This is a genomic window from Stenotrophomonas sp. INTA L402-1 (genome assembly GCF_059295135.1).
Window position 1 is genome coordinate 1 of record NZ_JCAFWP010000030.1, and the last position, 56,944, is coordinate 56,944.

Here is a 56,944-nt window from a genome sequence, read left to right on the forward strand (position 1 = left end):
AGATGTGTATAAGAGACAGCTACCGGGTGCATCGCCGATGGAAACCAGCGTGTCGCCAGCTCCACATGCGGCCCCGCTAGAATGACTGCATGACCGAATTCATCCCGCCCGGCACCCGCTTCCACGCCCTGCCCTCGCCGTTCCCGTTCAAGCGCGGTGGCGCCCTGCATGGCGCACGCGTGGCCTACGAAACCTGGGGAACGCTGGCCGCCGACGCCAGCAACGCGATCCTGATCGTGACCGGCCTGTCGCCGGATGCACACGCCGCGGCCAATGACGCCAACCCCGCAGTGGGCTGGTGGGAAGGCATGGTCGGCCCCGGCAAGCCGATCGATACCCACCGCTGGTACGTGGTATGCGTGAATTCGCTGGGCAGCTGCAAGGGCTCGACCGGTCCCGCCTCGCTCAACCCGGCCACGGGCCAACCGTATCGCCTCGACTTCCCCGAGCTGTCGATCGAAGACGGCGCACGCGCCGCGATCGAAGTCGTGCGTGCCCTGGGCATCGAACAGCTGGCCTGCGTGGTCGGCAATTCAATGGGCGGCATGACCGCACTCGCGGTACTGATGCTGCACCCGGGCATTGCGCGCAGCCACGTCAACATTTCCGGCAGTGCGCAGGCACTGCCGTTCTCGATCGCGATCCGTTCGCTGCAGCGCGAGGCGATCCGCCTTGATCCACGCTGGAATGGCGGCCACTACGACGATGCCGAGTATCCCGAGTCCGGCATGCGCATGGCGCGCAAGCTGGGCGTGATCACCTACCGTTCGGCACTGGAATGGGATGGCCGCTTCGGCCGCGTGCGGCTGGATTCGGACCAGGCCGACGACGATCCGTTCGGCCTCGAATTCCAGGTGGAAAGCTATCTGGAAGGCCATGCACGGCGCTTCGTGCGCTTCTTCGATCCGAACTGCTATCTGTACCTGAGCCGTTCGATGGACTGGTTCGACCTGGCTGAGTATGCCGACGGCGACGTGCTGGCCGGGCTGGCGAAGATCCGGGTGGAGAAGGCGCTGGCGATCGGCGCCAACACCGACATCCTGTTCCCGGTGCAGCAGCAGCAACAGGTCGCCGACGGCCTGCGCGCCGGCGGTGCCGATGCGCGCTTCATCGGCCTGGAGTCGCCGCAGGGCCATGACGCCTTCCTCGTCGATTTCGAGCGTTTCGGCCCGGCCGTGCGCGGCTTCCTCGACGCGCTGTAAGTGGCATGGCGGCGTAACCTCGCGCTGGCCGCATTCGGTGCGTTGATCGCACTGACGGTCAGCGGCGTGCTGCCGCTGTGGCTGGGCGGTTGGTGCCTGCTCGCCAGCGCAGTGTCGTTCGGCCTGTACGGCCACGACAAGCGCGCGGCGCAGCGAAAGCAGTGGCGGATTCCCGAGCGCACACTGCAGTTGCTGGCCTTTGCCGGCGGTTGGCCGGGCGCGCTGCTGGGCCAGGCGCTGTTCCGCCACAAGCATCGCAAAGCCGGATTCCAGTGGGTGTTCTGGCTGTGCGTGCTGGCCAACGTGGCCTCGATCGCGGTGATGCTGCGCGAGTTCTCGCGGTAACCGTTCGAATGGGTAGTGCCGGCCGCTGGCCGGCAATTGCGTATCCATATCAAGCGCCATGAGGTTGCCGGCCAGCGGCCGGCACTACCATTCACGCTTCGCGCACCACTCCCCCATCACGCAACCGGTACTGCGCATCCACCACGCCGTCGGGCAGGTCGTCGTGGGTGATCATCAGCAGGCTGCGCCCGTCCAGCAACCCGGAGAGGTCCTGCAGCAACGCACGTGCGGTATCCACGTCCAGGCCTTCGGTCGGTTCGTCCAGCAGCAGGATCGGCGCATTGCGCAGCAGCGCGCGCGCCAGCGCCAGGCGTCGTGCCTGGCCGGCCGACATCGTCGCGCCGTTCTCGCCCACCCAGGTCTGCAGGCCACCGTTGCGCTCGGCCCACTCACCCAGGCGCACGCGACGCAGCACCGCCCACAACGCTGCGTCACTGGCATCGGGATCACCCAATCGCAGGTTCTCGGCCACGCTGCCGGCAAACACCGGCGCGTTCTGCGGCAGCCACGCCAGTTGCCGGTGCCAGTCGGCCTGGGCGAAATCACGCAGGTCGCGGCCCCCGTAGGTCAACCGTCCCTGTTGCGGATCCCATAGCCGCAGCAGCAGGCTCGACAGGGTGGTCTTGCCACTGCCGCTGTCGCCGCGAATCGCGATCCGCTCGCCCGGCGCCAGGGTCAGCTGCAGGCCGGACAACACCGGCCGCGCCGCACCGGGCCACTGGAAGTGCACGTCATCCCAATGCACGCGCGCGGCCTGCGGCACCGCCTGCGGCGCCTGCGGGTCCTCCACCGTCGGCGGTTGCTCGACGATGGCCTGCAGGCGATCGGCGGCGATGCGCCCGGACTGCAGCGACTGCCAGGCCAGGCCCATGCCGGCCCACAGTTCGATCAGTGCCACGGTGAGGAACACCAGACCCGCCGCCATTTCCGGCGCGATGCGCTGCTGTTCGGCCGCATGCAGGGCCAACGCCAGCATCGCCACCAGGCCCAGTCCGGCGACCAGGCCATGCAGGGTCGAGGCCGCGATCAGGCGCCAGCGCCGACGACGATCCCGCGAAGCCAGCTGCTTGGCGGCCACGCGCACCTTCAACTGCCACGCTGCACCGGCATGCAACGCGGCCAGATCACCCGCGCCCTCCAGTCCTTCGAAGGCTGCGGTACGCAGGGCAGCACGATGCGCGGCACGATCGGCCTCCTCATCGTCGCGACCGCGCACGCCCAGCCACGGCACACCGAAGGCGATCAGCAGCGCCAGCACCGCCAGCAGTACCGCCGCAGACGGCAGGATCACAGCGGCCGAGGCGATCGCCACCAGCGTCAGCGCGCCCAGCGCCACCAGCGGCCCGATCGCACGCACCAGCAGGCCATCCACCTCATTGATGTCACCCAGCAGGCGTGCCAGCAGTTCGCCGGTACGCGTGGCCCCCAGCCGCGCCGGTGCCAGTGGCAGCGCGCGGCGGAAGAACCACACGCGCAGGTCGCGGGCGATGCGCAGCGTGGCATCGTGGCCGACCAGCTTTTCGAAGTAACGCGACACGATGCGCGCCATGGTCAGGCCGCGGATGCCGGCCGACGGCGAAAAGAAGTTGAAGCCCTGCGCCAGCCCGGCCGCACCGGCCAGCGCAGCGGCGGTCAGGAAGCCACCGGACAGGCCCAGCAGGGCGGTGCCGGCCAGCATCGTGATCCACAGCAGCAGCACGGTCAGCAGCAGGCGCGGGCGATGGCGCAGGAACACCGCGCGCAGCGAATCAGGCGAACGGCTCATGCGCGCACCGCCTGTGCCGGCTCGACCAGGCGGCCTTCCGGCAACAGCAGGCAACGGTCAGCCCACGCGATCACCGCAGGGCTGTGGGTGGCGACCACCACGCTGCGTCCACGTGCATAGGCGGCCAGGCTGCGCAACAGCGCGGCTTCGGTATCGGCATCGAGGAACGCAGTCGGTTCGTCCAGCAGCAGCACCTGCGGGTCGCGCAGCAGCAGGCGGGCCAGACCGATGCGGCGTGCTTCACCACCGGACAGGCCGAAGCCGCGCTCGCCGATCACGGTATCCAGCCCCTGCGGCAGGCGCTGTGCGAACTGCAGCACCTGCGAGGCCTCGGCCACTGCGCGCAACCGCGCATCGCTGGCACCGGGATCGGCCAGGCGCAGGTTGTCGGCGATGCTGCCGTGGAAGAGGTACGGCCGCTGGCTGGCATAGGCCACCTGCACGCCGGGACGCAGCTGCAGCTTGCCGGCACGCGGCGGCAACCATCCGGCCAGTGCTTCCAGCAGCGTGCTCTTGCCGGATCCGCTGGGGCCGACCAGGGCCAGGCGCTGGCCCGGTTCCAGCAGCACATCCAGATCCTGCAGCACGTCGTGCGGCGCGCCCAACGGGCGCAGCACCAGCCCCTGCGCCTGCAGCGGCGGCAATGCGGCCTCGGACGGCTCCACCGCCAGCGGCGCGATCTCGTTCTCGATCAGGCCCTGCTCATCGGGCAGCGACTGCAGCAGGCGCTCCACCTCGGCGGCGGCAGCCAGTGCGTTGGCACGATCGTGGTAGTGCGCGGCCAGACGCCGTAGCGGCGCGTAGAACTCCGGCGCCAGCAGCAGGCAGAACAGCCCAGCGCCCAGCGTCGGCACTGCTGCATGCAGCGTCATCAGGCCCAGATAACTCAGGCCCAGGTACAGCGCAACCATCGCCACGCTCACCGAGGCGAAGAATTCCAGCACCGTGGACGACAGGAAGGCGATGCGCAGCACCTTCATCGTACGCACGCGCACGCCTTCGGCGGCGGCCGCGATGCCGTCCAGTTCGGCCTCGCCGCGGCCATACAGGCGCAGCAGGCCCAGACCCTTGATGCGGTCGGCGAAGTGGCCGCTCATCCGCGCCAGCTCGCCCAGCTGCGCACGGCCGGCGGCTTCAGCGCCCCAGCCCACCAGCATCATGAAGAACGGCACCAGCGGTGCGGTGAACAGCAGGATCAGCGCCACCACCCAATCCACCCAGGCCACTGCGGCCAGGATCAGCAGCGGCACCACCACCACTTCGGTGCGCACCGGCAGGAAGCCGCTGTAATAGCTCTCGATCGCATCACCGTGATGCAGCATCAGTTCGCCCAGCTCGCCGGTGCGGCGCTGGCGCAGCCACAGCGGCCCATGTCCAAGCAGGCGCGCGAACACACGCTCGCGCAGCGCCAACCGCGCGGCATCGGCCACATCACCGGCAGCCGCCTGGGTGGCGCTGCCCAGCAGCGTGCGCAGCACCAGGATCACCGCCAGCCCAGCGAGCACCGGCAGGCCCGACGCCAGCGGTGCGCGTTCCACCAGCACCTGCTGCACCAGCCAGGCGATGGCAGCGGCCTGGCCGATCAGCAGCGCGCCGGACAGGCTGATGCACAGCGCCGCCAGCCGCTGGCGACCTCGAGCGGAGCGCGCAAGATCGGCCAGCCAGGCGGTGCGGGCACGCCGCTGGCGGGTCGTTTCGGCTTCCGGGGAAAGGCCGTCAGGGGTCGTTTCGGCAGCGCTCAAGGGGTCTTCACGGGTAACAGGGGAGACACGGCATTGTAGGCGCAGGCAACAGCCTCCCCCTGCGGCCGGCGGTCGCAGTCTTCATCGGGTTGGCATACGATCCTCCTGAATACCCATTCATACATTGATCTGGATCAAGGCTGTTTGAAGTAGTCGGTCACATCATTCACCCCGTAGACCACCCTTCCCGCCACCTGCAACGGCACTATCCAACGAGGTAGCCAGGCCATGATTGATCAGACAGTCGTAGAACTGTCGCGGCTGCAATTCGCTCTGACCGCGATGTACCACTTCCTATTCGTCCCGCTCACGCTTGGCCTGTCCTTCATGGTGGCCATCATGGAGAGCGTGTACGTGATGACCCGCAAGCAGGTCTGGCGGCAGATGACCCTGTTCTGGGGCACCCTGTTCGGCATCAACTTCGCCATCGGCGTGGCCACCGGCCTGGTGATGGAGTTCCAGTTCGGCATGAACTGGTCGTACTACAGCCACTACGTGGGCGACATCTTCGGTGCGCCGCTGGCCATCGAAGGCCTGATGGCGTTCTTCCTGGAAGCGACCTTCATCGGCCTGTTCTTCTTCGGCTGGAAGCGCCTGAGCCCGGTCAAGCACCTCACTGTGACCTGGCTGATGGCGCTGGGCACCAACCTGTCGGCGGTGTGGATCCTGATCGCCAACGGCTGGATGCAGAACCCGACCGGTGCGGTGTTCAACCCGGAAACGATGCGCATGGAAGTGGTCGACTTCGCTGCGGTTCTGCTGAACCCGGTGGCCCAGGCCAAGTTCGTGCACACCGTCAGTGCCGGCTACGTGACCGGTGCGATCTTCGTGATGTCGATCAGCGCCCTGTACCTGCTGCGCAACAAGCATCGGGACATGGCCCGCCGTTCGTTCGCGGTGGCCGCAGCCTTCGGCCTGCTGTCCTCGCTGTCGGTGGTGGTGCTGGGTGACGAGAGTGGTTACGCCGCCAGCGAACACCAGAAGATGAAGCTGGCCGCGATCGAAGCAATGTGGGAAACCGAGCGTGCACCGGCCGACTTCACCGCCTTCGGCATTCCCAACCAGGACACCCACCAGAACGACTACGCGGTGAAGATTCCGTACCTGATGGGCCTGATCGCCACCCGTTCGCTGGACCAGCCGATCCCGGGCATCCTGGAACTGGTGGAGCGTGCCGAGCACCGCATCCGCGGCGGCCAGATCGCCTATGGCGCACTGGAACGCGTGAAGAAGAACCGGAACGACCTCGAAGCACGCGAGATGTTCGATCGCCACTGGCAGGATCTCGGCCACGGCCTGCTGCTGAAGCGCTACCGCGAAGACATCCTCAACGCGACGCCGGAGGAAATCTCCAAGGCCGCGATGGATACCGTCCCGCGCGTGGCCCCGCTGTTCTGGACCTTCCGCATCATGGCGGGCCTGGGCTTCTACCTGATCGCCTTCTTCGCACTGGCGTTCTACTTCTCGTGCCGCAACAACTTCCAGGACAAGCGCTGGTTCCTGAAGCTGGCCGTGTGGTCGCTGCCGGCACCGTGGATCGCGATCGAGTGCGGTTGGTTCGTCGCCGAGTACGGCCGCCAGCCGTGGGCGGTGGATGGTGTGCTGCCCACCTTCTACGCGGCATCGGGCCTGGCACTGCATGAAATCCTGACCACGCTGGCGGTGTTCACCAGCTTGTATACGGTGCTGCTGATCATCGAGATCAAGCTGATGCTGAAGGCGGTCCGCAAGGGTCCGGACGACATCCTGCCCTCGCTGCAGGCCGATATCCGCCCCGCTTCCCCCAATGCAGTCGCCCCCGGCCAGGCCTGAGGCAGGAGAATCCAGATGGAATTCATTGCACTTGATTACACCACGCTCCGCGTGATCTGGTGGCTGCTGCTCGGCATCCTGCTGATCGGCTGGGCCGTGATGGATGGTTTCGATCTTGGTGTCGGCACACTGCTGCCGTTCGTGGCCAAGACCGATGAAGAACGCCGGCTGGTGATCAACACCGTCGGCCCGGTGTGGGAAGGCAACCAGGTCTGGCTGGTGCTGGGTGGTGGCGCGATCTTCGCCGCATGGCCGCCGCTGTATGCGGTCAGCTTCTCCGGCTTCTACCTGGCGGTGTTTGCGATGCTGTTCGGGCTGATCCTGCGCCCGGTCGGCTTCAAGTACCGCAGCAAGCTGCCGTCCAAGCGCTGGCGCGACAACTGGGACCGCGTGCTGTTCATCGGCGGCCTGCTGCCGGGCCTGATTGCCGGCGTCGCCGTGGGCAACGTGCTGCTGGGTGTGCCGTTCCACTTCGATGACACCCTGCGCGTGACCTACACCGGTTCGTTCTTCGGCCTGCTCACCCCGTTCGCGCTCATCGCCGGCCTGATCAGCGTGGCCATGCTGGTTTCGCATGGTGCGGCCATGCTGGTGATCAAGACCGACGGCCCGGTGGCCGAACGTGCCGCACGTTACGGCAGCGTCGCCGCCATCATCAGCTTCGTGCTGTTCGCTGTCGCCGGTGCCTGGGTGGCCTTCGGCCTGCCGGGTTACCAGATCACCTCGCAGGTGGTCACCGATGGCCCGACCAATCCGCTGCTGAAGACCGCCGAACTGGGCACGGCCGCCGGTGGCTGGCTGCGCAACTACAGCTCCATGCCGGCGACGCTGGTGTTCCCGGTGCTGGGCCTGCTGGGCGCACTGGCCAGCGCGGTACTGCTGCGCGCACGTCGTGGTGGCCTGGCCTTCATCGCCTCGGGCGCCTCGATCGCCGGCATCATCCTGACCGTCGGCTTTGCGATCTTCCCGTTCCTGCTGCCGTCCTCCAGCCAGCCCACCTCCAGCCTGACTGTCTGGGACAGCTCGTCCAGCCATCTGACGCTGTGGGTCATGCTGCTGGCTACGGCCATCTTCCTGCCGATCATCATCGCTTACACCACCTGGGTGTACCGCGTACTGAAGGGCAAGACGACGGTCGAGGAAATGGGCGACAACCCCAACGCTTACTGATTGCCGGTGTGCCGGCCCACGGCCGGCACATCCCTTGAACATAGGAGATTGACCATGTGGTATTTCGCCTGGATTCTCGGTGCCGGACTGGCCTCGGTCGTGGCCATCCTCAACGGGATGTGGTTCGAAGCGCGCGAAAGCGCCCGCACCGACAACGACGTGCATTGAAACTGTAAAAAAGGGTTGCCGACAGGGCCTTCACACGGTATCTTAGGCGGCTCCTTCGGGGTGTAGCTCAGTCTGGTAGAGCGCTACGTTCGGGACGTAGAGGTCGCAGGTTCGAATCCTGTCTCCCCGACCACTCAAGTGGTCGCATTGAAGCCTGGTGAAGTCGTCCAGGCTTTTTTGTTCCCTGAAGTGGCACTGCTTCGGCAGTGTGAAGAAAACAGCATTCACCCCTTGCCGCCATCGGGGTGAATCGCTAGAATAGGCGGCTCCCTTCGGGGTGTAGCTCAGTCTGGTAGAGCGCTACGTTCGGGACGTAGAGGTCGCAGGTTCGAATCCTGTCTCCCCGACCACTTCGGTGGTCACCAAGAAGCCTGGAAGACATCACTGTCCTCCGGGTTTTTTTGTATCAAGCGCCAGGCCGCCCGCGTGACGGGACCTTGCCGCGCAGCGCACGTACAATGGCCGCGCTGCCGGCCCTCCTGCAGCCCCCCCCCCACCTGCCGCTTCGGCGTAGACCGATGCCGGCGCTGCATGCCGTTGCTGCGGCGTGCGACACCTGCAAGGACCACCGATGAGTTCCTCCCCTTCCGATTCGCCGTCGCTGCTGCACGGTCGTGTCCTCGCGTTTGCCGCGATCCTGCTGGCAGCGGTCAACCTGCGCACTGCGGTCACCTCGATCACCCCGCTGCTGGACGTGCTCGGCCAGCAGTTCGGCTTCGGCACCACCATGACCGGCGTGCTGGGCATGCTGCCGACCGCCTCGTTCGCGCTGTTCGGCGTGGCCACGCCGGCATTGGCGCGGCGCCTGGGCCTGGAACGCACCACGCTGCTGGCGATGGTGATGGCGATGGCCGGCCTGCTGCTGCGTTCCAGCGCCGGCAACGTCGGCACGCTGCTGCTCGGTTCGGTGGTTGCACTGGCCGGCATGGGCATCGGCAACGTGGTGGTGCCGCCGCTGGTGAAGCGCTATTTCGCCAACAAGGTTGGCACCATGAGCACGCTGTACATCAGCGTGCTGCAGCTGGGCACGATGCTGCCGGCGCTGCTGGCAGTGCCGGTGGCGAATGCTGCGGGCTGGCGCGTGTCGCTGGGCATGTGGGCGCTGCTGGCGCTGGCCGCCGCCCTGCCGTGGCTGCTGCTGGCCAGGCGCGCACCGAAGCCGCAGGCCGACGCCACCGATCCCACCGCACAGCCGCACGGCAAGGTCTGGCGCACGTCGCTGGGCTGGAGCATGACGCTCATGTTCGGCATGACCTCGCTGATGACCTATTCGATGTTCACCTGGCTGCCGCGCATCGTGGTCGAGGCCGGTGGCACGCCCGCGTTCGGCGGCGTGATGGTCGCCGTGTTCTCGGCACTGGGCCTGCTGCCGTCGCTGGTCATTCCGTCGATGGCGGTGCGCCTGCAGAACCCGTTCCCGCTGGTGCTGATCGGTTTCTTCTCGTTCGTGATCGCCTTTACCGGCCTGCTTGTGGCCCCGATGAAGGCGCCGCTGCTGTGGGCCTGCCTGCTCGGCGTCGGTCCGTCCACCTTCCCGCTGGCGCTGACCCTGATCAACCTGCGCACCCGCACCCCCACCGGCTCGGCCGCGCTGTCCGGGTTCATGCAGGGCGTGGGCTACAGCTTCAGCTGCCTGGGGCCGTTCCTGGTCGGCTGGCTGCACACCGTCAGCGACGGCTGGACGATCCCATTCAGCTTCCTGTTCGGCTGCGCCACCCTGATGCTGTGCGCCTCCTGGGTGGCCTGCAAGCCGCGCAAGCTGGAAGACCTCTGGTAAGCCACGTGGGGCCTCGCAACCGGCCCCACCTACCGCTCGTCAGCCCGTCTGCGCATTTTGACGCCGGGCTGACAATTCCGGGCGGATAGTGCCCACGAATGCCCATCCTTGCCGCGTGCCGGCATCGGGCATGGGGGCGGCAGCGCCGCCCAGGCCACCACTCGGTGTGCGGGGGACTCTCGTTTCAGACAAGACATTGCAGGTCGCTGTCCTGGTTTCGCCCATCCCTGCTGGATGGGAGTTCGCGAGGGGAGTGACGCAGGCCACGGCCATCCCAGAATCTGGCATGTGATGTGCGTCACATTTTTCAGGTTGTCTGGTTCGGAAGCCAAGGGGGCCCCCAATGGTTGTCCACCGCCGGCTGGCGCTCTGCGTCGGCCTTGCCTGTACCGCCCTGGCCTGGGCCAGCAGCGCTGCCCCGCCTGACCGCGAGGCGGCCCTGGCCGAGATCGGCCGCTACCGCGACCAGGCCCGTTGGCTGGATGCGCTCGGCGCGATCGAGCGCGCCAGCCAGCAGCAGCCCAACGACGACCTGCTGTTCAAGCTGCGCGTCCTGACCCTGGGCGACATCGGCAATGCCTGGCGCGCCTGGGAGCTGTACCAGCAGCGCCCGCAACTGTTCGACGCTGCTCAGAAGCAACGCATCGAAGGCGACTACCTGGCCAAGCTGGTGGTCTGGAGCCTGGCCTACAGCAGCAGCGAAGACAGCCGGCTGGAAGAAGCCGAATCGACCCTGGCGCGCATGCAGCGCTATCTGGGCAGCGAAGGCCCCCCACCTGTGCAGGCGCCATTGCGCATCCGCATGGACCGGCTGATCCTGCTCAACCGGCTGGGCCGCCATGCGCAGGTGCGAGAGGAAGCCCGCGCACTGCAGGCTGAAGGCCATGCCCTGCCCGACTATGTTCTGCCTGCGGTCGGCGATTCGCTGATGGGCACGCTGCATCCGGAAGAAGCCATTCCGGTGCTGCAGGCGGCCGTCGCAGGCGATCCGACGCGCGACGCCTCGCATTCGGAACTGGCTTACGCCTACCTGGAAAGCGAGCAGCAGGAAAAGGCCGTCGACCTGCTGCAGGCGTGGCGCGACAAGGAACCTGCCTGGCGCTGGAGCAACGGCAAGTCGCCGTATCCAAACTGGTCGCGCTACGAAGCCGACCTCAACCTGGCGATGGTGCGCGCCTACAGCGGTGACCTGCCCACCGCGCAGCGCGATCTGGAATCGATGGTCGACATCGCACCGGGCAACGGCGGCCTGCAGAGCGCGCTGGGCAGCGTGTACATGATGCGCGGCTGGCCACGCAGGGCGCTGCAACGGCAACAGATGGCGCATGCGCTGGACCCGCGCGACATCGAGCCACGGCTGGGCATGCAGGAAGCCTACGTCGCCCTGCAGCGCGATGACCTGGCGCGACCGCTGCACGACGATCTGGTCGCGCGCTACCCCACCCAGCCCGCCGTCGAACGCATGGACCAGGCCTGGCGTGCACATCGCGGCTGGCAGCTGAAGGCATGGACCGACATCGGCCGCAGCTCCGGCGGTGGCGGCACTTCGCCACTGGGCAACAACGACCGCCATTACGGTCTTGAAGTGGAGACACCGATCCTCGATGACCGCTGGCGGTTGTTTGCGCTCGCAGACCGGCGTTCGATCGACTTCCAGGACCAGCGCATCGATCCGCTGTGGCTGGGCGCCGGCGTGCGTTACCGCTTCGGCCGGCTGGATGCGGAGGCGGCGGTGCTGCGTGCCAACGACCACATCGGTGATACCGGCCTGCGCGTCGGCGCGGGCTGGCAGTTCAACGACCACTGGCATGCCGGACTGACCGCCGCACGCAATGATCCAGATGCATCAATGCAGGCGCGCGTGGCCGGCATCACTGCCGACAGCGTGAGTGCGCAGGTGGACTACCGGCGCAGCGAACGCACCCACTGGATGTTCGGCGCCAGCCGCTTCCGCTACGACGACGGCAATCATCGCGAACTGTTCAGCACCAGCGTCGAGCAGCGGCTGCTGACACGTCCACGGTGGCTGATCGATGGCCTGGGCAGTGCCTACACCAGTCGCGGCAGCCGCGATGATGCTTCCTACTTCAACCCGAAGCGTGATCGCATGGTCGAGATCGGCCTGCGCATCGACCAGCAGTTGTGGCGCCACTACGAACGCCACTTCCGCCACCGGCTGACCGTCTCGCTGGGCGATTACTGGCAGGACGGCTTCGGCAGTGCACTGGTGCCGTCGGTGTCCTACATGCACGAGTGGCAGATCGGCCAGGGCCGCGTGTTCGAGTATGGCGTGCGCTGGTCGCGGCCGGTCTACGACGGCCACCGCGAGCGTCATATCGGCTTCGAAGCCGCACTGCGCTGGGGAGACTGACATGACCCGCATCCTGCGCCTGATCGTGCTCCTGCTGCTGTCGGCTGCGCCGCCGGCCTTCGCGCAGCAGGCCCTGCATCTCGATGCGATCGACAACGGCCTGCTGATCCTCAGCTACCACGACATCCGCGACCAGGTCGCAGCCAAGGGGGATGCCGATACCTATGCGGTGAGCACGCAGAACTTCGCCGCCCATCTGGACTGGCTGGGGGCACACGGTTACCACCCGGTGTCGCTGTCGCAGGTGATCGACGCCTCCCGGGGACGCGCCACGCTGCCACCGAAACCGGTACTGCTGACCTTCGATGACGGCCTGCGCAGCGTCTACGACAAGGCCTTCCCGTTGCTGCAGGCTTACCGCTATCCGGCGCTGGTGGCGGTGATCACCGACTATGTGGACATGGCACCTGGCCGCACCATCGACTATGGCTACCGGCCGTTCGGCCGCGACGACTTCATCACCTGGGCACAGCTGAAGCAGATGCACGACAGCGGCCTGATCGAAGTGGCCAGCCATACCGACGACCTGCACCACGGGGTGCTCGCCAACCCACAGGGGAACTCCACCCCGGCTGTCGTGACCCGCGTTTACAACCCCGCCACGCGCAGCTATGAGAGCGAGGCGCAGTACGCGCAACGCTTGCGCGCCGATCTCTCGCGCAGCGTGCAGCGCATCGAGCAGCATCTGGGCGTGCGCCCGCGCGCCATCGTCTGGCCATACGCGGCCTACAACCAGTTGAGCAACGACATCGCCGAGCAGCTGGGCATGCCGGTGTCCTTCGATCTGGAGGGCCGCAGCACGCCGGTGGCCAGCGACCTGCATGGCCTGGCGCGCTTCCTGGTCAGCGACAACCCGACCGTGGAAGGACTGGCCTACGAGCTGCGCCGCGACGTCGCACTCGATGGCATCCGTGCCCTGCAGATCGACCTGGATGATGTCTACGACCCCGAGCCCGCACAGCAGGCGCGCAATCTGGATGCACTGATCGAGCGGGTCAAGCGCATCGCACCGACGCACGTCTACCTGCAGGCGTTCGCCGATCCGGACGGCAACAACACCGCCGATGCACTGTACTTCCCCAACCGCCACCTGCCGATGCGCGCGGACCTGTTCAGTCGCGTCGCCTGGCAGCTGAAATCGCGTGCGGGGGTGAAGGTCTACGCATGGCTGCCGGTACTCGGCTTCGAGCTGCCCGACCCGGTGCAGCGCAAGGCGCTGGCGATCCGCAACGGCGATGCCGATGGCATGTACCGGCTGGACTTCACCAATCCCCAGGCGCGCCAGGTCATGCTCGACCTCTACGAGGATCTGGCGGTCAACTCCTACTTCGAGGGCCTGCTGTTCCATGACGATGGGTACCTGCGCGATACCGAGCTGCCCGCCCTGGCGGCCGGTGAAGATGGCAGCGCACGTACCCAGGCCCTGATCGACTTCACCTTGGCCCTGCGCGACAGTGCGCAGCGCTGGCGGCCGAAGCTGGCCACGGTGCGCAACCTGTATGCCGAGCCGGTACTCCGCCCGCAGAGTGAAGCCTGGTTCGCGCAGCGCCTGGACCTGTTCAACAAGGCCTACGACCAGACCGCACTGATGGCGATGCCGTGGATGGAAGGCAGCAAGCATCCGGAGCGCTGGCTCGACCAGCTGCTGGCCGCGGTGCGTGCACATGACCCACAGCTGCAGCACACCCTGTTCGAACTGCAGACCGTCGATTGGCGCAGCGGGCAACCGATTCCCGCCGAGCGACTGCGCGCGCAGATCCGCCAGCTGCAGGCGCAGGGCGTGCACCACTTCGCCTGGTACCCGGATGACTTCATCGCCGACCAGCCCTCCACCCGCGATGCCCGCGCGGCAATGTCCGCCGGCAACTTCCCGTACCCGGAGAAGTGACATGGACATGCATCCGTTGCTGCAGGTCCTGTTCCAGTTCGCCTTCTACTACCCGATGGTGATGGCATTCTTCTGGATGTCGGGCGGCCTGTATTACTACTTCCGGCGCGAACGCCATTCGCGCCCACGCAACGACCCGCCTCTGATGGTCGATCCACCGTTCGCGAGCCTGCTGATTCCCTGCCACAACGAGTCGGCAAACCTCGACGACACACTCGGCGCGGCGCTGGCACAGCGCTACCCGGCCGACTATGAGGTGATCGCCATCGACGACGGCAGCAGCGACGACACGGGTGCGCGGCTGGACGCCCTGGCGGCAAAGCACCCACGGCTGCGCGTGCTGCACCTGGACCGCAACCTCGGCAAGGCCAATGCGCTGCGCATGGGGGCGCTCGCCGCACGCTCGGAATACCTGGTGTGCATCGACGGCGACGCGATGCTGGAAGAACACGCGCTGCACTGGATGATCTGGCACCTGGTCAGCGGCAACCGGGTCGGCGCGGTCACCGGCAACCCGCGCATCCGCAACCGCTCCACCCTGCTCGGACGCCTGCAGGTGGCCGAGTTCTCCTCGATCATCGGCATGATCAAGCGCGCGCAGCGGGTGTACGGGCGCATCTTCACCATCTCCGGCGTGATCGCCGGCTTCCGCCGCACCGCCCTGCACCAGGTCGGCTGGTGGTCCGATGACATGGTGACCGAAGACATCGACATCAGCTGGCGCCTGCAGCGCGCGCACTGGGACATCCGCTACGAACCCAACGCACTATGCTTCATCCTGATGCCAGAAACCCTGAAGGGACTGTGGCGGCAGCGGCTGCGCTGGGCCCAGGGCGGCGTGGAGGTGATGCTGCGCCACGCCCGCTCGCTGCTGCACTGGAAGGAGCGGCGCATGTGGGGCGTACTGCTGGAGTACGTGCTCAGCGTGATCTGGGCTTACACCATGTTGTTCATCGTGGTGCTGTGGGCGCTGGGCAAGTTCATCGAACTGCCCCCGCAACTGCATATCGCCAGCCTGCTGCCGGAGTGGCATGGCGTGATCCTGGCCCTGGTCTGCCTGCTGCAGTTCGCCAGCAGCCTGATCATCGACCGTCGTTACGAAACACAGATTGGACGCAACTACTTCTGGGTCATCTGGTACCCGATGGCGTACTGGTTGATCAGCCTTTCCACCACCCTGGTGGCGTTGCCGAAAACCCTGCTGCGCCGTCGCAGCAAGCGCGCCACCTGGACCAGTCCCGATCGGGGGATCCGATGAACGCACAACGCCCGTCCAACCGCTTCGACTCGCGGATGATCCGCAAGCCGCATCGCCAACCACGCTTCCAACGCACCGCCTGGGGCTTCGTCACCCTGGCGTTCTGGGGGTTCTACTTCTACCTGTGGGCCCCACTGGTCACCCTGGTGTCGTGGCTGGTCGGCGGCCAGCTGGCCTGGCAGCAGCTGTACGAACGGCAAAGCCAGTTCGACCCCTATGTGCTGGTGGCGTTGCCGCTGATGCTGCTGTGCGCCAGCGTACTGCTGATCGGCTGGGCCGAGTACAACCGCGCGCGCTTCCGCGGCCACGAACGGCGCCTGCCGCGGCCGCTGGCCAGCCTCAACGAAGTGGCCGCCGACCTGGGCGCCAGCACCGGGCTGGCCGAGCGCCTGCTGGGCTGCAAGGCCGCCACGCTGCACATGGACGATCACGCGCGGCCGATCGGCATCCGCCGCGAGGTGCTGTAACTCGATTGCCCTGGGTGCCGACCTTGGTCGGCGCCGGGGTCTACCGCGAAGAGCATCCACGCATGGCGTGGATCTACTTGCGGGTCTGCCCTTCCCCGCGCACGACAAATCGTTCGACGGTGAGTGCCTCCAGCCCCATCGGGCCGTACGCGTGCAGGCGCGTGGTGGAGATGCCGATCTCGCTGCCCAGGCCCAGCTGGCCGCCGTCGGAGAAACGCGAGGACGCATTGACCATCACCACCGCCGAGCGCAGCGCAGTGACGAAGCGCTCGGCGTTGCCCGCGTCTTCGGTGGCGATCACTTCAGTATGGTCGGAGGTGTAGGCACGGATGTGCGCAATGGCAGCGTCGAGATCGTCAACCACGCGTACCGCCAGCACCAGATCAAGGAACTCGGCGGCATAGTCGTCTTCAGTGGCCAACATGCTGCCCGGCAGCAGCGGCTGCGCCTGCGCATCGGCGCGCAGCTGCACGCCGCGCTCACCCAGCGCCTGCGCCACGCGCGGCAGGAACGCTTCGGCCACCTCGCGGTGCACCAGCAGCGTTTCCAGCGAGTTGCAGGCTGCAGGGCGGCTGCACTTGCCATCCACCAGCAGGTCAATGGCCTTGCCGAGGTCGGCGCTGGCATCCACGAACAGATGGCACACGCCCTTGTAATGCTTGATCACCGGCACCCGCGCATGCTCGGCGACGAAGCGGATCAGGCCTTCGCCACCACGCGGAATGGCCAGGTCGATCAGCTCATGCAACTGCAGCAGTTCCAGCATCGCTTCGCGGCGCAGGTCGGTCAGCACGGTCACCGCAGCCGGCGGTGCGCCGTTGGCCTTCAATGCGCCGGACAGCGCCTGGGCGATGGCGGTGTTGGAGTGGATCGCCTCGGAACCACCGCGCAGGATCACGCCATTGCCGGCCTTCAGGCACAGCGCGGCCGCTTCGGCGGTCACGTTCGGGCGTGCCTCGTAGATCATCGCGATCACCCCCAGCGGAACGCGCACCTTCTGCACACGGATGCCGTTTGGACGCACATCGTCGCGGGTGATCTGGCCGACCGGATCGGGCAGCGCGGCGACCTCACGCACGGCTTCGGCCATCGCGAACAGGCGTGCCGGGTCCAGCGCCAGGCGGTCGAGCATGGCACTGCCAACGCCCTTGTCGCGCGCGGCAGCAAGGTCACGCGCATTACCGGCCAGGATCAGCCCGGCATTCACTTCCAGTGCCTGCGCCATTGCCAGCAGCAGCGTGCGGCGCGCCGCACTGTCGAGGCCGGCAACGATCTGGGCCGCGTCACGGCAGGCACGCGCCTGCGCTTCGATTTCGCTCATCGGGGAGTCCTTCAAACCGGTCATGGCAGCACCAGATCGTCGCGATGGACGACACTGCCACCGTAGTTGTAGCCCAGCACGGCCTCGATGTCGCGCGAATGGCGACCGGCGATCCGGCGCACATCATCGGCGGCGTACTGGCTGACACCGCGGGCGATGCAGACACGGCCCTGTGGTGCATTCCAGCACACCTGCACCATATCGCCACGCCGGAACGCGCCCTCCGCACCGGTGATGCCACCGGGCAGCAACGAGGCGCCCTTCTCACGCATGGCCTGTGCCGCACCGGCATCGATCACGATCGCGCCTTCGGTCAGCGGTGCATGCCGCAGCCAGTGCTTGCGGGCCGCCTCGCGGCTGCGCGCGGCGTGGATGCGGGTGCCGAACAGGCGGTCCTGCGCCAGTGCACGCACCACGTCGCTGCTGCGGCCGTTGAAAAGGTAGGTCTCGATGCCGAGACGACCCGCCTTGGCCGCCGCCTCAAGCTTGGTCCGCATGCCGCCGGTACCGGCGCGCGACCCTGCGCCGCCGGCCATCGCCAGCACCTCGTCACTCAGTTCCGGCACGTCGTGCAGTGGCCGCGCATCGGCCACGGTGCGCGGGTCCGCGCTGTACAGGCCGTCGATGTCGGTGGCAATGAACAGTGCATCGGCATCGACCAGCGCGGCCACGGTGGCGGCCAGGTTGTCGTTGTCGCCGAGCTTGAGTTCGTCCACCGACACGGTGTCGTTCTCGTTGACCACCGGCAACGCGCCCAGCCGCAGCAACTCATTGAGCGTGGCGCGTGCGTTGAGGTAGCGGCGGCGGTTGCGCAGGTCGTCGTGGGTCAGCAGCACCTGCGCCACGGGGCGCTCGAAGAAGCGCTGCCAGAGCCCGATCAGCTGCGCCTGGCCGAGCGCGGCCAGGGCCTGCCGCGCCGCCATCGCCGCACCGGGTTCATCGGCCCGCGGCAGGATCGCGCGCCCCGCCGCAACCGCACCGGAGGAGACGATCACCACCTCGCGCCCGGCCAGGACGTTGGCGGAAACAAACTGGGCCAGGCCCAGCGCGTGGCGTGGCGACAGGCCGCCGCCATCGGCGGCCAGCAGGCTGCTGCCGACCTTCAGCACTGCACGCCGCCACGGCGGCAGCGCCTGTTGCGGGAACGGCGAAGCGACGTTGGCAGCGTGCTGGATCATCGGTCAGGCTCTCAGCGGGTGTTCCATTCGTGCACGGTCAGCGCGGAGGCCTGCATCGTCACCAGCGGATCGGTGGCGACGATGGCCTGCGCCTGCGCCAGGCTGTCCACGTTGCACAGCACATAGGCGCCACCGCTGCCATCGGCAAAGCCGCCGGTCAGCTGCAGCTTGCCCTGTGCCTGCAACGCATCGAGAAAGTCACGGTGCGGCTGCACGGCGGCGGCGTTGAAATCGGGCCGGCGCATGGCCAGCACCAGGTAGACGGTGCCGGCCATCAGGACAGCGCCTGCCAGCGCGCGTGCAGTTCGTCCAGGCGCAGGTCGGCGGCCGAACCCGGCGATACGCGTGCGGCCAGGCTGCCTTCCGGGGTACGCCCCTGCCCTGCGCTGTCGGCACCGGCGGCAGCAGCCTTGTAGGCCTCGCGGAACGGCACGCCGGCCACGGCCGCTTCCACCGCCACATCGGTGGCGTACATGCCCGAGTCGATTGCCGCGCGAACCTTGTCGTCGCGCCATTCCAGGTTGGCCAGCAGCGCCGGCAGCAGTTCCAGCGCCGACAGGCCGCGACCGAAGCCGTGGAAGATGGCGCCCTTGGACGACTGCAGGTCGCGGTGATAGCCCGACGGCAGCGACAGCAGCTGCTCGATCTCGGTACGCGCGGCGGCGACGCTGGCGTGGGTCGCGCGCATCAGCTCGATCACGTCCGGATTGCGCTTGTTGGGCATGATCGAACTGCCGGTGGTGTACTGCGCCGGCAGCGCGACGAAGCCGAACTCGGCGCTGGTGAACAGCGACAGGTCCCAGGCAATGCGGCGCAGGTCCAGCGTGGCGCCGCCCAGCGCTTCCAGCGCGGCCAGTTCGAACTTGCCGCGCGACAGCTGCGCGTAGATCGGCGAGATCTGCATGCGGGCGAAACCGAGCGCGGCCGTGGTGTGCTCACGGTCCAGCGGCAGGTTCACACCGTAGCCGGCAGCCGTGCCAAGCGGATTGGCGTCGACCAGCGCATGGGTGTCGCGCGCGCGGATGGCGTTGTCGATGAAGGCCTCGGCCCAGCCGGCCCACCACATGCCGGCCGAGGACACCACGGCACGCTGGATGTGGGTGTAGCCGGGGATCGGCAGATCCTTCTCGGCCTGCGCACGGTCCAGCGCGACCTTGGCAACCTCGGCGCTGAGCTGGGCCACACGCAGCAGCTTCTCCTTCAGCCACAGGCGGGTGGCAACCAGGATCTGGTCATTGCGGCTGCGGCCGGTGTGGATCTTGCGGCCGGCATCGCCAAGGCGTTCGGTCAGGCGCGCTTCGATCGCCGAGTGACCATCTTCGTACTGCGTGTCCAGCACGAAGCGGCCTTCACGGAAGTCCTGCGCCAGCACGTCGAGCTCGCGCAGCAGGCCCGCCAGCTCATCGGCGCTGAGGATGCCGATGTGCTGCAGGCCCTGTGCATGCGCGGCGCTGGCGGCGATGTCGTGCAGGAAGAATTCGCGATCGAGGATCACGTCATCGCCGGCGAGGAAGGTCTGGATCTGGGCGTCGACGGCGACGCCGGGCTTCTGCCAAAGAAGGTCTGCCATGGGGGCTCCGGAATACGTGTTCAGTGCGGGATCGACGTCAGTTCGTCGATGCCCAGCGCGAGGTTGAGGTTCTGCATGGCCTGGGTGGCCGCGCCCTTGAGCAGGTTGTCCAGGGTCGCCACCACCACCACCCGCTTGCCGCCCGGGACCAGGGTGAAGCCACCGACCTGCGCACCGTGGCGGCCGGCGATGCGGCTGACCCACGGCGCTTCATCCACTACCTCGATCAGCGGTTCGCCCGCATAGGCCTGCTGGAAGCGCTCGACGATCTGTTCGCGGGTCTGCACGCGGTTCAGCCACAGGTTGGCGGTGAGCGTGATGCCCCGGAAATGCGGCGCGACATGCGGCATGAATTCAACCGCAACGCCCAGCTGGACCGACACTTCACGCTCGTGCACGTGGTTGGTCAGCGCATACGGCATCAGGTTGTCGGCGAGCAGTTCGACGTTGTTCTTGTCCGACGGCGTGGTGCCGGCGCCGGAATAGCCGGACACACCGAAGCACTGCGGCGGGCCGGCCAGCAGGTCCAGCAGCGGATGCACCGCCAGCTGCATCGCCGTGGCATAGCAGCCCGGGTTGCTGATGTGCTTCTGGCCGTTGTAGCGGCCGCGGGTCAGCTCCGGCAGGCCGTAGTACCAGCTGTTGTCGAAGCGGTAGTCGGCCGACAGGTCGACGATGACGGTGTCCGGCTTCGCCGCTTCCAGTGCGGCCACGAACGGTGCGGCCAGGCCGTTGGGCAGGGCCAGGATCACCGCGTCCACGCCCTTGGCGGCCACCGCGTCGGCGTCCAGGTTCTCGTACTGCAGCTCGCCCTGGAATTCCGGATGGTGGTCGGACAGGCGCTGCCCGGCGCGTTCGCGCGAGGACACGAAGGCCAGCTTCAGCCGCGGGTGTGCGGCCACCAGCTTGATCAGCTCGGCGCCGGTATGGCCACGGGCGCCGACGATGCCCAGGGTGAAAGTCGAATCGTTCATGCGTGGCTGTCCAGGCGGTACTGCAGGTGGCGCTTCACGCCCTGCCATTCCGTATCGATGATGGAGAAGATGACGGTGTCGCGCGGCGTGCCGTCGGCGTGCCGCTTGTGGTTGCGCAGCACGCCGTCCTGCTTGGCGCCGAGGCGGGCGATGGCGGTGCGCGAGGTGAAGTTGAACCAGCTGGTTTCCAGCACCAGGCTGATGCAGCCCATGGTTTCGAAGGCGTGCTGCAGCAGCAACAGCTTGGTTTCGGTGTTGACGCCAGTACGCTGCACGCGCGGTGCATACCAGGTGTAGCCCAGGCTGAGCTTGGGCACGCCGGCATCCAGGTCGTAGAAGCGGGTGGTACCCACGATGTCACCCGCCGCATCGAGGATCACGAACGGCAGCACCTTGCCTTCTGCCTGTGCCTGCAGCGCGGCCTGCACATAGTGCTCGACCCGCTCCGGCGAAGGCACCTGGGTGTACCAGAGCTGGTCCAGGCCGCTGCCCTCCACGGCGGCGCGCAGGCCAGGCACATGCTCGGGCTGCAGCGGCTGCAGTGTCACGTGCTGGCCGCGCAGGGTGGGAATCGTAGTCCAGTGATCGGAATGGTCCATCATTCAGCCCTGCAGGCTCGGTGCGCGCTGGGCGCAGTGGTCGACATAGGTGCTGATCCGGTCGATGCCATCGGCGCCGTACCAGAACACCTTCCAATGGCCCTGCTTGTAGCAGCCATCGGATTCAGCATAGTAGAAGTGATTGATCGGGTTGCCATTGCGCGAACGCCAGAACAGCTGCGGCGTTTCATCCCGCATCACGTTCCACACCGCGCGGCCGAGGCCTTCACCCTGTGCATCATCGAGCACGGCGAACTTGTCCAGGTACACGCCCTCGGCTTCGTCAGTGAGGATCACCGCGGTGCGGTAGTTCTCGCTGACATAGGCGCGCAGCAGCTTGGTCTTCTGGAAATAGTCAGGCACCAGCGTGCGGCCGAAGCTGGATTCGATCAGGCCCTTCAGCCGTGGCAGGTCCAGCTCGTTCCACGCGGTGGCGCGCAGCACCTTCTCGCCCTTGCGCACCAGCGTGCCCGAGCCCTTGTGGGTGAACAGTTCCTTGGCCAGGTCAGCCGGGCGCGTGATGGACACCGACGATTCCAGCGGCAGGCGGTCGAGCAGATCCTTGATCTGTTCGATCTTCACCTTCATGCCACCGTGGATCCACGGCTGCGCGATCAGGTGGTCGTACTCGGTGGACAGGTTGATCGAATCGATCACGCTGCCCTGCTCGTCCAGCAGGCCGCCGGTGCCGGTCAGGAAGATGATCTTGTACGGCTGCAGCTCCTGCACCAGCTCGTTGGCAGCGAAGTCGGCGTTGACGTTGAGGATCTGGCCACCCGCGGTTTCGCCCAGGCTGGTGATGACCGGGATCGAGCCGGCGCGCAGGCTGGCCTCGATCGGCGCCAGGTTGACCTTCTTCACCTCGCCGACCAGGCCGTAGGTGTCCACGCCCAGGTACTCGGCTTCGAACACGCCGCCGGTGATCGAGGTGGCACGCGCGCCGTTCTGCTGCAGGGCTTCGACCAGGCGCAGGTTGGACTGCTGGAACACCCGGCGCACGATCGCCAGTGCCTCCGGCGAGGTCACGCGCAGACCGTTGACGGTCTGCTTTTCGATGCCGGCGGCCGACAGTTCGGCATCCAGCTGCGGGCCGGCGCCGTGCAGCACGATCGGGGTCAGGCCGACTTCCTGCAGGAACGACAGCGAAGAGGTCAGCGCGTCGAGATCGTCGCGCAGCACCGCGCCGCCGACCTTGACCACGGCAAAGCGCTTGGCGTCCAGCTGCGAGAAGCGCTTGAGGTACTGGCTGATCTCCTTCGCGCTGGCCATGCTGGAAAGCAGGCGCACGATGGTCTGGCGGGTCTGGCGGTGGGGCTGGAGGGCAGGAGACATTTCGGTTTCGTCACAGGCGGCGGTCGCCGCGTTGCAGTTCCACCCGGCCAGGGCCGGGCGGCGTTGTGGGGTCGATCAGGCGCCGGCGGCGATGATGCGGTGCACGGCGTCGGTGTAGCGCTGCAGCTGCTCCAGCGTCACGAACTCATCGGCGGTGTGGGCCTGGGCGATGTCACCCGGGCCGAACACCAGCGTGGTGTAGCCAGCAGCGGAGAACAGCGAGGCCTCTGTCCAGAAGTCCACCGCGTTGCCGATCGGCAGTTCCAGCGCATCGGCCACGTCGCGTGCCAGCAGGCGGCGGTTCTCGGCCTCGGCGATGTCACCGGCCGGCAGGCTGGGGCCACGGAAGGTTTCGGTGAACAGTGCGGCTTCCGGTTCGGCAAAACCGGCGAAGGTCGCCAGCAGGCCATCGATGTCCATCGACGGCAGCGGACGGAACCCGAACCGCACTTCGGCGGCCGGTGCAATCATGTTGGCCTTGATGCCACCTTCGACGCGACCGATGTTGAAGCGCAGGCCGGTCAGCCCGCCGAAGCGCGCCGAGGCCAGCGATTCCACATGGTCCAATGCGCGGTTGCCCCAGCGCATGGCCTGATGCAGCGCGCTGGCGGCCGCATCCTGCTTGCCCGAAGCGTGCCCGGCGCGGCCGGCGAACTGCATCAGCACCGAACTGATGCCACGGTGCGCCAGCACCGCTTCGCTCATGGTCGGCTCCGCCACCAGCACCGCTTCATACGGTAGGCCACGGGCCAGGAACGCGGCGATGCAGCGCGGATCGTTGGCTTCTTCGTCGCTGGAGAACAGGAACGCGGCATCGCCATCACTGGCGTTGGCCGCGGCCACCAGTGCAGCGGCGGCGCCCTTGATGTCACACACGCCCAGGCCGATCACACGATCTTCCAGGCGGCGCATCACGTGCGGGTCGGCACTCCAGTGCGGCGAATCCGGCACGGTATCCAGATGCACGTTGAACAGGTACTTCGGCGTACCACGCACGGCGTACAGGCTGACCGCACCGGCACCGTGGTCGATCACCTCGACGTTGAAGCCGGGCAGGTTCGCGCGCAGGTAATCGAAGATGCCACCGGTGGTGATCGCACGCGGCGGGTTGCGGGTGTCGAAGGACACCAGGGCCTGCAGGTGATCGAGCGTCTGTTCAAGCATGAATCAACAATCCTGTGGAATTCCGCCGGGCATGGCCCAGCGCTACCGGAGCGCATCTGGAGGAGAGCCCCCTTCTTGTTGAAGGGGGCGCGCCAACGGCGCAGGGTTAAGGTGAAATGCGCGGGCTCGTGCTCAAGTCAACCACGGTTGACTTGAGCAAAGAGCGTCGAGCTCATGCCGAACAGCTTGATGAAGCCCTCGGCTTCCTCCACGCCCCAGTCGGCCGACTGCGCGTAGGTGGCGCCCTTGGTGTTGAGCAGGTGCGGCGACTTCACCGCCACTGCATCGACGCGGCCGCCGCGGGTTTCCAGCACCACTTCGCCGTTGACCTTGGCCTGCGAGGACTTCAGGAAGGCCTCGATGTCGGTCTTCAGCGGGTCGTGGTAGAAGCCTTCGTAGACCAGCTCCACCCACTTGCGCGCCACGTCCGGCTTGAAGCGGTTCTGCTGCTTGGTCAGCACGGCATCTTCCAGCGCGCGGTGCGCGGCCAGCAGCGACACCAGGCCCGGGGCCTCGAACACGATGCGACCCTTCAGGCCGATCACGGTGTCGCCGGTGTAGACACCGCGGCCAACGCCGTACGGGGCGAACAGCTTGTTGAGCTGGGCCAGGATCTGGTCGCCCGGCAACGCCTTGCCGTTCAGTTCGACGGCTTCGCCCTCGACGAACTTCAGGGTCACGTTCAGCGCCTGCTCCGGCCACTCGCTGCGCGGTGCGCACCAGCCACGGGCGCCCTCGCCCGGGGCTTCCCAACGGTCGATCTCGCCGCCGGACATGGTCAGGCCCAGCAGATTCTCGTTGATGGTGTAGGCCTGCTGCTTGGCGCGCACGCCGAAGCCGCGCTCTTCCAGGTACTTCTGCTCGTAGGCGCGGGTCTGGGTGTGTTCCTTCTGGATCTCGCGGATCGGCGCGATGATCTGGTAGTCACCCAGGGCCTTCACCGCCAGGTCGAAGCGGACCTGATCGTTGCCCATGCCGGTGCAGCCGTGGGCGATGATGTTGGTGCCCAGTTCGGCGGCACGCTTCAGCGCGGCATCGACGATCAGGTAGCGGTCCGAGACCAGCAGCGGGTACTGGCCCTGGTAGCCCTCACCGGCCCACACGAACGGCTTGACGAAGCCTTCCCAGATGGCCGGGCCACCGTTGACGGTGACGTGGCTGGTCACGCCCAGCTCGGCGGCGCGCTTCTCGATGAAATCACGCTCTTCATCATCCACGCCGCCGGTATCGGCGAACACGGTGTGCACGTTGTAGCCGCGCTCCTGCAGGTACGGCACGCAGAAGCTGGTATCCAGGCCGCCGGAGAAGGCGAGAACGACGTCTTTGTTGCTCATGGGGATCAGGTCCACTTGGGGGATGGGAATTCGGTAGAGCCGACCGCTGGTCGGCTGAAATGTTGGATGCGCCGCTGCGGGAGCAGCCGACCAACGGTCGGCTCTACCCCTTGCTTGATTCAGCGCCCGGCAACCGCCGCCATGATCGCCTTCTGCACGTGCAGGCGGTTCTCGGCTTCGTTGATGGCGATGCACTGCGGCGAATCCATCACCGCGTCGGTCGCCTTCACGTTGCGGCGCAGCGGCAGGCAGTGGCTGAACACACCGTTGTTGGTCAGCGCCATCTTCCGCTCGTCCACGATGAAGTGCTTGAACTGGTCGCGGATCGGCTTTTCCGGTTCCCAGTTGCCGAAGAACGGCAGCGCGCCCCAGCTCTTGGCGTAGACCACGTCGGCACCGGCGTAGGCGCTGTCGATGTCATGGCTGATCTTCAGCGAGCCGCCGCTCTCGGCCACGTTCTGCTCGGCCCAGCCCATGTAGCGGTCGTCGAGGATGTAGTCGGCGGTCGGGCACAGCAGGGTCACGTCCATGCCCATGCGGGTGGCGATGGTCAGCGCCGAATTGGCGACTGCGGTGTTCAGCGGCTTGGGGTGGTAGGTCCAGGTCAGCACGTACTTCTTGCCGCGCAGGTCCTGGGTGCCGAAGTGCTCCTGCAGGGCCATGATGTGGGCCAGCTCCTGGCACGGGTGGGTGATGGTCTCCATGTTGATGACCGGCACCGGCGAGTACTTGGCGAAGCTGTTGAGGACGATGTCCTGGCGGTCGTAGGCCCAGTCGATGAACTTGGGGAACGCGCGCACGGCGATGATGTCGCAGTAACGGCCCAGCACCTTGGCCACTTCAGCGATGTGCTCTTCGGTATCGCCGTCCATCACCGTGCCGAGGTTGAACTCGATCGGCCACGCATCCTTGCCCGGCTGCAGCACCACCGCGTGGGCACCCAGCTGGAACGCACCCAGTTCGAAGCTGGTGCGGGTGCGCATGGACGGATTGAAGAACACCAGCGCGATCGACTTGCCCTTGAGCTGGTCGCCGAGCTTGTTGCGCTTGAACAGCGCGGCCTGGGTCAGCAGCGCGTCGAGCTCGCTGCGGCTCCAGTCCTGGGTGTTCAGGAAGTGCTTGGGGGACATCATCTTTCCTTGCGTAGCGGCGCCGGGTTCGACGCGGTGGAAGGGAAAACAGGAAGCAAAGGTGGTACGAAAAGGTTGCAGTTGCAGCTTTCATGACGCGGAAACGAAAAAACCCAGCCGGCGGGCTGGGTTTTTTTCGGACGAACAGCAAAAAGCTCCGGTTACCCAGCGAGGATGTGGGGTTCCGGTCGACGCGCACGCGAGGTCATGCCCGACGCCTGTCGGGCTGCGCTGCTGTCGTGCTGGAAGTCGGTGAGCTTCATGGTCAACCATCTTTGCATGCGGCCGGGGCCGACGCAAGGGGCCGGGGTCGCAGAATCAGGGATTGCCGGCGGCGCCCTGCTCGGGGCCGACCCAGGGGGTGATCGACACCCGGATCTTGAGCCGGTTGCCGGGGTCTTCCGGCAGCCGCGAGCGGTACTTGGTGCCCTTGTAGACGTAGTCCACGTCGTAGGCGATGGGCCGGCGGAATTCACGTCCCACCGGCACGATGCGACAGTCGCGGGTCAGCATCGGACCATTGTTGGCCGGTGCCGGCGCCGGAGCCGGTGACTCGGCGGCGGTATCCTCGGAGACCTCTTCATCGCTGCGCTTGAACATCGAGCGTACCGAGTCCCAGAAGCGGCTGATCCGGCCCTTGTCCTCGACCGGCTCCTCACCAGTGACATTGACCGGCGCCAGGGTCCGGGTCGAGACCGGCTCGCAGTGTTCTTCGGTACGGGTCGCGCGCAGGGTCTGGAACACGGGTTCGACGTTCAGTACCTGCGCGTAGTCGAACTTCACGTTCTCCACGATCACCACCCGGTTGCGGGGCTCGGCCTCCTGCGCCTGGGCCACGGCGGCCAGCGCCGACAGGCAGGCCAGGGTCAGCAACGCGGTGGATTTCATTGGCGAAGGGAGCAAGGACACGGCAATAGTGTAGGCAGTGGCGAGCGCAAGGGGCTGAACATTACCCGTCCACGCTGCTCCTGCCCACCCCACCCTGGTTGGACCCGGCGTCCACCGGTGGCAGGCGGTGCCCCCAAAGGGGGCCGACACGTTCTAAAATCACAGGCTTGTCCCCCAGCCACAGCCCCATGACCCTGCGCCTGCACAACAACCTGACTCGCCAGCTCGAACCGTTCACCCCGCTCGACCCGGCCTGTCCGACCCTGTATGTGTGCGGCCCGACGGTCTACAACTACGTGCACATCGGCAACGCCCGTGGCCCAGTGGTGTTCGGGGTGCTGGCCGATCTGCTGCGGCGCCGTTTCGGTGGCCTGCGCTACGCGCGCAACATCACCGACGTAGACGACAAGATCAACAACGCCGCGCGTGAGCAGGGCGTGCCGATCAGCACCATCACCGACAGGTTCGCCGCCGCCTACCGTGAAGACATGGCCGCGCTGGGCGTGGTGCCGCCGGACATCGAGCCGGAAGTGACCGCGCACATCCCGCAGATCATCACCATGATCGAGCAGCTGATCGCCAATGGTCATGCCTATGCCGCCGAAGGCCACGTGCTGTTCGCGGTGGCCAGCTTCGAAGGCTATGGCAAGCTCTCGCGCCGCGACCCGGAAGAGATGCTGGCCGGCGCCCGCGTCGACGTGGCCCCGTACAAGCGTGACCCGGGTGATTTCGTGCTGTGGAAGCCGTCCAGCGACGACCTCCCTGGCTGGGAGTCTCCCTGGGGCCGTGGCCGCCCGGGCTGGCATATCGAATGCTCGGCGATGGCCGCCGCCCACCTGGGCGAGACCATCGATATCCATGCCGGCGGCGTCGACCTGCAGTTCCCGCACCACGAGAACGAGCTTGCGCAGAGCGAATGCGCCCACGGCGGCAAGATCTTCGCCCGCTTCTGGCTGCACAACGGCATGCTCAACTTCGGCGGCGCCAAGATGAGCAAGTCGCTGGGAAACATCGAACGCGTGCACGACCTGGTCCGCCAGCACCCGCCGGAAGCGCTGCGCCTGGCCCTGCTGTCGGCCCACTACCGGCAGCCGCTGGACTGGTCCGATGGCCTCATCGAGCAGTCGGTGCGCACCCTGGACCGCCTGTACGGCACCCTGCGCGAGCTGGCGTCGGTCGAGGCGGTCGTGGCGATCCCGGCCACGGTCGAGGCGACTCTTGATGACGACCTGAACACCCCGCAGGCACTGGCCGAAGTGGCCCGCATCGCCGCCGATGCACGCCGGGCCACCGACCCGGCCGAACAGGCGCGCCTGAAGGGCGAACTGCTCGGTGCCGGCCTGGCCCTGGGCCTGCTGCAGGCCGATCCAGCGCAGTGGTTCGGCACCGCGGCCAGCGATGATGGCGAAGATGCCCGCATCCAGGGCCTGATCGACGAGCGTGCCGCCGCCAAGCAGGCACGCGACTTCGCCCGTTCCGACGCCATCCGCGACCAGCTGGCCGCCGAAGGCATCGTGCTGGAAGACACCCCGCAGGGCGTGCGCTGGTCGCGCAAGCGCGGCTGACCCACCCTGCCCCGTGGCCGGTCCGCCGGCCACGCTCCACTGTAGAGACTGTTGTGACCGACTCTCCGTTCCCGCTTGAACCCACCGCCGCCGAGGCCCAGACCGCCATCGCCGAGGAATTCGGCTTCTTCGGCGACTGGTCCGAGCGCTACCAGTATCTGATCGACCTCGGCCGTAAGCTGCCCGCCTTCCCGGACGAATGGAAGACCGAAGAGCACCGCCTGCTCGGCTGCCAGTCGATGGTCTGGATCGTGCCGGAAGGCAATGCGCAGTCGCTGCGCTTCCACGCCATCAGTGATTCGGCCATCGTTTCCGGCCTGATCTTCCTGGCCCTGCGCGTGTACTCCGGGCGCTCGGCGCAGGAGATCCTGGATACCGAGCCCAGCTACATCCAGGACATCGGCCTGGCCCGCCACCTCTCACCCACCCGCAGCAACGGCGTGGCGGCGATGCTGGCCTTCATCCGCGAGACCGCGCAGGCCCAGCTGCAGCGCGACCCGTCGTGAGCGAACCCGCCACGGCCGAAGACACCGCGCTGGGGCTGCTGTCCCGGCCCGGTTTCGCCAAGCTGCTGGCCTACCGCATCTTCGCGATGCTGTCCTACCAGGTGGTCGCGGTCACCGTCGGCTGGCACATCTACGAAGTCACCCGCAATCCGTTCTCGCTGGGCCTGGTTGGCCTGGCCGAGGTGCTGCCGTTCTTCTGCGTCGCACCGTTCGCCGGTTATCTGGTCGACCACCTGCCGCGCCGCCGGCTCGGCATGGTCGCCTGCTCCGGGTTGATCGCCACCGCGCTGGTGTTGACCGGCGTGGCCAAGGGCTGGCTGCCGTTCGAAGGCGTGTGGCCGATCTATGCGGCCATTGCGCTGACCGGCATGGTCCGCGCCTTCCTGTCGCCGATCTACAACGCACTGTTCGCCCGCGTGCTGGCCCGTGACCAGTTCGCACGTGGCGCTGGCCTCGGCGCCGTGGTGTTCCAGGCCGGCATGGTGGCCGGTCCGGCATTGGGCGGCGTGCTGGTCGGCTTCGGCGGCAAGGGCCTGTCCTACGCGGTGGCCACGGGCTTCGCGCTGGTGGCGATGGCCTGCCTGGCCACGCTGAAGGTGGAAGAACCGGTGCATACCGGTCCGGCCGCCCCGATCTTCAAGAGCATCGCTGAAGGCGCGCGCTTCGTGGTCGGCAACCGGATCATGGTCGGGGCGATGGCGCTGGACATGTTCTCGGTGCTGCTGGGCGGCGTGGTGGCGATGCTGCCGGCGTTCCTGCACGAGATCCTGCACCACGGTCCGGAAGGCCTGGGCATCCTGCGCGCAATGCCGGCGCTGGGCTCGGTCTGCGTTGGCCTGTGGCTGGCGCGCCACCCGCTGCACCGCAATGCCGGCCGCGTGCTGCTGTTCGCGGTGGCCGGCTTCGGCCTGTGCGTGATCAGCTTCGGGCTGTCGCAGCACTTCTGGCTGTCCGCGCTGATCCTGCTGTTCTATGGGGCCTTCGACGGCGTGTCGGTGGTGATCCGCTCGACCATCCTGCAGCTGGCTACACCGGAAGAAATGCGCGGCCGGGTGTCGTCGATCAACGGCATCTTCATCAGTTCGTCCAACGAACTGGGCGCGTTCTATGCCGGCACGATGGCAAAGCTGCTCGGCCTGGTGCCGGCAGTGGTGCTGGGTGGGTTCGCGGTGCTGAGCGTGGCCGGGATCACGGCGTGGAAGAACCCGACGTTGCGGAAACTGAATCTTCGCGACCTGCAATAGAGCGGATTTCCGCGCGCCCACGCGCCGGTAGCGCCGGGCCATGCCCGGCGGGCTCTTTCCGTGACCGCGGTGGGGTGTCACTTTTCTTTTCGCGCGAAAAGAAAAGTAACCAAAAGAAACGCGCCGCCATCCGCGAGCCGGCGCTGCGCGCCGGTGCCCTGTGCTCCTCGGTGAATCAGGGGACGGCGCCGAACTCGCTGCGCTCAAACAGCGGCGCCTCTTCGCCCCTGATTCCCCTGCGGTGCTCGGCTCGCTACAAGGCGGACCCAACAGCCGCGAGCGCACGCATGACCGCCCTTGGTAGAGCCAAGCCATGCTTGGCTGCTTTTGCTTTTGCTCTTCCTTGCCCTCCGGCTTCGGCCCGAGCCGAGCATGGGCTCGGCTTTACAGCAACCGCGCACGCAGGAAACCGTTGAGAGCCTGCGGGTGGGTCCGGGCAGGACCGTCCGCGGCATGGATGCCGCGGCCGAGCTTACCGGGATGTACTTGCAGCGTGTCCTGCCCGGTCCCACCCGCAGGCTCCCTCCGATACCCGGAAGGCGCCGTTCTACAGAGCCAACCACACCCAACAAAAAACCCGGCCGAGGCCGGGTTTTTCGCATGACCAGACAACGATCAGGAATCAGTCGCCCTGCTGCTTCTGCAGGTGCTCCCAGCGCTCCTGGGCGTCGATGGTGCGTTCGGCGGTGAGGCGCGCTTCCAGGCGCTCCAGGCCGATTTCTTCGCCGGTGTCGACGCAGTAACCGTAGTCGCCGGCTTCCAGGCGCTTCAGGGTGCTGTCGATCTTGCCGATCAGCTTGCGGTAGCGATCACGGGTACGCAGTTCCAGCGAGTTCTCGGTCTCGCGGGTCGCGCGCTCGGCTTCGTCGCCGATGTCACGCACTTCCTCGCGCAGGTTCTCGATGGTCTGCTTGGACTCTTCCACCAGGTCCGCGCGCCAGTTCTGCAGGCGCTGACGGAAATACTCCTGCTGCAGCGGGCTCATGTATTCCTCTTCCGAGGACGGCTTGTAGCCAGCCGGCAGGATCGGGCGGCCGGTGGCCTCGTCGGTCTTGTACTCGACCACCTTGTACTTGCTGCGCGGGGCCGGTGCCGCCGAGCGGGCGGCGACGGCCACGGCAACCTTGCCGACAGGGCGCGACACGGTCTTCGGGGCGGAATCGGATTTCACGGCGGTTTTGGCAGGCGATTTCGAAACGGGCACGGGATTCTTGGATTGCGGGGCCTTCGAAGCAGCAGGAGCGGCAGCCGGGGCCGGCTTGGGGGCCGGTTGGGCTGCTGCCACTGCCACGGTCTTGGCCGGGACAGGCTTGGCCGGAGCCGGCTTGGGGGCAGGCTTCGGTGCGGACTTCACTACGGGGGCCGGGGTCGGCTTTGCGGCCGGCGCGGCAACATTCTTGGTGACTTTCTTTACAGCGGCAGGCGTGGCCACCGGTTTAGCCGCAGCAACCTTCTTCGCTGCAGGTTTGGCGACCGGCTTGGCCGCAGCCTTCTTCACCACCGCCTTCGGCGCCGGCTTGGCTGCTGCCTTCTTCGCCACCGGCTTGGCGGCGGCCTTCTTCACCGGCGCGGCCTTGCTGGCGGCTTTCTTCACCACCGGCGCCTTCTTGCTGGCAGCGGCAGGCTTGGCCTTGGCGGGCGCAGCAGCCTTCTTCGCCACCGGCTTGGTTGCCTTGACCGGCGTTTTCTTTGCGGTGGCCTTCCTGGCCGCCGGTTGCGAGGACGCTGCCTTGGTCGCCGGCTTGCTGGCCGGTTTCCTGGCAACGGGCTTTGCCGCCAACTTCTTCACAACAGGCTTGGCGGTTTTCTTGGCGGCCGTTGCGGCCTTCTTTGCAGTTTTTTTAGCAGCCACGAAACGCTCTTCCTTGGATTCCCCGGGGCCCGGGAAAGCGGGCCTTTATAGCCTACCCGACCCGCAGCAGCAACCTCGACCCCCTGCTCCATTCAGTCCTGGAGTCAAGGCGCCCTTGGAGGCAGTCCGACGAACACGGACCGCCTTGCGCGGTACGGAACCTGGCCAGCACCCGAAGGCGCTGGTACCGGTCGCAGGCCATCGGCGACATGCGACCAACGGCCCATCCTGCACAAATGCGGCCTTCATGCCAACTGGCATAAGATGACTGGGTGATCTCGCGCCTGCTCATTGCCCTGCTGCGCTTCTACAAGCGCTTCATCAGCCCCCTGCTGGGGCCACGCTGCCGTTTCGTGCCGAGCTGTTCTGAATACGCGATGGACGCCATCTCGCGGCACGGCCCGCTGCGCGGAAGCTGGCTGGCTGCGCGCCGGCTGGGCCGCTGCCACCCGTTCCATCCCGGCGGCTTCGACCCCGTGCCCGAGTCCCCCAACGCCCCCTCTTGCCGTTGCACAGGAAAACACTGACATGTCCTCCACCCTCATCACCAACGCCCGCATGGTCAACGAAGGCCGCACCTTCGACGGCGACCTGCGCATCGAGAACGGCCGCATCGCGCAGATCGGCAACGGGCTGGTGCCGCGCGACGGCGAGCAGGTGGTGGACGCAGCCGGACGCTGGTTGCTTCCGGGCATGATCGACGACCAGGTGCACTTCCGCGAACCGGGCCTGACCCACAAGGGCGACATCGCCAGCGAATCGGCAGCTGCGGTGGCCGGTGGCCTGACCAGCTTCATGGACATGCCCAACACCAATCCGCCGACACTGGATTCGACCATCCTGGAAGCCAAATACGAGCTCGCGCGCGGCCGCGCCTGGGCCAACTACGGCTTCTACCACGGCGCCAGCAATGACAACCTGGACGCCATCCGTGCGCTGGACCCGAAGAAGGCCCCGGGCGTGAAGGTGTTCATGGGCGCCTCCACCGGCAACATGCTGGTGGACAATCCGGAAACGCTGGACGCGATCTTCCGCGAATGCCCGACGCCGATCATCACGCACTGCGAAGACACGCCGATGATCGACGCCAACCTGAAGGCCTTCCAGGAGAAATACGGCGACGCGCTGACCCCGGACATGCATCCGGACATCCGCTCGCGCGAGGCCTGCATCAAGTCGACCCGCCTGGCGATGTCGCTGGCGCGCAAGCACGGCACCCGCCTGCATGTGCTGCACATCTCCACCGCCGATGAGCTGGCGCTGTTCGAGAAGGGCCCGCTGATCCGCGCCGACGGCAGCCGCAAGCAGATCACCGCCGAAACCTGCGTGCACTTCCTGCACTTCGCGCGCCCGGACTATGCGACCAAGGGCAACCTGATCAAGTGCAACCCGGCGATCAAGGAAGTGTCCGACCGCGAGGCGATCACCGCCGCGCTGGCCGATGACGTGCTGGACGTCCTGGCCACCGACCACGCGCCGCACACCTGGGAAGAGAAGCAGAAGCCCTACGCACAGGCGCCGTCGGGCCTGCCGCTGGTGCAGTACGCGCTGGTGGCCGCGCTGGAACGCGTGCACGAAGGCAAGCTGACCCGCGAGCAGGTGGTGCAGAAGTTCGCGCACGCACCGGCACAGCTGTTCGACGTGGAAGAACGTGGCTTCCTGCGCGAGGGTTACTTCGCCGACCTGGTGCTGGTCGAGGACGTGCCGTTCACGGTCAAGCGCGAGGACGTGCTGTCCAAGTGCGGCTGGTCGCCGTTTGAAGGCACGACCTTCCGCTCGCGCGTGGCCTCCACCTGGGTCAATGGCCAACTGGTGTGGGACGGCAGCAAACTGGTGGGCGAGCCGGCCGGCCAGCGCATGACCTACGACCGCTGATGCGCTCCGCACTTCTGATCGGGGCGCTGCTGGTGGCCGCGCCCCTGTTCACCGCACCGTCGGCGCAGGCACAGGACGGCATCGGCAGCCTGATCGACAGCCGGGTGGTGTTCCCGGCCAGCGCATCGCAGGGCGCACTGGTGATCGGCAAGGTACCCGCCGGCAGCCGCGTGCAGTACGCCGGCCGCCAACTGCGGGTGAGCGGCTATGGCAGCGTGGTGTTCGGCATCGGCCGCGACGAGAAGGGTCCGCTGCGCGTGCAGGTGCAACGCCCTGATGGTGGCAGCGAGACCGCGACCATTGCGGTGACCCCGCGCGACTGGCCCACCGAGCGGGTCAACGGCGTGCCGCCGAAGACGGTCAACCCGCCGTCGGCGATTGCCGAGCGGATCAAGCGCGAACAGGCACAGGTGACCGCCGCGCGTGCCCGCGATGACGATCGCACCGACTTCACCCAGACCTTCATCTGGCCGGTGCAGGGCCGCATCAGCGGCCGCTTCGGCAACGCACGCGTGTACAACGGACAGCCCGGCGCAGGTCATTCCGGCATGGACATCGCGGTACCGACCGGCACGCCGGTGAAGGCGCCGGCGGCCGGCATCGTCACCTTCGCCGGCCCCGACCTGTACCTGACCGGCGGCACGCTGCTGCTCGACCACGGTTTCGGTGTCAGCTCCAACTTCCTGCACCTGTCGCGCATCGACGTAAAAGTTGGCGACCGTGTGGAACAGGGCCAGGTGATCGCTGCGGTCGGCGCCACCGGTCGTGCCACCGGCCCGCACCTGCACTGGGGCATGAACTGGTTCGATACCCGTATCGACCCGTTACTGGTGCTGGAACGGAAGTAACGCGCGACGAACGGCCGCCGGGCATGGCCCGGCGCTACCCGATTACCGCGCCCGGTAGCGCCGGGCCATGCCCGGCGAGCGCAGCGGCATCAGCCGCGCGCAGCCCACCACACACGCAGCAGGGTGCGTACCGGCGTGGCTTCGATCGGCTTGCCTGCCGCCTGCGCGGCAACGCGTGCACGCGCCAGGCTGGACCACACGCGGCGCGGCCGCGGGCCGGGCACGCGGCTGCCCCAGCCCTTCAACAGATGCTGCGCCCAGCGCTGTGCGGCCGTGCTGGCATCACCGTCCAGCAGGCTGCGCGGCACACCGGCTACGCCGGCATCCTGCAGGCGCTGGGCCAGAGTCTGCAGCTGCACTGCGCGACCGGCGCCGGTGCGCGGCTTGTCCGCGAACAGGGCTGCCTCCACCGCGGCCACGGCCTCTGCGTAGTTCGCCAGCGCGCGCTCGGCGCCGGCCGCATCCAGCGCGACCGTGCGTGCTTCAACCAGATCCGGAAGTGCTTCGGCCAGCTGCGCCCACGGCGCACGCACCGGCTCCAGCAGGCGGCCCAGCGGATGGCGCGAACGATGCGCGGCCCAGCTGCGCAGCTCCTCGCCCCACCATGCCAGCTTGGCGTCGGCCGGCAACGGGTCGCCGCTGGTGTTGAGCATGTCGTCGAATTCCTGCAGCAGCGCGAACCACGCCACCGCAAGCTCGCGTTGCGATTCGGCCACGAACGGGGCGGCCACCGACCACTCCGGCCAACGGCTGCGCCACTTGTCGAGGAAACTGTCCAGCGCGGTACTGCTCACTACGTGATTCCTTACGGCTGGGCCGGGGCTGCCGGCCGGGTCGGCCAGAGACTGGCCAGTTGCAGAAGTTCGGCGTTCTCGACCAGCACGTCGGCCTGCCAGGCCAGCGGATCGTCGCTGTGCAGGCGGTAGCCCCACAGCGCCGCCACCGACGGCATGGAGGCGGCACGTGCCGCGATGATGTCGCGCTCGTCGTCGCCCACGTACACGCAGTCTTCGGCGGCGATGCCGATGGCTTGTGCGGCGTGCAGCAGCGGCAGCGGATGCGGCTTGCGTTCGGCCAGGCTGTCACCACCCACCAGTACCGCACAGCGCTGCTGCCAGCCGTGCTGCGGCAGGATCAAGCGCGCCAGGTATTCAGGCTTGTTGGTGACAATGCCCCACACCGTACCGGCGTCGTCCAACGCGGCGAGCATGCCGGCCACTCCATCGAACAGCACCGCGTGCTGGCCGATCAATGCTTCGTAGCGCTGCAGGAATTCCGGGATCAGCGCGTCACGTGCGGCTACGTCCAGTTCCGGGAACGCAGCCGAGACCATCGCCCGCGAGCCCTTCGACACCACCGGGCGCAGCGCGGCCGGATCGATGGGTGCGCGTCCACGCTCGGCCAGCATCGCGTCGCAGGTGGCGACGAAGTCCGGCGCGCTGTCCAGCAGGGTGCCGTCCAGATCGAACAGCACCGCGCGCGGGAAGCGGGCCGCGGTCATGCCGGCTTGACCGCGTAGGCCAGGTAGTTGATGTCGGTACGGCTGCTCAGGCGGGCATGGTTGCGCCACGGCTCGTAGGCCATGCCGCTGACATCCACCAGCTGCATGTCGGCCTCGCGCAGCCAGCGCGCCAGCTCGGCCGGCTTGATGAATTCCTGGTAGTGGTGCGTGCCCTTGGGCAGCAGCCGCGCCACGTACTCGGCGCCGACGATCGCCACCGCGAAGGCGGCGGCGGTGCGGTTGATGGTCGACAGGAACAGGTGGCCGCCCGGCTTCAGCAGGCGCTTGCAGGCCTCGATGATCGCGCCCGGGTCGGGCACGTGCTCGAGCATTTCCATGCAGGTGACCACATCGAAGCTGCCCGGCTGCTCGGCGGCCAGATCTTCGGCAGCCTGCACCCGGTAATCGACCTTGGCGCCGCTTTCCAGCGCATGCAGGCGCGCGACCTTGACCAGTTCCGGGGCCAGGTCGATGGCGGTGACGTCAGCACCGGCCTGGGCCAGCGCTTCACTCAACAGGCCGCCACCACAACCGATGTCGAGCACGCGCGCACCGCGCAGCGGCACGCGATCGGCCACGTACTGCAGGCGCACCGGGTTCAGCGCATGCAGCGGCTTCTGCGGGCCGTCAGCGTCCCACCAGCGGTTGGCCAGCGCGGCGAACTTGTCCAGCTCGGCCTGATCGAAATTGGAGGAAGCGTGGGGGGCAGTCATGAGGGGTCCTTGCGGCGCCGGGGTTCAGGCGCGGATATGACGGATGCGCTCGCGCCACTGGCGCGCGTTGGCGATAATGCCCGGCAGGTCCATGCCGACCAGCTCGCGCTGCACCAGCTTCGGCTTGCCGGCGATCCAGACGTCGCTGACCTGCTGGCGGCCGGTGGCGTACACCAGCTGCGACAGCACGTTGTGCAGTGGCTGGGTTTCCAGCGCGGACAGGTCGACGCAGACCAGATCGGCCTGCTTGCCGACTTCGATGGAACCGATGCGGTCGCCGAAGCCCAGTGCGCGGGCGCCACCCAGGGTGGAGGCGCGCAGCGTGGTCGCCGCATCGAGCGCGGTCGCATCGTCGGCCACGGCCTTGGCCAGGATCGCCGCGGTGCGGTTCTCGCTGAACATGTCCAGGTCGTTGTTGCTGGCGCAACCATCGGTGCCGATCGCCAGGTTCACGCCGGCGCGCTGCAGGGCGCAGGCCGGGCAGAAACCGGAGGCCAGCTTCAGGTTCGATTCCGGGCAGTGCACCACGCTGACGCCACGTTCGGCGCACAGGTGGATTTCCGCATCGGTCAGCTGGGTCATGTGCACCGCGATCAGGCGGTCGTTGACCAGACCGAGCCGATCCAGCCGCGCCAGCGGGCGCTGGCCGTGCAGCTTGATCGAATCGTTGATCTCCTGCGCGGTCTCGTGGGTGTGCAGGTGCACCTGCATGTCGAGCTGGTCGGACAGCATCCGCACCCGCTCGAAGTTGGCATCGTTGACCGTGTAGGGCGCATGCGGCGCGAACGCGGTGCCGATCAGCGGATCGGTGCGCCACTGGTCGTGCAGTTCACCGGCCTTGGCGAAGTATTCGTCATCGGTCTTGGCCCAGGCGGTGGGGAAATCGATGATGACCGCGCCCACCAGCGCGCGGAAACCGTGCTTCTTGTAGACCGCGGCCTGCACGTCGCCGAAGAAGTAGTTCTCGTTGGCACAGGTGGTACCGCCGCGCAGCATCTCGGCGATGGCCAGAGTGGTGCCGTCGGCAACGAATTCGGGGCCGATCACCGCCGCTTCCACCGGCCAGATGTGCTGCTGCAGCCAGGTCATCAGCGGCAGGTCGTCGGCGACGCCGCGCAGCAGCGTCATCGGGTTGTGCGTGTGCGCATTGACCAGGCCCGGCATCAGGGCAGCCTCGGGGCGGCTCACCACCTGGGTGGCGCGGAACCGCGCGCGCGCCTCGGCACGCGGCAGGATGGCCACGATTTCACTGCCACGCACGGCAACGGCATGGTCCTCCAGCACCACCGCGTGCGGCTCGATCGGAACGACGTAACCGGCTTCGATGAGCAGGTCGCAGGCTTCGGGGAGGTGCGGGCTATCGCTCATGCGGGCTCACTGGCTGTGGGGCGAGATACTTCTGGGGGACACGCCCCTGAGTCAGGGGCTGCCGCGAAGCGGCGGGGTCTGGAGACTCGTGAAGCGGGGCCCATGATCTGCCGAAGCAGATCATGGGAGCGCCAGCGCGAATGCGATGGCGCGTACCCGGCCAGCGGCCGGCACTACCGCAATCCGGCTGCGCCGGATTACTTGACGCGTGCGGAGTATTCGCCCGAACGGGTGTCGACGCGGATCACTTCTTCCTGGTTCACGAACAGCGGCACGCGGACCACGGCGCCGGTTTCCAGGGTGGCCGGCTTGCCGCCGCCGCCCGAGGTGTCGCCACGGACGCCCGGATCGGTTTCGGTGATCTTCAGTTCAACGAAGTTCGGCGGCTGCACGAAGATCGGCTCACCGTTCCACAGGGTGACCACGCAGGACTCTTCGCCCTTCAGCCACTTCTCGGCGCCGCCCATGCCGGCCTTGGTGGCCTGGACCTGCTCGAAGGATTCCGGGTCCATGAAGTGCCAGTACTCGCCGTCGCTGTACATGAAGTTCATGTCGGTATCGACGACGTCGGCTGCATCCAGCGAGTCGGTCGACTTCATGGTGACTTCCTGGGTACGGCCGTCCTTGATCAGGCGGTACTTCACGCGGGTGAAGGCCTGGCCCTTGCCCGGCTTGACGTATTCGGTGTCGATGATGACGGCCGGTTGGTTGTTGACCAGGATCTTCATCCCGTTCTTGACGTCGTTCATGCCGTAGCTGGCCATGCGTAAACTCCTGAGTGGCAAAAACGCCGCGGGTGCGGCGAGCCGTTAGAATGGAAAGCCCACCGGATGCCGGTGGGCGACTGTTTTTCTGCCCCCATGATAACCGCAGGCCCCCTCTCCATGCAGCTTTCCGCCTTCCCACGGCCCCAGTCGCCAGGTGCGCCCGCGCGCTGGCAGCAGCTCTGGCGCCAGGCGCTGCGTAACCCGCACGCCCTGCTGGCCCGGCTGCAGCTGGACCCGGCCGCGCTGGGTGTCTCGGAGGCGGCCATGGCCCAGTTCGCGCTGCGCGTGCCGGAGGGCTTCGTGGCCCGCATGCGCCCCGGCGATGCGGCCGACCCGCTGCTGCGCCAGGTGCTGCCGATCGACGAGGAAATGCGCCCGGCGCCCGGGTTCAGCTTCGATGCGGTGGGCGATGGCGCCGCCAAGAAGGCCACCGGCGTCATCCAGAAGTACCGTGGCCGCGCCCTGCTGGTCGCCACCGGCAGCTGCGCGATCAACTGCCGCTACTGTTTCCGCCGCCACTTCGACTATGGCGCGGAGAACGCCGCCAAGGGCGGCTGGCAGGAGGCCGTAGCCGCCATCGCGGCCGATCCGGACATCGACGAGGTGATCCTGTCCGGCGGTGACCCGCTGTCGCTGGCCACGCACAAACTGGTGGAACTGACCGGCGCCCTGCGCCAGATACCGCACATCCGCCGCCTGCGCATCCATACCCGGCTGCCGATCGTGCTGCCGGAACGCGTGGACGATGAACTGGTCTCCTGGCTGGGCAGCCTGCCCTGGCCACTGGCAATCGTGGTCCACGCCAACCATGCCAATGAATTCGACGCCAGCGTGGACGCGGCCATGGCGCGCCTGCGTGGCACCGGTGCGCAACTGCTGAACCAGGCGGTGTTGCTGCGCGGGGTCAACGACAGCGTGCAGGCCCTGCAGGACCTGAGCGAGCGCAGCTTTGCTGCTGGCGTGCTGCCCTATTACCTGCACCAGCTGGACCGGGTCGAGGGCGTGGCCCACTTCGAAGTGGACGACACCCAGGCCAAGGCGCTGATTGCCGGCCTGACCGCACGCCTGTCCGGCTACCTGATCCCCAAGCTGGTGCGCGAACTGCCCGGCGACCCAAGCAAGCGCCCGCTGTAACAAAAAAGGGGACAGAGGGAATTAAGTCGCTTATGCATTTGCGACTTAATTCCCTCCGTCCCCTTTTTGGGGGTCAGACGCCCGATTCGATCATCCGCACCACTTCGGTGGCGGTCACCGGGTGGCTCAGCCAGTAGCCCTGGCCAAGGTCGCAGCCGCGCTGCGCCAGCAGCTCGAACTGTGCCTGCTGCTCGATGCCCTCGGCCACCACGGTGATGCCCAGCGCGTGGGCCATGGCGATGATCGCCGTGGTCAGCGCAAGGTCGTCGGGATCGCGCTGCATGTCGGCAACGAAGCTCTTGTCGATCTTCACGCCGTCCACGGGCACCTGGCGCAGATGACTGAGCCCGGAGAAGCCCGTACCGAAATCGTCCAGCCACACCTTCACGCCGGTGCGGTGCAGCTTGTCCAGCAGCTGCGCGGCAACCATCTCGTCGCCGATCACGGCGGTTTCGGTCAGCTCCAGGTGCAGGCGCGACGCCGGCAGCCCGGACTCATGCAGGCACTGCGCGACCAGTGCCGGCAGCTCGCCGCCACGCAGCTGCCGCGGTGACACGTTGACCGACACGAACAGATCATCGCCGGCCGCCCCGCGCGGCCACTGCGAGGCCTCCATGCAGGCCGCACGCAGCACCTTCGGGCCGATGATCTCGATCAGGCCACTCTGCTCGGCCACCTCGATGAACACCGAGGGCGGGATCGTGCCCAGGGTCGGATGCTGCCAGCGCAGCAGTACTTCGACGCCGACCATGCGGCGGTCGCGCATGCGGAAGATCGGCTGGTAGGCCAGGCGCAGCTCACCGCGCTCCCAGGCGCCGCGCAGCTCCTGTTCCATATGCACGCGACGCTCGACCGCATGGTCCATCGCCCGGCTGTAATAGCGATAGCAGTTCTTGCCGGCCATCTTCGCCTGGTACATGGCGATGTCGCCGTTCTTCAGCAGCGTGGTCGCATCAGCAGCATCGTCGGGGAACAGGGTCACGCCGATCGAGGTGCCCAGGAACAGTTCCCTGCCCTGCACCACCAGCGGCTTGCCCAGCTCGCGCACCAGCACTTCGGCCAGCAACCGCGCGTTGGCGGCCACATCACCGTCGCCGACCAGGATCACGAACTCGTCGCCGCCGAAGCGGGCCAGCAAGGCTTCATCGCCCCCGGCCTCGGTGACCGCACGGCCGATACGCTGGGCGAACTGCAGCAATGCCTCATCGCCGGCCTCGTGGCCAAGGGTGTCATTGACCCGCTTGAAATCGTCGATATCGGCGAACAGCAGGCCCAGCCGGTGATTGGCGGCACGGGCCGCCATCAACCGATGATCAAGCGCCTCGCGGAATGCCAGCCGGTTGGTCAGCCCGGTCAGCGCGTCGGTATAGGCCATGCGCCGCACTTCGCGGTCATGGCGTGCGATCGCATCGCGCATCCGGGCGAAACCGCGGACCAGTTCGCCGACTTCGTCGTCGCGGGTGTTCTCGGCCAGGGGTGTCTGGTAGTCACCGGCCTCGATGCGGCGGGCGGCGACGGCAAGATCACGGATCGGCGCGACCAGGGTGCGCTGCACGTACAGGATCACCACCACGCCGATCACCACCAGCAGGCCCAGCATCAGCAGCAGCCAGCCCAGGTGACGGCTGCCGACCTGCTGCAGGCGCTCGCCCAGGGTGGCGTTGGCCGCCTGCTCGCGCTGCTGCACCTCATCCAGCGCCATGCCGACCCGGACGCCGCCAATGCGCTGGTTGCCGATCATGATCGGCATGGTGTTGTCGAGCACCTTCGGTGACTCCTGCACGACCAGCATCTGCGCGGCCGCGGCCTTGGGTGCCAGTGGATCGGCCATCGGCTGACCGAATCCAGACACCTCGACCGAGCCATCGTGTACCAGCCGGCCGCGTTCATCGAACACCAGTACATAGCGCACCACGGGCTGGCGCGCGGTACTGCGCACCAGTACGCCCACCTGGTCCAGGTCACGGTAGTACAACGGGTTGGCCAGCGCGTCGGACAGCTCACGCGCCATCGCCTCGCCGCGGCTGCGCACGCTGCGGTCGAACAATTCATGGATGACGCCGCCGCTGAGGTTGCGCACCTCGCCCTGCATCGCGGCCTGCCGCCCCAACAACACCGCAAGGATCGCGATCACCACGACCATCGCCCCGCCCATCGCGAGCAGGAACCGGGCCTGCATCCCCGAGCCAAGCCACTTCATTCCACTTCCATCCGCACGCGCGTCAATCCTTGTTTCAATTCATCCAACCGCTGCTGCGCATGCGCATCGACGCGGTGGAACCCGGAAGTGCCAAAAAACCGATGCAGCGCCCCCTGTGCCTGCGGGTCGCTGGCTGCCTGCAGCAGTACTTCCTGCAGGCGATCGCGCACGCGTGGATCAAGGTCGGCGCGGACCATCTCCACCGCACGCGGGTAGGGCTCGGTGCGCAGCAGCTCGCGGAAGTCGCGCCGGAACGCTGCCGGCATCCGCCGCTCGTCGTTCCAGTCCACGCTGCTCACCGCCCCCACGTCAACCACCCCCTTGTGCACGAACGTCGCGATGTTCAGCTCGCTGCGTGCAAATACGTAACCCACACTGTCCCGGCCCGGCATGTCCCATGCTCCGGCCAGGATCTGGGGCGACAGGCCCTCCTGCAGCAACGTCATCACCGGCACCAGATAGGCACTGGTGGACGCCGTGTTCTGCAGGGCCAGGCGATGGCCCCGCAGATCCTGCACGCGCTGGATCGGGCTGTCGCGGCGCACGAAGAACACCGTCTGGTAATCCCGCACGCCGTTGCGCTCGGTCAGCAGCAGTGGACGGGCGCCACTGCGCTGGCCCAGCGCCACCGCCGTACCGGAGGTTTCCGTGACCCAGTCGACCCTGCCCCGCCGCAGATAGCTGGCCATCTGCTGCGGGTCGCGTGCCATCAGGATCCTCCCCTCCTTGATGCCAACGTCCTGCATGCGCGCCACCACGTAGTCCAGCAATGGTTGCAGCTGCTCGTAATGGGCCTTGGGATCATCGCTGATCCGGCCCAGCACCAGCACCGGGTCCGGTGCTGCACGCACCGTCCCGGCCAGCAGGACCATGGCCAGGCTCAGCAGTCCCCCCTGCATTGCCTTTCGCAGACCCGACACAGGCTTCATCCCCCCTGGGTATCCAGACAGACTACCCGAAAAAATGAGAACGTCGTCAGCTGTCCTTGCCGCCTGCCTGGGCCAGTCGCGCCATGCGCTGGGTGTCGGCGAGGATGCCGCGCAGCAGGCGCACTTCCTGCTCGCTCGGCTCACTGCGCAGGAACAGGCGGCGCAGCTTGCGCATCGCCGATTCCGGGGCGCGGCCCTTGTGGAAATCGATCTCGTCCAGTGTGTCAGCCAGCTGGGCGAAGAAGCTCTCCATCTGCTCGTGGCTGGCCGACTGTTCGCGGAAGCCGGGCTCGGCATCGGTGGCCGGCTGCGCGCCCAGCAGCTGCATGCGCGTTTCATAGGCCAGCACCTGCACGGCGGCAGCCAGGTTGAGCGAGCTGAACTCCGGGTCGGACGGGATGTGCACCGCTGCATGGCAAAGCTGCAGTTCCTCGTTGGTCAGGCCGGTGCGCTCACGGCCGAACACCAGCGCCACCTCGGCACCCTCGCCGGCCTTGGCCACCGCGCGGGCAGCGGCATCGGCGGGCAGGTACTCCTCCAGCTGGACGCGGCGTGCACGGGCGGTGCAGCCCAGTACCAGGCGGCAATCGGCCACCGCCTCGGCCAGGGTGGCCACCACCGGGGCATCCCCCAGCACGTCTTCGGCACCGGCCGAGCGGCGGAAGGCCTCCTCGTCCAGTGGCTTTTCGGGGGCAACCAGCACCAGGCGGGCCAGGCCCATGGTCTTCAGGGCGCGGGCGGCGGCGCCCATGTTGCCGGGGTGCTGGGTACCGACCAGGACGAATCGGAGGCGGGTGGCGGCAGGAAACTGGGACATGAACAGGGAAAAGGTCGAGCTGGACGATGACCAATGGTAAACTGTGCGGCCGGCCACTGCGCCGGACCCGCTCTTTTCCCCCGCCAGTCCATCTCTTCTGCCTTTCCGGGAGCCCACGCCATGCAGAAACCCGCCGTAACCGTCATGGTCAAGGCCGCCCGCCTCGCCGGCAACGTCCTGTTGCGCAACATCAACAAGCTCGAGGCACTGAACGTGGTGCAGAAGGGCCGGATGGACTACGCCAGCGAAGTGGATGCGGACGCGGAAAAGGTCATCGTCAAGGAACTCAAGCGCGCCTACCCCGAATACGGTGTATTCGGCGAGGAAGGCGGCGTGCAGGGCGAGCGTCGCCACATGTGGGTCATCGACCCGCTGGACGGCACCAGCAACTACCTGCGCGGCGTGCCGCACTACTGCGTGTCGATCGCCCTGGTCGAGAACGGCGAGCCGACCGATGCGGTCATCTTCGACCCGCTGCGCAATGAACTGTTCACCGCCAGCCGTGGCGCCGGCGCCGTGCTGAACGACCGCCGCATCCGCGTGGCCGAACGCAAGGATCTGGAAGGCACCATGATCCACACCGGCTTCGCGCCGCGTGAGCGCAACCGCGCCAGCGCCCAGCTGAAGGCGGTCGACGCCCTGCTGGTGCACGGCGAAGACATCCGCCGCACCGGCTCGGCTGCACTGGACCTGGCCTACGTGGCCTGCGGCCGCGCCGACGCCTACTTCGAAGCCGGCGTGAAGGCGTGGGACATCGCTGCCGGCCTGCTGCTGGTCCGCGAGGCCGGTGGCAAGGTCTGCGACTTCAAGGGCGCGACCCTGGGCCGCATGGACAACCGCGGTCCGGAGACCCACCAGATCGTGGCCGGCAACCTGAAGGTGGCCGAGTCGCTGCAGAAGGTACTGGTCAACACCGGTTACGCCGCCGAGTTCGACGCGAAATTCTGAGATTCGGTATAAAGAGGTTCATGGAGACGGCACCTGCGAAGGTGCCGTTTTCGTTTGCGCGCACGGAGATTCGTTTCCGCGACCGCGGAGGGGTGTCAGTTTCTTTGCTCGTGCACCGAGTTGCAGGAGCAGCCCGGAACGGCGTAGCCGGCCCGTAGGGTGGCGCACATGGATGTGCGCCATCAAGAAAGTAACCAAAGAAACACGCCGCCAGGGCGCGAGCCGATGCTGTGCATCGGTACCCTGCGCTCCTCGGTCCGTCGAGGGACGGTGCGGGAACTCGCTGCGCTCAGACACCCGCACCTCTTCGCCCTCGCCGGACCTGCGGTGCTCGGCTCGCTCAAGGCGGACCCAAGGTCAAATGCCACAGCTGCACCCAGTAGATCCACGCCATGCGTGGATGCTGTTGCCGTTGATCTTGACTTTCCAGTCCGCCTTGAGCGAGCCGAGCATCGCAGGGGAATCAGGGGCGAAGAGGCGCCGGTGTTTGAGCGCAGCGAGTTCGGCGCCGTCCCCTGATTCGCCGAGAAGCGCAGGGTACCGATGCACAGCATCGGCTCGCGCCGGCGTGTTTCTTTGGTTACTTTCTTTGCACGAGCAAAGAAAGTGACACCCCTCCGCGGTCGCGGAAACGACTCTCGCCAGGTCGTAGCCGGCATCACCAATGCGCGCGCGCAAACAAAAACGCCCGGCGCGAGGCCAGGCGTTCCTGCACTACCGTGGAAGCGGACGCTTACGCCACCGTCGACGCCCGCAGCGCGGCGATGCGCTCTTCCAGCGGCGGGTGGCTCATGAACAGCTTCTTCGCCGTCGAACCGGCAATACCGAACGCCGCGATCTGCGTCGGCAGCGTGCTCTGGCCGTGGTTGAGCTGCAGGCGTTCCAGCGCGGCGATCATCTTCTGGCGGCCGGCCAGCGAGGCACCACCCGCATCGGCGCGGAATTCGCGATGGCGCGAGAACCACATCGCGATCATGGTGGCGAACAGGCCGAACACCATCTCCAGCACGAACACGATGATGTAGTACGCAAAGCCGCGGCCGCCGCCTTCGCGGTTGCCCGACAGCGCGCTGTCGATGATGCCGCCAACCACGCGCGCCAGCACGATCACGAAGGTGTTCAGCACACCCTGCAGCAGCGCCATGGTGATCATGTCACCGTTGGCGACGTGGGCGATCTCGTGGCCCAGCACCGCTTCGGCCTCGTCTTCGCTCATGTTGTGCAGCAGGCCGGTGGACACCGCCACCAGCGCGTTGTTGCGGTTGGCACCGGTGGCGAAGGCATTGATCTCCGGGCCGTCATACACCGCCACTTCTGGCATGCCGATGCCGGCCGCCTTGGCCTGACGCTCGACGGTGGCCAGCAGCCAGCGCTCGGTCTGGTTGCGCGGCTCGGTGATCACCACCGCACCGGTGGAGCGCTTGGCCATCCACTTGGACAGCAGCAGCGAGATGAAGGAGCCACCGAAACCGAAGATGCCGGCCATGATCAGCAGGCCGCTCATCTTGCTGGGGTCGGTTCCCGTCAGCGACATCACGATGCTGGCCAGGATCAGCACCGCGAGGTTGGTCGCTAGAAAGAGGGCAATGCGGGTAAACATGGGAAAATCCGGCTCGGAAGGGGTCGATACCGGTCAATTTGCGGTGTGGTCAGCTTGAATTCAAGCGCCAACCTGACCGACGATTCAGCCAGCATGACCTCCCCCATTCCCTGCGGCCGCTTCGCCCCTTCGCCGACCGGCCTGCTCCACCCCGGATCCCTGCTCGCCGCCTTCGGCAGCTGGCTGCTTGCCCGCCATCAAGGCGGCCTGTGGCGGCTGCGCATCGAAGACGTCGATCCACCACGCACCGTGCCCGGTGCGGCGGAATCACAGCTGCAGGCGCTGGCCGCGTTCGACCTGGTCCATGATGGCCCGGTACTCTGGCAGAGCACGCGCGGCGAGGCCTACCAGGCCGCGCTGGATGAACTGCTCGCCAGCGACCAGGCCTTTGTCTGCCACTGCAGCCGCAGCGACCTTGCCGCCAGCGGCGGCATCCATCACCGCTGCGTCGCCCGGCAACCACGACCGGACCCGGCCGTCCGCTTCCGCGTGCCGCCCGGCAGCCTTGTGCACTTCGACGATGGCCTGCGCGGCCCGCAGCAGCAGGACGTGCATGCCGAGGTCGGCGACTTCGTGCTGCGCCGCGCCGATGGCTGCTGGGCCTACCAGCTGGCGGTGGTGGTCGATGACGCCGCGCAGGGGGTGACCGAAGTGGTGCGCGGTGCCGACCTGCTCGACTCCACCGCGCGGCAGATCCTGCTGCAGCAGGCGCTGGGCCTGGCGGTACCGCGCTACTGGCACCTGCCGCTACTGCTCGATGCGCCGGGCCACAAGCTGTCCAAGTCGCTGGCGTCGCTGCCGGTGGACAGCGCACGCCCGCTGCCGGTGCTGCGCCAGCTCTGGCAGCTGCTCGGCCAAGCCCCTGAGGCGCTGGCGCAGGCACACGATCTGGACGCGCTGCTGGCCGCCGCTCGACAGGCCTTCGACCCGGCGCGGTTGCCGCGTAGCGACATCCTGTTGCCGGCCGGCGCACTTTCCGCGCCGATGTTGCAGAATCACCCTTCCCCCACCTGATACCCGGACAGCACTCCATGACATCTCGCGTCGCACTGGTCACCGGCGGAACCGGCGGCATCGGTACCGCCATCTGCCAACGCCTGGCCGACCAGGGCCACCGGGTCGCCACCAATTACCGCGACGAAGCCAAGGCCCGGGCCTGGCTGCAGGCGATGACCGAACGCGGCTACAACGTGTCGATCTTCCCGGGTGATGTCTCCGATCCGGACAGCGCCGAGGCAATGGTGCGCGCGGTCGAGGCCGAGCTCGGCCCGGTCGAGATCCTGGTCAACAACGCCGGCATCACCCGCGACACCACCTTCCACCGAATGCGCGCGGACCAGTGGCACGATGTGATCAACACCAACCTCAATTCGGTGTTCAACGTCACCCGCCCGGTCATCGAGGGCATGCGCCGCCGCGGCTGGGGCCGGGTCATCCAGATCAGCTCGATCAACGGCCTGAAGGGCCAGTATGGCCAGGCCAACTACGCGGCGGCCAAGGCCGGCATGCACGGCTTCACCATCTCGCTGGCCCGCGAGAATGCCGGCTTCGGCATCACCGTCAACACCATTTCGCCCGGCTACGTCGCTACCGACATGGTGATGGCGGTGCCGGAGGAGGTGCGTGCCAAGATCATCGCCGACATCCCCACCGGACGCCTGGGCAAGCCGGAGGAAATCGCCTACGGCGTCTCGTTCCTGGTCGCCGATGAAGCCTCGTGGATCACCGGTAGCAACCTGGACATCAACGGCGGCCACCATATGGGTTGGTAAGCCGCGCAGCGGGCCATCGCGGCGAATGCCGCCAGCCCCTGCCAAGAGTCATGCTGCGCAGCACGCAAACCCTTGTTGCGCAACATGATCGCCGCCGAAAGCCAAGCCTGGCGGGGGCTGAGGCGGTTGCAACGGCTGCTGCACTGCGCCATGCTGCGCGTCTACTGTGACGAGTACCGCTTCATGGCTGCGACCCGCATCATCAAGAAGTATCCGAACCGCCGTCTCTACGACACCGAGATCTCCAGCTACATCACCATCGAGGACGTGCGCCAGCTGATCCTGGACGGTGAAGACTTCGAAGTCCGCGACGCCAAGAGCGGCGACGACCTCACGCGATCGGTCCTGCTGCAGATCATCGCCGACCAGGAACAGGACGGCGAACCGATGCTGTCCACCCAGCTGCTGAGCCAGCTGATCCGCTTCTACGGCGATTCCCTGCAGGGCTTCATGGGCAACTACCTGGAGCGCAGCATGCAGGTCTTCCTCGACCAGCAGCAGCAGTTCCGCCAGCAGATGGGCAACCTGCTGGGCCAGACCCCGTGGGCGATGATGAACCAGCTGACCGAGCGCAACCTGGAGTTGTGGCAGGAATTCCAGCGCAACATGGGCACCGGCTTCGGTGGCCCGCGTCCGGGCGGCACCGGAACGGGAACCGGCGCAGGTACCGGCAACAAGCCGAACGAACCGGGCACCGGCACCGGCGGCAAGACTCGCCGCTGAGCTGCAGCATCGGCTGATACGAAAACGGCGCGCCCCTGGCGCGCCGTTTTGTTTGGCATCGCGCCAGCGATACGTCAGCGTTTCGCCTTGCACCCCGTGCATACGCGCTCGACCTTGTAGCCCTTCGCCTTCAGCTTCTCGACCACGCCGTCGTTGCCCAGCAGGTGCAGCGTGCCGACCACCACCAGCGTACCGCCCTGCCCTGCCTGCAGGTACGGCAGCAGCTTCGGCACCCAGGCGTCATTGCGGCCGGTATTGATGCGCTGATACAGCTGCGGATACTGCTGGCGCATTTCCGCCGCCATCCGGGTCCACAGCACGCGCTCGTCACCGCGGCGCCAGGCGTCGTGCAGCTGGCGTGCCTGCTCGTCGGCCTTGCCGGCCTGGTCCAGCGCTTCGGCCAGCATCTGCCGCTGTTCCTGCAGCGTCATTCCGTCGAGCATGCCGATCTGGGTGTCGATGTCTTCCAGTCCCGCAGTCTTGCGCCCGGTCTTCTGCGCACGCTCCATGAAGTGACGGTCCAGGCCCAGTGCCGGGTCCAGGCCCAGCTTCTGCATCTGCCCGACCGAAATGCTCAGGCCGACAAACCACGGCTTCATCCCCTGCATCTGCGCCAGCGGCAGCTTGTTTTCGGTGGCGAACACCTGCAGCTTCTGCCAGGTCGCGGCATCGAGATCGCGCTTGAGCTCGCTGCCATCGGTGCGCACCGCAGCCTGCACCATGCGGCTGGCCAACTGTGGCGACTGCATGTCTTCCGGCGATAGTTCGAACACGACCCGCTGCGAAGCCTCGAACGCCTGTTCGACATCGGGCGACAACGGGTAGTCCTGCGGCTTCAGCAGGTGGAAGGAACCGAGCAGGTAGAGGCGCGAATCGCCCGGACCGGTCACTTTCCACAGCAACGGCACCGGCGGCTTGGCCGCCGCTGCGCCAGTGGTATCGGCTTGCACGGTACGCGCTGCAACCAGCGGTGCCAGCGCACAGGCCGCCAACAGAACGGTGGCACGCAACAGGGATCTGATCGGCATATCAGCCTTCTCCTTCAGGCAGGTGGTACGCCTTCTCGCCCGCTTCCACACGCAGGTCCAACCGGTTTTCCGGTGGCGCCAACGGGCAGGTCGCGTAGGCGGTGAACGCACACGGTGGGTTGTAGGCATGGTTGAAATCGATGCGCACGGTGCCATCGGCAGCGGGGGCATCGGTATCCAGATAGCGACCGGCCGGATAGCTGCCACGGCCACTGGTGCGATCGGCAAAGATCAGGAACAGCGGCTGCCCCGGCGCACCGATCGCCTCCAGCCGCCAGCTGCGGCCATCGCGCTGGAACTCGACCGCGCCGGCATTGGGCATTTCGGTGGTCAGGCCGGTGATGTCGACGATGGGCAGGGTCTTGCCCGGCGGGTGCGCAATGAAGCGCGCCTGCACCTGCCAGTCCGGGCCGCCCGGCCAGTACTCCAGCCCACCGAAATCGCGACGTGCCGGCGCATCGGCGTGCTTGACCCGCAGCGCATCGCGCGGACCGCGGCGGATGATGCTGAGCTGGCCTTTGCCGCCATCGAACGCCAGCAGCGTCGGCTGCGCATCCTTGTCGGTGTCGATGCGGATGCGGCCGCGCACCGGCTGGCCATCATGGCTGACATCCACACCGGCTTCGGGCGTGAACCACCATTGGCTGCCTTCACGGCGCAGCAGGCCCAGCTTGTCCGGCCCAACCGCCAGGCGGATGCCATTGGTCGCGCCGCTGCCGACGAAGTGGGATTTGTTCTGCAGCCAGTGCAGGCCGACCAGCGCGGTCCAGCCATCGGGCCGGGTCAGGTCCTGATAGCGTGCCACCCGCCACTGCTGCTGCTCGGCGGCATAGGACGGATCCTCCGCGGCCGAGGCTGGTGCCGGCGGCGTCGCCGGGCTGCAGGCGGCCAACACCAAAGCGGCCAGCAGGCCGCCCATTCCCCGATAACGCATCGATGCTCCCCTCAACGTCCGCGCAGGAACCAGCGGTCGATCTCCGCCAGCGAAAAACGGGCCCAGGTCGGCCGGCCGTGGTTGCACTGGCCGGACCGCTCGGTGATTTCCATGTCGCGCAGCAGCGCGTTCATTTCCGGCACGGTCAGGCGCCGGTTGGCGCGCACCGCGCCATGGCAGGCCATGGTCGACAGCAGTTCGTCGCGTGCACTGGCCACGCGCCGGCTCTGGCCGTGTTCGCGCAGGTCGGTCAGCACATCGCGCAGCAGGCCTTCCGGTTCGGCATGCGCCAGCAGCGCCGGAATGCTGCGCACGTGCAGCGCACCGGGACCGGCACGGGTCACTTCGAAGCCGAGTGCGGCCAGGGTTTCACTTTCATTCTCGGCGGTGTCGGCTTCGCGCTCGCCCACTGCGAGCGTGATCGGCACCAGCAGCGGCTGCGACTGCAGGCCGATGCCATCGTGCGCGTTCTTCAGCCGCTCGTAACCGATGCGTTCGTGTGCCGCATGCATGTCGACCACGATCAGGCCTTCGGCGTTCTCGGCCAGGATGTAGATGCCATGCAGCTGCGCGATCGCGTAGCCCAGCGGTGGCACGCCAGCGTCGGCACTGGTGACCGGCAGCCCGTTCTCAGTCGGCATCGGCGGCAGCGCAGCACCGCGTTCGGCGCCGGCCGGTGCGGCATACAGCGCGGCATAAGCCGCCGGTGCATCGGCCACCTGCAATCCCAGCGGTTGCTGCGGGCGCCAACCGGAGAATCCACCACCGCCACCACTCGAACCGGCACCCGGTGCGGCACCGCGTACCAGACCGAAACCGGAGGCACCCGCACTGGAGACCATCGGTGCCGCGCCTGCATCCACCGGATGCGCGGAGCCGGCGCCGATGTCCTGCACCGACATGCCGGCGCGGGTATCGGCCAGCGCATCCTTCAGCGTGCGGTAGACAAAATCATGCACCAGCCGCGAGTCGCGGAAGCGCACCTCGTGCTTGGCCGGGTGCACGTTGACGTCGACGCGGGTCGGGTCAAGCTCCAGGAACAGCACGTAGGCCGGTTGGCGGCCGTGATACAGCACGTCGCCATAGGCCATCTTCACCGCATGGGCGACGCTGCGGTCGCGCACCGAGCGGCCGTTGACGTACAGGTACTGCTGGTCGGCGCTGGCGCGCGAATAATGCGGCTGCGCAATCCAGCCGTGCAGGCGCAGGCCGGCACCGCTGTGGTCGACGCGAACGGCCTGGTTGGCGAAATCCTCGCCCAGCGTTTCGGCCAATCGCGCATCGGAATACAGATCGCCCGGCTTGTAGCGACGCGAGGCCTTGCCGTTGTGCGAGACGCGCAGTTCGACATCCGGCCGCGCCAGCGCCAGCGAACGCAGCCATTCTTCGATATGGCCCAGCTCGGTGCGCTCGGCGCGCAGGAACTTGCGCCGCGCCGGTACGTTGTAGAACAGCTCGCGCACTTCCACCGTGGTGCCCGGCGCATGCGCGCGGGGCGTCACTTCGCCGATCTTGCCGCCTTCGATCTGCAGCGCCGAACCGTGTTCGTCATGTGCGCGACGCGAGGACAGGGTGAAGCGGCTGACCGAGGCGATCGACGGCAGCGCTTCACCCCGGAAACCGAGCGTGGCCACCGATTCAAGATCGTCCAGATCGGCGATCTTGCTGGTGGCGTGGCGCGATACCGCCAGCGGCAACTGTTCCGGTGCGATGCCACTGCCGTTGTCGCGGATGCGGATCAGGCGGACACCGCCCTCTTCAAGATCGATATCAACGCGGCTGGCGCCGGCATCGATCGCGTTCTCGACCAGCTCCTTGACCACCGACGCGGGACGTTCGACCACTTCGCCAGCGGCGATCTGGTTGATGAGGATCTCCGGCAACGGCCGGATCGGGCGCGGATGGGTAGCAGACGTCATGCGGGGATGATAACGGAGCGGCCGAGGGTAGAGTCGAGCCATGCTCGACTGACGGGCTACCGGGAAGGCCCAGTCGAGCGCCGCTCGACTCTACAGAAAGCAGTAACCCGCCTTCGGCGGGTTACTTGCTGCCGCCGGCCATGGTGCCGGCGGCATCGATCTCGGCCTGGGCCCGGGCGGCATACAACGTGCCCGGCGGCGGCTGACGGCTGAAGAACGTGTGCACACCGTCCAGTACCGCACCGGCGATCTTGCGCTGGTAGGCCGGGTCGATCAGGCGGCGCTCTTCATCCGGATTGGAAATGAACGCGGTTTCCACCAGCATCGCCGGCATGTCCGAAGTACGCAGCACCGCGAAGTTGGCGCGCTCGATGTTCGGCTTGTGGTTGTTGCCGATCCGCTTCAGGCCACCCAGCACATGGCCGGCCGCGTCCTCGGACGCCTTCATGTAGCCGCTCTGGGCCAGATCCAGCAGCACGTTGGCGAGCGTGCCTTCGGTCTGCTGCAGGCGCACGCCACCGACCAGGTCGGCCGCGTTTTCCTTGTCCGCCAACCAGCGGGCGCGCTGCGAAGAAGCGCCCTTGGTCGACAGCACGTACACCGACGAGCCCGTGGCCGAACGGTTTTCCGCCGCGTCGGCATGGATCGAAATGAAGATGTCGGCCTTGTTCGCACGCGCCTTCTGCGCGCGCATCGGCAGCGGAATGAACACGTCGCTGTCGCGGGTCAGGTAGGCCTTCAGGCCCGGCGTCGCGTTGACCTGACGGGCCAGCTCACGCGCTACGGCCAGGGTCACATCCTTCTCGCGCTTGCCGGTCGGGCCGATCGCACCGGGGTCCTGGCCGCCGTGGCCCGGATCGATGGCCACCACCAGGTGGCGCATGCCAGCCTGCATGCGGATGCGCGAGGCATCGCTGGGCATGGCCGGACGCGGTGGCACCACCGTGGTTGGAACCGGTGCAGGCGCTGTGGCCGGCGGCGTGGTTACCACGGCGGCGGTACGCTGGCCAGCAAGGATGGCAGCCGGCGATGCGGACGGCGTGCTGCTGGCAGCCGTGCCCGCTGCCGCGACCTGGGCCGGTGCAGTGGACGGGGCCGGGGTCGGAGTGGCCGGTGTGGCAGCGGCGGCGCTGGCCTGCTGCTGTACCTGCGCGGTCAACAGCGCGGTGGCGCGCGCGGCGTCGTTGCGCGACTGCGCGCTCTCGGCCGGCGTCGGTGCGGGCGTGTTGACCGGTGCCTGCGGCTGCACCGCCGGCGTCGCTGGCGGGCGGCTGGCGGCCACGGCCGGGCCATCGCCCGGCCATTCGATCACCAGCTTGGATTCATTGCCTTCGCGCTGCATCTGTGGGCGGAACGGCGCCACCGATTCAGCGAGGTCGAAAACGACACGGAAGGTCCCCGGCACCGGCTGTCCGGTACGCACCGCCGTGACCACGCCCTGCGCGGCCGGCATTTTCAGGTTGCGTATGGCGCTGGAGTCCGGGAAATCGACCACCAGGCGGTTCGGTCCGGCCAGCGACAAGGTCTTGTAACCGCCACTGCCGACCAGCGAGATCTCGGCACGGGTGCCGGTGGCGCCGGTATTCAGCAGGACCTGACGGACTTCACCGGCCCACGCACTGACGCTCGCCAGACTCAGTCCGACGGCGGCACAGATGGCAATGAGACGGTTCCCCGGGCGCATGGCTCAGGATTCAATCACCGCGCTGAACGGAATGCAACACCTTTTTCCTTAATAATCCGTAACCTGCCGGTGTTTGTTCTCGTCAGCCGACAGAAATGGCCTGCAAGTCGCCCCCTTGGGGGAGCCGTTCCAGCCATTCATGCCCGACGTCGCTGGCTCCAGTGAGACGGACGCGACGCCCCTGCCCCTCGATCTCCAGCGCCACCACCAGGTCGGTCGGCGGCAGCGCGCCAGCGCCGCGTTCCGGCCATTCCACCAGCCACAACACCGCGCTGCCCTCGTCCAGCCCGAGAAAATCGAGCTCGCCGGCTTGGCCGATCCGGTACAGATCCAGATGCCAGGCCTCGCCACCGCTGGCCAGCGGATAGCGCTCGACCAGGGTGTAAGTCGGGCTGCGGATCGCCCCCTGCACGCCCAGTGCGCGCAGCAGCGCGCGGGCGGTGGTGGATTTGCCGGCGCCCAGGTCGCCGCGCAGTTCGACCAGCGCCTGCGGCGGTCGGGTGGCGGCCAGCCACTGCCCGAGCAGTTCAGTGGCATCGCTGTCGGCAAGGAAGAAATCGATCATCGGGAGAGTTCCGGGTTGGCCAGTCGCCGCAGCGGCGACAGCAGATCAGTAGGAAGCAGGCCGCGCGCGCCGTCGGCGGCAGCGACGTCGCCGGCAAGCGCATGCAGCAGCGCACCAGCGGCGGCGGCATCGAAGGCGGCCAGGCCTTGCCCACGCAGGCTGGCGATGATGCCTGTCAGCAGGTCTCCCATGCCACCCACGGCCATGCCGGGATTACCAGCCGCAATCAGTCGTGGCCGTTGCCCCGGCGCTGCGACGATGCTGCCGGCGCCCTTCAGCACCACCACGGCGTGGAAGCGCTCGGCCAGTGCCTGCGCGCAGGTGAAGCGATCGGCCTGGATGTCAGACGTGCTGCAACCCAGCAGGCGCGCGGCCTCGCCCGGGTGTGGCGTAAGGATGGCGCCGGGCAGCGCGCGCGGATCCTGCGCCAGCAGGTTCAGTGCATCGGCATCGACCACCAGTGGCCTGGCGCTGGCCAGCACCCGCGCAAACAGTGCGCGCGCCCATTCGTCCTGGCCCAGACCGGGGCCGATCGCCACCACCCTGGCCTTGTCCAGCAGTGCCGGCAGCGCGTCACCATCTTCCAGTGCATGGGTCATGGCCTCGGGCAGCCGAGCCAGCAACGGGCCAACGTGGTCGCGGCGGGTGCCCAGGCTCAGCAATCCAGCACCCGCGCGCAACGCCGCTTCAGCCGCCATGGCGATGGCGCCGCCGCTGCCATGGTTGCCGCCGACGCACAGCACGTGCCCGGATTCGCCCTTGTGGGTATTGGTGCGGCGCGGCGGCAGCAGGGCTGGCAGGCGCACCTGCGTCCAGAGCTGCGCAGCGGGTGACACGCCCTGCCATGCGGCCGCGGGTAGCTGCAGCGGCGCCAGCGCCTTCCGCCCGCAATGGTCCAGCGCATCGCCGGTGTACAGCCCGCGATGCGGCACGATGAACTGCACGGTCAGCGCCGCCCTCACCGCCTCGCCCGGTACGGCGCCGCGGTCGGCATCCA

Annotated in this window: 50 protein-coding genes and 2 tRNA genes (1 of these 52 cut by a window edge); 23 read left to right on the forward strand and 29 right to left on the reverse strand. The window is 67.3% G+C overall.

The features are described from left to right. Positions 1-89: 89 nt before the first annotated feature. Together metX and AC5O77_RS15955 are read left to right on the forward strand one after the other, a co-directional pair. Positions 90-1,202 (forward strand): homoserine O-acetyltransferase MetX, encoded by a 1,113-nt coding sequence (gene metX / locus AC5O77_RS15950; protein ID WP_478056952.1) that lies wholly within the window; start codon positions 90-92, stop codon positions 1,200-1,202. Further along, positions 1,203-1,547 (forward strand): DUF1294 domain-containing protein, encoded by a 345-nt coding sequence (locus tag AC5O77_RS15955; RefSeq protein WP_049401133.1) that lies wholly within the window; start codon positions 1,203-1,205, stop codon positions 1,545-1,547. A gap of 91 nt (positions 1,548-1,638) precedes the next feature. On the opposite strand, the gene cydC is transcribed toward AC5O77_RS15955, so the two are convergent. Then, positions 1,639-3,312 carry a thiol reductant ABC exporter subunit CydC gene (gene cydC / locus AC5O77_RS15960; protein WP_478056953.1) on the reverse strand — a complete coding sequence of 558 codons (1,674 nt, stop codon included), beginning with the start codon at positions 3,310-3,312 and terminating at the stop codon, positions 1,639-1,641. Continuing rightward, positions 3,309-5,054: a thiol reductant ABC exporter subunit CydD gene (gene cydD, locus AC5O77_RS15965; protein ID WP_478056954.1), complete on the reverse strand. Its 1,746-nt coding sequence runs from the start codon at positions 5,052-5,054 to the stop codon at positions 3,309-3,311. Before cydD ends, cydC begins: the two co-directional genes overlap by 4 nt. Positions 5,055-5,282: 228 nt before the next feature. Here cydD and AC5O77_RS15970 point away from each other — a divergent pair, with 228 nt between their 5' ends. The 10 genes from AC5O77_RS15970 to pgaD all read left to right on the forward strand — a co-directional run bounded on the left by AC5O77_RS15970 (position 5,283) and on the right by pgaD (position 15,965). Beyond that, entirely contained in the window at positions 5,283-6,866 is a 1,584-nt protein-coding gene (locus tag AC5O77_RS15970; protein ID WP_032129413.1) for a cytochrome ubiquinol oxidase subunit I, read from the forward strand. Between the two features lie 15 nt (positions 6,867-6,881). Continuing rightward, positions 6,882-8,036 carry a cytochrome d ubiquinol oxidase subunit II gene (cydB, locus tag AC5O77_RS15975; protein WP_049401140.1) on the forward strand — a complete coding sequence of 385 codons (1,155 nt, stop codon included), beginning with the start codon at positions 6,882-6,884 and terminating at the stop codon, positions 8,034-8,036. Between the two features lie 54 nt (positions 8,037-8,090). Then, complete coding sequence (cydX, locus tag AC5O77_RS15980; protein ID WP_032129411.1) at positions 8,091-8,204, forward strand: cytochrome bd-I oxidase subunit CydX; 114 nt, start codon at positions 8,091-8,093, stop codon at positions 8,202-8,204. Between the two features lie 56 nt (positions 8,205-8,260). Next, positions 8,261-8,337: transfer RNA gene (locus AC5O77_RS15985), tRNA-Pro, on the forward strand. 140 nt (positions 8,338-8,477) lie between these two features. Beyond that, positions 8,478-8,554 (forward strand) — tRNA-Pro (locus AC5O77_RS15990). A 221-nt stretch (positions 8,555-8,775) separates the two neighbouring features. Beyond that, complete coding sequence (locus AC5O77_RS15995) at positions 8,776-9,981, forward strand: CynX/NimT family MFS transporter (protein ID WP_032129410.1); 1,206 nt, start codon at positions 8,776-8,778, stop codon at positions 9,979-9,981. Between the two features lie 343 nt (positions 9,982-10,324). Next, positions 10,325-12,352 (forward strand): poly-beta-1,6 N-acetyl-D-glucosamine export porin PgaA, encoded by a 2,028-nt coding sequence (pgaA, locus tag AC5O77_RS16000; protein WP_494506960.1) that lies wholly within the window; start codon positions 10,325-10,327, stop codon positions 12,350-12,352. A gap of 1 nt (position 12,353) precedes the next feature. Continuing rightward, complete coding sequence (gene pgaB, locus AC5O77_RS16005; RefSeq protein ID WP_494506961.1) at positions 12,354-14,240, forward strand: poly-beta-1,6-N-acetyl-D-glucosamine N-deacetylase PgaB; 1,887 nt, start codon at positions 12,354-12,356, stop codon at positions 14,238-14,240. 1 nt (position 14,241) lies between these two features. Further along, positions 14,242-15,498 carry a poly-beta-1,6-N-acetyl-D-glucosamine synthase gene (pgaC, locus tag AC5O77_RS16010; RefSeq protein WP_010486660.1) on the forward strand — a complete coding sequence of 419 codons (1,257 nt, stop codon included), beginning with the start codon at positions 14,242-14,244 and terminating at the stop codon, positions 15,496-15,498. Then, on the forward strand, positions 15,495-15,965 hold the full coding sequence (gene pgaD, locus AC5O77_RS16015) for a poly-beta-1,6-N-acetyl-D-glucosamine biosynthesis protein PgaD (RefSeq protein WP_197616054.1): 471 nt from the start codon (positions 15,495-15,497) through the stop codon (positions 15,963-15,965). The genes pgaC and pgaD overlap by 4 nt, the downstream gene beginning before the upstream one ends. A gap of 73 nt (positions 15,966-16,038) precedes the next feature. Here pgaD and AC5O77_RS16020 read toward each other — a convergent pair whose 3' ends face one another. The 11 genes from AC5O77_RS16020 to AC5O77_RS16070 all read right to left on the reverse strand — a co-directional run bounded on the left by AC5O77_RS16020 (position 16,039) and on the right by AC5O77_RS16070 (position 27,455). Further along, entirely contained in the window at positions 16,039-17,310 is a 1,272-nt protein-coding gene (locus AC5O77_RS16020) for a glutamate-5-semialdehyde dehydrogenase (protein ID WP_494506962.1), read from the reverse strand. Next, positions 17,307-18,464: a glutamate 5-kinase gene (gene proB / locus AC5O77_RS16025; RefSeq protein WP_494506963.1), complete on the reverse strand. Its 1,158-nt coding sequence runs from the start codon at positions 18,462-18,464 to the stop codon at positions 17,307-17,309. Before proB ends, AC5O77_RS16020 begins: the two co-directional genes overlap by 4 nt. An 11-nt stretch (positions 18,465-18,475) precedes the next feature. Further along, positions 18,476-18,739 carry a YciI family protein gene (locus AC5O77_RS16030; RefSeq protein WP_032129404.1) on the reverse strand — a complete coding sequence of 88 codons (264 nt, stop codon included), beginning with the start codon at positions 18,737-18,739 and terminating at the stop codon, positions 18,476-18,478. Next, complete coding sequence (argH, locus tag AC5O77_RS16035; RefSeq protein ID WP_317218028.1) at positions 18,739-20,034, reverse strand: argininosuccinate lyase; 1,296 nt, start codon at positions 20,032-20,034, stop codon at positions 18,739-18,741. Before argH ends, AC5O77_RS16030 begins: the two co-directional genes overlap by 1 nt. 20 nt (positions 20,035-20,054) lie before the next feature. Further along, positions 20,055-21,008, reverse strand: a complete 954-nt coding sequence (argC, locus tag AC5O77_RS16040; protein ID WP_478056958.1) for an N-acetyl-gamma-glutamyl-phosphate reductase — start codon at positions 21,006-21,008, stop codon at positions 20,055-20,057. Further along, on the reverse strand, positions 21,005-21,607 hold the full coding sequence (locus AC5O77_RS16045; RefSeq protein ID WP_049401159.1) for a GNAT family N-acetyltransferase: 603 nt from the start codon (positions 21,605-21,607) through the stop codon (positions 21,005-21,007). The genes argC and AC5O77_RS16045 overlap by 4 nt, the downstream gene beginning before the upstream one ends. A gap of 3 nt (positions 21,608-21,610) precedes the next feature. Then, positions 21,611-22,939, reverse strand: coding sequence for an acetylglutamate kinase (locus AC5O77_RS16050; protein ID WP_049423943.1), 1,329 nt, complete (start codon positions 22,937-22,939; stop codon positions 21,611-21,613). 75 nt (positions 22,940-23,014) lie between these two features. After that, positions 23,015-24,103 (reverse strand): acetylornithine deacetylase, encoded by a 1,089-nt coding sequence (locus AC5O77_RS16055; RefSeq protein WP_107432060.1) that lies wholly within the window; start codon positions 24,101-24,103, stop codon positions 23,015-23,017. Positions 24,104-24,240: 137 nt separating this feature from the next. After that, positions 24,241-25,437, reverse strand: a complete 1,197-nt coding sequence (locus AC5O77_RS16060) for an argininosuccinate synthase (protein WP_125894472.1) — start codon at positions 25,435-25,437, stop codon at positions 24,241-24,243. Positions 25,438-25,556: 119 nt separating this feature from the next. Next, positions 25,557-26,567, reverse strand: a complete 1,011-nt coding sequence (locus AC5O77_RS16065; protein ID WP_032129398.1) for an N-acetylornithine carbamoyltransferase — start codon at positions 26,565-26,567, stop codon at positions 25,557-25,559. A gap of 318 nt (positions 26,568-26,885) precedes the next feature. Then, positions 26,886-27,455, reverse strand: coding sequence for a glycine zipper 2TM domain-containing protein (locus tag AC5O77_RS16070; protein ID WP_032129397.1), 570 nt, complete (start codon positions 27,453-27,455; stop codon positions 26,886-26,888). Positions 27,456-27,643: 188 nt separating this feature from the next. On the opposite strand from AC5O77_RS16070, the gene cysS reads away from it, so the two are divergent. From cysS to AC5O77_RS16085, 3 genes are read left to right on the forward strand one after another with little or no spacing between them, the layout of a single operon-like run. Next, positions 27,644-29,020 carry a cysteine--tRNA ligase gene (cysS, locus tag AC5O77_RS16075; protein WP_032129396.1) on the forward strand — a complete coding sequence of 459 codons (1,377 nt, stop codon included), beginning with the start codon at positions 27,644-27,646 and terminating at the stop codon, positions 29,018-29,020. Between the two features lie 53 nt (positions 29,021-29,073). Further along, on the forward strand, positions 29,074-29,526 hold the full coding sequence (locus AC5O77_RS16080; RefSeq protein ID WP_005410372.1) for a SufE family protein: 453 nt from the start codon (positions 29,074-29,076) through the stop codon (positions 29,524-29,526). Then, positions 29,523-30,770 carry an MFS transporter gene (locus AC5O77_RS16085; RefSeq protein WP_032129395.1) on the forward strand — a complete coding sequence of 416 codons (1,248 nt, stop codon included), beginning with the start codon at positions 29,523-29,525 and terminating at the stop codon, positions 30,768-30,770. Before AC5O77_RS16080 ends, AC5O77_RS16085 begins: the two co-directional genes overlap by 4 nt. Positions 30,771-31,392: 622 nt before the next feature. Here AC5O77_RS16085 and dksA read toward each other — a convergent pair. Beyond that, the gene (gene dksA, locus AC5O77_RS16090) at positions 31,393-32,622 is read right to left on the reverse strand and encodes an RNA polymerase-binding protein DksA (protein ID WP_071229711.1); all 1,230 of its coding nucleotides are present in this window, start codon (positions 32,620-32,622) and stop codon (positions 31,393-31,395) included. 272 nt (positions 32,623-32,894) lie between these two features. Here dksA and yidD point away from each other — a divergent pair, with 272 nt between their 5' ends. Genes yidD through AC5O77_RS16105 form a run of 3 tightly spaced genes read left to right on the forward strand, consistent with a single transcriptional unit; the run spans position 32,895 to position 35,345 of the window. Beyond that, a complete protein-coding gene (yidD, locus tag AC5O77_RS16095) occupies positions 32,895-33,149 on the forward strand; it encodes a membrane protein insertion efficiency factor YidD (RefSeq protein WP_014037867.1) in 255 nt (84 codons plus the stop codon). Position 33,150: 1 nt separating this feature from the next. Beyond that, complete coding sequence (locus AC5O77_RS16100) at positions 33,151-34,497, forward strand: dihydroorotase (RefSeq protein ID WP_478056961.1); 1,347 nt, start codon at positions 33,151-33,153, stop codon at positions 34,495-34,497. After that, on the forward strand, positions 34,497-35,345 hold the full coding sequence (locus AC5O77_RS16105; protein WP_494506964.1) for a M23 family metallopeptidase: 849 nt from the start codon (positions 34,497-34,499) through the stop codon (positions 35,343-35,345). The genes AC5O77_RS16100 and AC5O77_RS16105 overlap by 1 nt, the downstream gene beginning before the upstream one ends. A gap of 89 nt (positions 35,346-35,434) precedes the next feature. Here AC5O77_RS16105 and AC5O77_RS16110 read toward each other — a convergent pair whose 3' ends face one another. The 5 genes from AC5O77_RS16110 to efp form a co-directional block, all read right to left on the reverse strand. Further along, entirely contained in the window at positions 35,435-36,139 is a 705-nt protein-coding gene (locus tag AC5O77_RS16110; RefSeq protein ID WP_049460737.1) for a squalene/phytoene synthase family protein, read from the reverse strand. Between the two features lie 11 nt (positions 36,140-36,150). Beyond that, positions 36,151-36,846, reverse strand: coding sequence for a phosphoglycolate phosphatase (locus AC5O77_RS16115; RefSeq protein ID WP_032130245.1), 696 nt, complete (start codon positions 36,844-36,846; stop codon positions 36,151-36,153). Next, entirely contained in the window at positions 36,843-37,559 is a 717-nt protein-coding gene (gene ubiG, locus AC5O77_RS16120; protein ID WP_014037872.1) for a bifunctional 2-polyprenyl-6-hydroxyphenol methylase/3-demethylubiquinol 3-O-methyltransferase UbiG, read from the reverse strand. Before ubiG ends, AC5O77_RS16115 begins: the two co-directional genes overlap by 4 nt. A gap of 24 nt (positions 37,560-37,583) precedes the next feature. Beyond that, complete coding sequence (locus tag AC5O77_RS16125; RefSeq protein ID WP_014037873.1) at positions 37,584-38,927, reverse strand: TRZ/ATZ family hydrolase; 1,344 nt, start codon at positions 38,925-38,927, stop codon at positions 37,584-37,586. 197 nt (positions 38,928-39,124) lie between these two features. Then, positions 39,125-39,691, reverse strand: a complete 567-nt coding sequence (gene efp / locus AC5O77_RS16130) for an elongation factor P (protein WP_014037874.1) — start codon at positions 39,689-39,691, stop codon at positions 39,125-39,127. A gap of 120 nt (positions 39,692-39,811) precedes the next feature. Here efp and epmB point away from each other — a divergent pair, with 120 nt between their 5' ends. Further along, complete coding sequence (gene epmB / locus AC5O77_RS16135; protein ID WP_478056965.1) at positions 39,812-40,828, forward strand: EF-P beta-lysylation protein EpmB; 1,017 nt, start codon at positions 39,812-39,814, stop codon at positions 40,826-40,828. 73 nt (positions 40,829-40,901) lie between these two features. Here epmB and AC5O77_RS16140 read toward each other — a convergent pair whose 3' ends face one another. The 3 genes from AC5O77_RS16140 to AC5O77_RS16150 form a co-directional block, all read right to left on the reverse strand. Beyond that, complete coding sequence (locus AC5O77_RS16140) at positions 40,902-43,028, reverse strand: putative bifunctional diguanylate cyclase/phosphodiesterase (RefSeq protein ID WP_032130248.1); 2,127 nt, start codon at positions 43,026-43,028, stop codon at positions 40,902-40,904. Next, on the reverse strand, positions 43,025-43,927 hold the full coding sequence (locus AC5O77_RS16145; protein WP_223224712.1) for a phosphate/phosphite/phosphonate ABC transporter substrate-binding protein: 903 nt from the start codon (positions 43,925-43,927) through the stop codon (positions 43,025-43,027). Before AC5O77_RS16145 ends, AC5O77_RS16140 begins: the two co-directional genes overlap by 4 nt. Positions 43,928-44,003: 76 nt before the next feature. After that, positions 44,004-44,774 (reverse strand): RNA methyltransferase, encoded by a 771-nt coding sequence (locus tag AC5O77_RS16150; RefSeq protein WP_494506965.1) that lies wholly within the window; start codon positions 44,772-44,774, stop codon positions 44,004-44,006. 120 nt (positions 44,775-44,894) lie between these two features. On the opposite strand from AC5O77_RS16150, the gene AC5O77_RS16155 reads away from it, so the two are divergent. Beyond that, complete coding sequence (locus AC5O77_RS16155; protein ID WP_049401244.1) at positions 44,895-45,722, forward strand: inositol monophosphatase family protein; 828 nt, start codon at positions 44,895-44,897, stop codon at positions 45,720-45,722. 733 nt (positions 45,723-46,455) lie between these two features. On the opposite strand, the gene htpX is transcribed toward AC5O77_RS16155, so the two are convergent. Beyond that, positions 46,456-47,322 (reverse strand): protease HtpX, encoded by an 867-nt coding sequence (htpX, locus tag AC5O77_RS16160; protein WP_494506966.1) that lies wholly within the window; start codon positions 47,320-47,322, stop codon positions 46,456-46,458. 93 nt (positions 47,323-47,415) lie between these two features. Here htpX and gluQRS point away from each other — a divergent pair, with 93 nt between their 5' ends. From gluQRS to phaR, 3 genes are all read left to right on the forward strand, one after another. Next, positions 47,416-48,336, forward strand: a complete 921-nt coding sequence (gene gluQRS, locus AC5O77_RS16165; protein ID WP_494506967.1) for a tRNA glutamyl-Q(34) synthetase GluQRS — start codon at positions 47,416-47,418, stop codon at positions 48,334-48,336. Positions 48,337-48,353: 17 nt separating this feature from the next. Beyond that, entirely contained in the window at positions 48,354-49,094 is a 741-nt protein-coding gene (locus AC5O77_RS16170; protein WP_180836674.1) for a beta-ketoacyl-ACP reductase, read from the forward strand. A gap of 183 nt (positions 49,095-49,277) precedes the next feature. Then, positions 49,278-49,817, forward strand: coding sequence for a polyhydroxyalkanoate synthesis repressor PhaR (phaR, locus tag AC5O77_RS16175; protein WP_032130258.1), 540 nt, complete (start codon positions 49,278-49,280; stop codon positions 49,815-49,817). Positions 49,818-49,891: 74 nt separating this feature from the next. On the opposite strand, the gene AC5O77_RS16180 is transcribed toward phaR, so the two are convergent. From AC5O77_RS16180 to AC5O77_RS16205, 6 genes are all read right to left on the reverse strand, one after another. Next, positions 49,892-50,845, reverse strand: coding sequence for a TraB/GumN family protein (locus AC5O77_RS16180; RefSeq protein ID WP_107431260.1), 954 nt, complete (start codon positions 50,843-50,845; stop codon positions 49,892-49,894). Between the two features lies 1 nt (position 50,846). After that, positions 50,847-51,779 carry a DUF1684 domain-containing protein gene (locus AC5O77_RS16185; protein WP_049401240.1) on the reverse strand — a complete coding sequence of 311 codons (933 nt, stop codon included), beginning with the start codon at positions 51,777-51,779 and terminating at the stop codon, positions 50,847-50,849. Positions 51,780-51,790: 11 nt separating this feature from the next. After that, positions 51,791-53,698: a DNA mismatch repair endonuclease MutL gene (mutL, locus tag AC5O77_RS16190; RefSeq protein WP_032130257.1), complete on the reverse strand. Its 1,908-nt coding sequence runs from the start codon at positions 53,696-53,698 to the stop codon at positions 51,791-51,793. Between the two features lie 121 nt (positions 53,699-53,819). Next, positions 53,820-55,382: an N-acetylmuramoyl-L-alanine amidase gene (locus tag AC5O77_RS16195; protein ID WP_032130507.1), complete on the reverse strand. Its 1,563-nt coding sequence runs from the start codon at positions 55,380-55,382 to the stop codon at positions 53,820-53,822. 82 nt (positions 55,383-55,464) lie between these two features. Next, on the reverse strand, positions 55,465-55,947 hold the full coding sequence (gene tsaE / locus AC5O77_RS16200; protein ID WP_032130506.1) for a tRNA (adenosine(37)-N6)-threonylcarbamoyltransferase complex ATPase subunit type 1 TsaE: 483 nt from the start codon (positions 55,945-55,947) through the stop codon (positions 55,465-55,467). After that, positions 55,944-56,944, reverse strand: the 3' portion of a protein-coding gene (locus AC5O77_RS16205) for an NAD(P)H-hydrate dehydratase (protein ID WP_478056970.1). The gene runs 484 nt beyond the window's last position; the window shows 1,001 of its 1,485 coding nt (coding positions 485-1,485); its start codon lies off the right edge, out of view — the gene reads right to left on this strand; it ends in the stop codon at positions 55,944-55,946. The genes tsaE and AC5O77_RS16205 overlap by 4 nt, the downstream gene beginning before the upstream one ends.

Coding starts and splice junctions, on each gene's coding strand:
- metX (WP_478056952.1), top strand. CDS start 90: ATGACCGAATTCATCCCGCCCGGCACCCGCTTCCACGCCCTGCCCTCG.
- cydC (WP_478056953.1), bottom strand. CDS start 3,312: ATGAGCCGTTCGCCTGATTCGCTGCGCGCGGTGTTCCTGCGCCATCGC.
- AC5O77_RS15970 (WP_032129413.1), top strand. CDS start 5,283: ATGATTGATCAGACAGTCGTAGAACTGTCGCGGCTGCAATTCGCTCTG.
- cydB (WP_049401140.1), top strand. CDS start 6,882: ATGGAATTCATTGCACTTGATTACACCACGCTCCGCGTGATCTGGTGG.
- cydX (WP_032129411.1), top strand. CDS start 8,091: ATGTGGTATTTCGCCTGGATTCTCGGTGCCGGACTGGCCTCGGTCGTG.
- AC5O77_RS15995 (WP_032129410.1), top strand. CDS start 8,776: ATGAGTTCCTCCCCTTCCGATTCGCCGTCGCTGCTGCACGGTCGTGTC.
- pgaA (WP_494506960.1), top strand. CDS start 10,325: ATGGTTGTCCACCGCCGGCTGGCGCTCTGCGTCGGCCTTGCCTGTACC.
- pgaB (WP_494506961.1), top strand. CDS start 12,354: ATGACCCGCATCCTGCGCCTGATCGTGCTCCTGCTGCTGTCGGCTGCG.
- pgaC (WP_010486660.1), top strand. CDS start 14,242: ATGGACATGCATCCGTTGCTGCAGGTCCTGTTCCAGTTCGCCTTCTAC.
- pgaD (WP_197616054.1), top strand. CDS start 15,495: ATGAACGCACAACGCCCGTCCAACCGCTTCGACTCGCGGATGATCCGC.
- AC5O77_RS16020 (WP_494506962.1), bottom strand. CDS start 17,310: ATGACCGGTTTGAAGGACTCCCCGATGAGCGAAATCGAAGCGCAGGCG.
- proB (WP_494506963.1), bottom strand. CDS start 18,464: ATGATCCAGCACGCTGCCAACGTCGCTTCGCCGTTCCCGCAACAGGCG.
- AC5O77_RS16030 (WP_032129404.1), bottom strand. CDS start 18,739: ATGGCCGGCACCGTCTACCTGGTGCTGGCCATGCGCCGGCCCGATTTC.
- argH (WP_317218028.1), bottom strand. CDS start 20,034: ATGGCAGACCTTCTTTGGCAGAAGCCCGGCGTCGCCGTCGACGCCCAG.
- argC (WP_478056958.1), bottom strand. CDS start 21,008: ATGAACGATTCGACTTTCACCCTGGGCATCGTCGGCGCCCGTGGCCAT.
- AC5O77_RS16045 (WP_049401159.1), bottom strand. CDS start 21,607: ATGGACCATTCCGATCACTGGACTACGATTCCCACCCTGCGCGGCCAG.
- AC5O77_RS16050 (WP_049423943.1), bottom strand. CDS start 22,939: ATGTCTCCTGCCCTCCAGCCCCACCGCCAGACCCGCCAGACCATCGTG.
- AC5O77_RS16055 (WP_107432060.1), bottom strand. CDS start 24,103: ATGCTTGAACAGACGCTCGATCACCTGCAGGCCCTGGTGTCCTTCGAC.
- AC5O77_RS16060 (WP_125894472.1), bottom strand. CDS start 25,437: ATGAGCAACAAAGACGTCGTTCTCGCCTTCTCCGGCGGCCTGGATACC.
- AC5O77_RS16065 (WP_032129398.1), bottom strand. CDS start 26,567: ATGTCCCCCAAGCACTTCCTGAACACCCAGGACTGGAGCCGCAGCGAG.
- AC5O77_RS16070 (WP_032129397.1), bottom strand. CDS start 27,455: ATGAAATCCACCGCGTTGCTGACCCTGGCCTGCCTGTCGGCGCTGGCC.
- cysS (WP_032129396.1), top strand. CDS start 27,644: ATGACCCTGCGCCTGCACAACAACCTGACTCGCCAGCTCGAACCGTTC.
- AC5O77_RS16100 (WP_478056961.1), top strand. CDS start 33,151: ATGTCCTCCACCCTCATCACCAACGCCCGCATGGTCAACGAAGGCCGC.
- AC5O77_RS16105 (WP_494506964.1), top strand. CDS start 34,497: ATGCGCTCCGCACTTCTGATCGGGGCGCTGCTGGTGGCCGCGCCCCTG.
- AC5O77_RS16115 (WP_032130245.1), bottom strand. CDS start 36,846: ATGACCGCGGCCCGCTTCCCGCGCGCGGTGCTGTTCGATCTGGACGGC.
- ubiG (WP_014037872.1), bottom strand. CDS start 37,559: ATGACTGCCCCCCACGCTTCCTCCAATTTCGATCAGGCCGAGCTGGAC.
- AC5O77_RS16125 (WP_014037873.1), bottom strand. CDS start 38,927: ATGAGCGATAGCCCGCACCTCCCCGAAGCCTGCGACCTGCTCATCGAA.
- efp (WP_014037874.1), bottom strand. CDS start 39,691: ATGGCCAGCTACGGCATGAACGACGTCAAGAACGGGATGAAGATCCTG.
- epmB (WP_478056965.1), top strand. CDS start 39,812: ATGCAGCTTTCCGCCTTCCCACGGCCCCAGTCGCCAGGTGCGCCCGCG.
- AC5O77_RS16140 (WP_032130248.1), bottom strand. CDS start 43,028: ATGAAGTGGCTTGGCTCGGGGATGCAGGCCCGGTTCCTGCTCGCGATG.
- AC5O77_RS16145 (WP_223224712.1), bottom strand. CDS start 43,927: ATGCAGGGGGGACTGCTGAGCCTGGCCATGGTCCTGCTGGCCGGGACG.
- AC5O77_RS16150 (WP_494506965.1), bottom strand. CDS start 44,774: ATGTCCCAGTTTCCTGCCGCCACCCGCCTCCGATTCGTCCTGGTCGGT.
- AC5O77_RS16155 (WP_049401244.1), top strand. CDS start 44,895: ATGCAGAAACCCGCCGTAACCGTCATGGTCAAGGCCGCCCGCCTCGCC.
- htpX (WP_494506966.1), bottom strand. CDS start 47,322: ATGTTTACCCGCATTGCCCTCTTTCTAGCGACCAACCTCGCGGTGCTG.
- gluQRS (WP_494506967.1), top strand. CDS start 47,416: ATGACCTCCCCCATTCCCTGCGGCCGCTTCGCCCCTTCGCCGACCGGC.
- AC5O77_RS16170 (WP_180836674.1), top strand. CDS start 48,354: ATGACATCTCGCGTCGCACTGGTCACCGGCGGAACCGGCGGCATCGGT.
- phaR (WP_032130258.1), top strand. CDS start 49,278: ATGGCTGCGACCCGCATCATCAAGAAGTATCCGAACCGCCGTCTCTAC.
- AC5O77_RS16180 (WP_107431260.1), bottom strand. CDS start 50,845: ATGCCGATCAGATCCCTGTTGCGTGCCACCGTTCTGTTGGCGGCCTGT.
- AC5O77_RS16185 (WP_049401240.1), bottom strand. CDS start 51,779: ATGCGTTATCGGGGAATGGGCGGCCTGCTGGCCGCTTTGGTGTTGGCC.
- mutL (WP_032130257.1), bottom strand. CDS start 53,698: ATGACGTCTGCTACCCATCCGCGCCCGATCCGGCCGTTGCCGGAGATC.
- AC5O77_RS16195 (WP_032130507.1), bottom strand. CDS start 55,382: ATGCGCCCGGGGAACCGTCTCATTGCCATCTGTGCCGCCGTCGGACTG.
- tsaE (WP_032130506.1), bottom strand. CDS start 55,947: ATGATCGATTTCTTCCTTGCCGACAGCGATGCCACTGAACTGCTCGGG.